This is a genomic window from Bacteroidota bacterium (assembly GCA_040388375.1).
Classification (GTDB): Bacteria; Bacteroidota; Bacteroidia; order UKL13-3; family UKL13-3; genus JAAFJM01.
Genome location: JAZKBU010000005.1, coordinates 281273 through 338943 on the forward strand (window position 1 = coordinate 281273; position 57671 = coordinate 338943).

The following is a 57671-nucleotide window of genomic DNA, read 5'->3' on the forward strand; positions in this document are numbered from 1 at the left end:
TCTCAGCTCCATCACAACACCTCTCAACCATCTTTCAAGTCCTCTCCACAAAATTTAATAACCATCCACTAAACCTCAATAGTAGGCGCGCGCTGGGCAGACAATCCCGATAGTTATCGGGACGGGAGCGGGCTTCCCACTTCTGTCCCTTGTTGTGTCTCCCGACCAACAAGCAGTCTAGCGTTTTTGGATACTTTTTTGGCAATGCAAAAAGTATCGAAACAAAAAAAAGAAAACATTGATTGCAGGCGAGGACGCCTGCAATGGCATAAGGTAACGCGGAACGAGCGAGACACTCGCACCAGCAGAGGCTAAATAGTTGTTGGTCGGGAGACACAACAACGGCAAAAGGGCGGAACTGATTACAGGCGAGGACGCCTGCAATGGCATTAAGGTAACGCGGAACGAGCGAGACACTCGCACCAGCGGAGGAAATGCCTGCAATGGCGGGAAAGCTTTTTAATGACATAGCAGCAACTACTAATTTATAAACCATATAAATAATACCTCCATGCCATCATTTTAGCACAAAAACATTCACATGTTTATAAAACTTCTTAATAATCTCTTAATTGTACCTGTAAATGTATATTTTTGGTAAGTAAACCCAACAACAACTATTTAAATGGATAAAAAACTACAGAACTAAATGTATATAAAACAGATTGGCATATTTCTTTTCTTACTCAATTCATTGTTATATACTGCTGCTGCGCAAACTAAAAACGCTACTGAAAAACGCGAGCTGGACTCATTGCAGCAAGTTTATTTACACACCAAAGTTGATACCGACCGCGTAAAGCTGAGCTACTTAATTGGTGAGCGGTTAAAAAATCCCAGCGTAGCATATTGGGAGGTTTTGCTGAACGATGCCCGCCAGTATAATATGCTGGTGTACGAGGCTAAAATACTTGCGCATATTGGGTTGGCCTACATGGCACAAGGCAATGTACATAAAGCCATTGATTTTAATAACAGGGCTTTGCTCATAGCGGAAGTAAACGGGTTTAAGAAAGAGCAGGTAAACATTATTAAAATTTTAGAGCACCTGTATGCCGGGCAGTTTGACAGGAAGAAATCAATATTTTTAAGCTACAAAGGTTTAAAAATAGCAGAGGAGCTAAACGACAAGAAATCCATTATTGATTTTTATTCATCGCTGGCTTTGTTCTATTTAACATCGGGCGAGGTACGCAAGGCATTGAAAATACATTTTGCCTGCCTTAAAATATGCAGGGAAATAAAATACGATTTTGGTATTTCGAGCGCGCTGGTTGATATAGGAAGCGATTACGGGGCACTGAATGAAGAGGAAAAAGCAGTTCCTTATTATTTGGAAAGCTTACAGTATATAAAAGGACTGGAAGGAACCATATATGGTGTGCAGATATACAATTCGGTTTGTTCGGCCTATATTATTAAAAAGAATTACGACTCCGCTTATTACTATGCCAACAAAGCCTATACCATGGCGGAAGAAATTAGGGACAAAAGAGTAATAGCAAGTACTATTAATTCATTGGCCTCCATCAGCTATTTAAAGGGCGATAATAAGCAGGCTAAAAAGGAAGCATTGCAGGCTTTAGCCATGGCGCAGTCCATTCAATTTACCGCACAAATTCCGGCACTGGCGGGTTTGCTTAAAAAAATATATTTAAAAGAAGGTAACTATAAAGAAGCTTTAAAAATATATGAATTGTATATAGTTACCAAAGACACACTCTCTAACGAAAAAGTGCAAAAAGAAGCATTGGAAAAAGAGTTTGCCTATAACTTAGAAGAGAAGGAAAACCAGTATAAGCTGCTGGCACAGGAAAACGAAATTCAAACCCTGCAACTGAACCAAAGCAGGTATTTTGTGATGGTGTTGGGCATACTACTCGTAGCCATATTAATCATCACTTATTTGTTGGGCAGGCAAAAGGGACTGAAGGCCGAACACCAACGTGTTAAGCTGGAGCAAAAGCTATTGATTTCGCAAATGAACCCGCACTTTATGTTTAACTGCTTAAACTCCATACAGCAGTTTATAATGAGCGGACAAAACAACCAGGCAGAAATTTATTTGTCAAAGTTTTCGAAGCTGATAAGGGAACTATTGGAAAGCAGCGCTAGGGATAATTTAACGGTAAAGGAAGACCTGAATATATTGAAAGCGTATCTGGAAATGGAATCGTTGCGCTTTGGCCCCAGCTTTTATTATTCCATTAAAATGGATAGTAAAATTGATATTGACAATACTTACATACCGCATTTAATGATTCAGCCTTTTGTAGAGAATGCCATATGGCATGGCTTGCTGGCTAAAAACGATGACGGACATTTGCAGATAAGATTTGAATATGTTTCCGACAAAACCATTAAATGTATTATAGACGATAATGGGGTAGGGCGCGATGCCAGCTTGCATAAAGAAACTACTTTTAAGAAAAACTCACTGGCACTTAGTTTTGTAAAACAACGTATAGAGCTCATTAAGAAAACCTATAAAATAGAGGGTAGGGTTGATATTATAGATAAGAAGGATGCTAACGGAGCAAGCTTGGGTACTACTGTAATTATTATTTTACCTATATTGAAAAGCTAATATATGTTACGAGCTATTATTATAGATGATGAAACGGCAGGTATTGAAACACTGAAAATACTTGCAGCCAGAAACCCTGATACGATACGTGTAGTGGCCACTACTTTAAACGCAGCCGAAGGTATTGTACTGATTGAAGATTATAAACCCGATGTGGTTTTTTTAGATATAAGCATGCCTACGATGAGTGGTTTTGAATTATTGGAAAGGCTTCATTTTAAAGACTTTAAGCTGGTGTTTACTACTGCTCACAAGGAGTATGCCATACAGGCTATTAAAAACAAAGCTTTTGATTATTTACTGAAACCGATAGACGATGCTGACTTTAGAACCTGCTTAAAAAACATTATGGATGTGCACGATAAAACACCATCTTCAGCTAAGCACGATACTAATTTATTAATAGAAATACAGGTAAAGGATGGTATTATATTTTTAAAGCAAAAAGATATTGTAAGGCTGGAAGCATCGCGCAGCTATACGGAATTCCATATGGATAACGGGACTAAACATATAGCCTCTAAAAGCCTGAAAGATTTTGAAGCCAAGCTGGATAACAACTTGTTTTACCGCTGCCATAAATCGCATATTATAAACTTACAAAAGGTACAAAAGTTTATTAACCACGATGGTTTTTTTGCTTTGATGACTGACCAGTCTATGCCTGATATATCAAAGACTTTGAAGGAATCGTTTTTGGAACGCTTAAAAACTTTATAAGTGTTGTTTGATGGCTTTGTAATTACTGCTTGGTGTCAATAATAATATTGCCTGCATCGGTAGTAACAGGTTTAAATGCATCAACAAAAGGATAACCCAGCTTACCTTTTTGGGTGCAAAGCTCAATGGCTTCACCTTCGTTTACTTTATCAAAAAGTTGCAGCCCTACATCAAATCTTTCTTCTATGTTATTATCCAGTTGTATATATAACCAGTAAGATGTATGTCTCCTGCCATTGCTAGTTTCTTTTTTGTTAATGATGTGCTTGTTACAAACAATATTTGGGTTGGCAAAATAATGATTGATAAAACTGGCAGCGCTGGGTATAAATAAAAAGAAACCTAAAAACAATCCGGCATGAACGGTAATGCGTCTGCTGCTTTCATCATACACGCCTCTGTTTGCTTTTTTTAGTTTCCATGTTATAATGCCTGCTATTGCTAAACCTAAAAAGCCACTATACCAAAATAACTGCTTGCCATTAATGGTATTATCCAGCTGCCTTATTTCAAAAATTATACATACGAGGCCAATAAAAAAGAAAAGTGCGGAACCTTTATATATAAACCGGTTAAAAGGGCTAGCCGATCTTTCAAATGGTTTACGTGGAGGGAAATAATCGTCAATTATATATTGCGCAGTGCTTATTAAAATAATGAGCTGGTACATGGCTAAGATAAACCCGGCTAATGCAATATATCTTTCAGGGCCACTTTTGTGCCAAACAGAAACTATGAGTAGAATTCCTGCAGTAATATATAGCAGGCGTTTGTAAAAGTCGTTACGTGTTTCGTTCGTTTGTTTTTTTGTCATGCAACTTAAAAACAATAGCGTACAGTTTATACAACCGTACGCTATTGCGTTGTATTTTTAATCATTAATCGTTAGCATCTTCAATACGTATATTCTTATAAGGAGCCGATTCTCTGAAGGCTACCGTATCTACTTTATCGGGTATTACATCAGCTACAAACACACTTAGTTTACCATTGGTAAAACTATCGTTGTGTATAGTTCCGGGTAATATAGCCACAGCGGAACCATCAGCCGGAACCCTGAAAGTAGTAAAGGTAAACTGCGGATTTTTAGGATCGAATTTTACGCTCTTGCGGCCTAAAGTAACTTTGGCTTCGCAATACACTTCTTTACCTTCATCAGGTCTTGGATGAAAAATATGCGGGAACTCGTGATGCTCCACAAACATACCACCTCCGCTAAAAGGCTGCATAGCATAGTTTCTTATATAATCAGGTAAGCTCGTATCGTATTCCACACCAAACAAAGGTAAATCAAAACCTACGTTAAAGGCCTCACCGGGTTTTAATAAAACACCTCCGTAAAAAGCAAGCGTATCTTTATAAGCGTCATTGCTTGGATCAAGTACGGGTATAACCACATCGGACTGGTTGATGAACAAAGAGCCTGTGCCACCAAATACATTTGATGAAGATGATAAGCCGGGTATGCCTCCACCGTCCTTACCGCTTACCCAATTGGCATTAATGGTATTGGCGTGTTTTGCATCGGGTGTATTGTTGTGTTGTAAATGATGTAACCTGTCAATCAAGGTTGTTTCCTGTCCGCTTGAAGGAACTTCTTCCACGCCTGTACCTACACCGTAAGTTAATTTAACAGTAGTACCGGGTTTAATGGGGCCGAAAATACCGGTGGTGGTCATTAAAGGAACACCTTCAGCACTGCTTCTTAAAACGACAGCATCGTTTAAAAAATCGAAGTACTTTTCAAAATCATCTTTTGTAAGTGCCACTCTAACGGTTTTCCATTTTCGTGCTTTTAAGCGGTCGGCCTTGCTTTTTGGAGCCTCCCGGCCAAGGGTTTGTCTAACTACGTGACTCATGTTGTTTTGGGGTAAATAGGTTTAAAATTATGTTTTTAAATAGGCAGTATTGTTTAGCCATAGGTTTTGCTACGCAACACTTGTTTAACAAATATAGGAGGAAATATAACTTTGCCAAATAAAATGGCATGCGCTCACAGGTCTGTTTATGTAAGCTTAACAAACAACAGTAGCATTGTAAATAAACAACCAGTGTTAAATACCTTTCATACTTAAAGCAATGCGTTTGCGTGCTTTATCAACCTCCGTTACCTTTACTTGTATACGTTGGTTTAACTGCACTACTTCGTTAGGGCTTTTAATAAATTTATCGGCCATTTGCGATATATGAACGAGGCCATCCTGGTGCACACCTATATCCACAAAACAACCAAAAGCAGTTATATTGGTTACAATGCCGGGCAGCACCATTCCTTCTACCAAATCATCAATGCTGTTTACATTGCCAAAAGCAAATTCAGCCAATGGTTCGCGTGGGTCGCGGCCTGGTTTAGCCAGCTCATTTATAATATCAGTTAAAGTAGGTAAGCCAATTTGTGCGTTTACATATTTAGGTAAATCAATACCATTGCGCAGCGAAGGATTGCTTATTAAATCGTTTACACTTACGTTTAAATCCTTTGCCATTTGCTCTACTATAACATACGTTTCAGGATGCACGGCTGAGTTATCCAACGGGTTTTTAGCCCCATGAATACGTAAAAAACCAGCAGCCTGCTCAAATGCTTTCTCACCCAAACGGGGTACTTTTTTCAATTGCGCACGCGAACTAAACTTTCCTTTTTCGCTTCGGTAATCTATAATGTTTTGTGCCAGTACAGGCCCTAAGCCCGATACGTAACTGAGTAAATGTTTACTGGCGGTATTCAGCTCAACACCTACCTGGTTTACACAACTAATTACAACCTGATCCAAACTTTCTTTCAGTAATTTATTATTTACATCGTGTTGGTATTGTCCCACCCCAATTGATTTTGGATCAATTTTTACCAACTCTGCCAATGGGTCTTTAAGCCTGCGTCCAATAGATACCGCGCCACGGACTGTTATATCTTTATCAGGAAATTCATCACGTGCTATGGGCGAAGCAGAGTAAATAGATGCTCCCTGTTCTGATACCATATGCACTTGTATAGGCTTAAAGGCTTCGTTGTTTTTAATTAAATCTCTTACAAAACTTTCCGTTTCGCGTCCGCCTGTTCCGTTGCCTATGGCTATGGCTTCAATTTTATATTCGCTTAGTAAATGCTTTAAAGCATAAATACTTTCCTGTTGTTTTTGTAACGGGTAAATAACTGTTTCGCGCAGTAAATCGCCCAGCTCATTTAATACAACGGTTTTGCAACCTGTTCTGAAACCTGGGTCAATAGCCACAATACGTTTTTGCCCTAAAGGAGCACTTAACAATAATTGCCTTAAGTTGGTGCTAAAAATAACAATGGCTTCCTTATCGGCTTTCTCTTTTGATAGGTTTTCAAACTCTGTTTCAATGCTTGGCAATAACAACCTATCGTAAGCATCTTCAATGGCTAAGCTTACCTGCTTTTGTGCAGCACCATTTCCTTTTACGAGTTGCCTTACCAAACTATCAATAGCTTGTTCCGCTACTATATCAATATGTACTTTTAAAAAGCCTTCCTCTTGTCCGCGCCTGATGGCCAATAAACGGTGCGAAGGAATTTTCTTTAGCTCTTCAGCAAAGTTAAAGTAGTCGCTATACTTAGCTGCTTCTGTTTCTTTACCTTTTTTTAGTTTTGAATATAATACTGCATCACGCTCAAAATACCGTCTGATACTATTACGCACCGCTACATTTTCATTAACCCATTCCGCTATAATATCTCTTGCACCTGCCAAAGCTTCATCTATATCTTTTACATCGGCATTGATATAGCGGGCAGCCAGTGTATCTATATTTTTTTCGTTTTGTAAATAAATGGTTTTAGCCAAAGGCTCTAATCCTTTTTCAATAGCTATAGTTGCCCTTGTTTTGCGTTTTTGTTTATAGGGTAAATAAATATCTTCTAACTCTTGTAAGCTGCTTGCATTGTTTAATTGTGCCTGTAAAGCAGGTGTCAATTTACCTTGTTGTTCAATGGCTTTTAAAATGGTTATCCTGCGTTTATCCATCTCAATCAAATCATCAAGCAAGCTTTTTATCTCCGCTATCTTTATTTCATCTAAACTGCCTGTTGCTTCTTTACGGTAACGGGCTATAAACGGAATGGTAGCACCCTCTTCCAATAATTGAACCACACTGGCTACCTGCTTTTCGTTTACATGTATACGTTGGGCTATACTTTTAATATGCATAGAGTTTTAAATTTAGGCTGTTGGGTTTGTTAATGAATAAAGTTAACAACATAAAAAAATCCGCTGTTTAAGCAACGGATTTTCTATCATGGATTGAATAAAAAATTATACGTGTAAAGCGCGGTTTTCTGTAGCTGCTAAACAAGCTTCTTTTACTGCTTCTGAGTAAGTAGGATGTGGATGGCTCATACGGGCTACATCCTCTGCACTGGCTCTGAATTCCATAGCCACTACACCTTCTATAATTAAATCGGCCACGCGTGGTCCAATCATATGCATACCTAATATTTCATCGGTTTCAGCATCGGCTATTACCTTTACCAAACCATCTATATCCATACTGGCTCTGGCTCTGCCCAAAGCACGCATAGGGAAACTACCTACTTTGTATTTAGCGCCTGCTTTTTTCAATTCTTCTTCCGTAGCACCAACACCTGCTACCTCAGGCCATGTATACACTACACCCGGTATTAAGTTATAATTGATATGTGGTTTTTGTCCGGCAATGGTTTCTGCTACAAATACACCTTCTTCTTCGGCTTTGTGTGCCAACATAGCACCTTTTACCACATCGCCAATAGCGTATATACCTTTTATGCTTGTTTCCAAATGAGCATCGGTTTCTATACGTCCGCGTTCATCTGTTTTTAAGCCAATATTTTCTAAACCTAATCCGTCAGTATATGCTTTACGACCTACTGAAACTAAACAATAGTCGCCTGTAAAAGTTACCTCTTCGCCTTTTTCATTATCAGCAGTAATGGTAACTTCTTTACCTTTACTTGTTGCCGATTTTACTTTATGGCTAAAGAAAAACTCAAAGCCTAATTTGCGTAAGCTGCGTTGTAACTCTTTACCCAAAGTACCATCCATAGTTGGTATAATGGTATTGGTATATTCAATTACTGAAACCTTTGAACCTAAGCGTGCATATACCGAACCTAACTCTAAGCCAATTACACCACCACCAATAATTACCAAGTGTTTTGGTATTTCAGTCATGTTAAGTGCTTCGGTACTGGTTATAATTCTTTTTTTATCAATAGTAATGCCCGGTAATGAAGTAGGTTTTGAACCGGTAGCTATAATTACTTTATCGGTATCAATTACTTGTTCCGTTTCACCACTAATTTTGATTTGATTTTTGGTAACAAATGAACCCAAACCTTTGTATACATCTACTTTGTTTTTTTTCATCAAAAAGTCAATGCCATCGCAGGTAACTTTTACCACACCGTTTTTACGGTCGATCATTTGTTTTAAATTTACTTTTAGTCCTTTTACTTCTATACCATGTGTTTCAAAAGTATGGGTAGCATTGTGGTAATGTTCCGAGCTATCCAATAATGCTTTGGAAGGAATACAACCTACATTTAAGCAAGTACCTCCAAGGGTACTGTATTTTTCAATAAGGGCCGTTTTAAAACCCAATTGTGCACAACGGATGGCAGCAACGTATCCACCGGGACCAGAACCAATAACTGTTATATCGTATTTCATATAAGTGATAAAATGTAAATTGTTTTACAAATAAACATAAGCCGTTTATTTGCGGTGACAAATGTAATTGTTTAGGCTAAATACAAAAAAAATAGCTGTAAATCTTAATATGATAGTTTACAGCTATTTGGTTATATGTTTAATAGAAAGGTACTACTCAAAAGAAAAATTAACAGTCATGGTTCCGTATTGTTCTTCTGGTCCATCAGGTTTTGGCGAAAACTTGGTTGATAAAGCCGCTTGTTTTGCTTTTTCTATTTTATCGGCTACCAGGGTTGTGCTTCCTCTTGCAGGAGCTTCTGCTTTGGTTACATTACCATTTCTGTCAACAGTAATGTTTACAATTACAATACCTACATCGTTAGAGGTAGATGATATATTGGGTTTACGTGAAATACGTCTGCCATATAAACTATAAGAAAAACCTTTGCCTCCGGTACCTGTTCCTGAGGTGCCTGTTCCTGAGGTGCCTGTTCCTGTCCCGCCCGGTACTCCGTTAGGGTCACCATTTGGGTCGCCTTCATTGCCCGGTACAGGACCATCGCCACGGCCACCTTGGTTATCGCTGGCAGTTGTATTTCTTTTAAATATAGATCGGGCAGTGGGCTTTTTAGGTAATTCTATTTGCTCCTTTGGTCTTTCCACAGGAGGTTCAACCGCTGGTTTCTTATCTGGTTTTTTCGGTACATCCTTCGCCACTACGTCTACCTCTGGGTCCGTACTTTGGCTTAATTCAGGCTGTTCCGTTTGCTCCGTAATGGGTGTGTACGTTTCGTTGGGTTGCGGATTTTCAATAGGTGTTTCACTTGGTCCACCCATGTTGGGTTCACCCAAGCTCATCATCATACCTTGTTCTTCCCAAGGTGGATTAGGTGGAACCAAAATAAAAAAGTACAATGCTAACAGTATAATAGCATGGAATATAAAAGAACCTGCTATCCCTATCCAATTGTGTTTATTGGTTTGGTTATGTACATAATAGGTTTGTTGCATAAAAAATATAATTACAAGCAAAAGTATTAACGAAACAGTTAAGTATTTATTTTTTAGTAAACAAAAAAATGTGCTTTGTATGTTATATAGCACATGCTTTTGATAAGCGGATTATGTTTTTCGATAAATACTTTTATTATTGAATAAAATAAAAACAAGATTAAAATATTGGTAGCCCCAATCCTATGAAAGAATGAATAAAATAAAATTTGGTATTGTATTGGTTTTGTTGAGTGTGTGGCATCAGTCAAACGCGCAACTGAAAATTAGTTTGTTAGAAGCCGTACAAATGGCTAAAGACAAGAGTTTGCAGGCCAGCATTAATTTAAACACATTTTATGCTGCGCAGTTTAATTACAAATCGGCATATACCAATTTATTGCCTTCCATTAATGCCAATATCAATGCACCCGGACTGGACCGGTCTATTGGAATAGTACCACAACCCGATGGAACCATTAAATTTATTGAGCGTACCCAAGCGCAGTCAAACGCCAATTTAACATTACAACAAAACATATTGGCTACAGGCGGAACTGTGTATGTTTCATCGGCTTTAAACAGGTTTGATTTGTTAAGCTCAGGTGGTTATACCAACTGGCAGGCATCGCCTTTATTGGTAGGAGTAACACAACCCTTGTTGCGTTTTAACGAGTTAAAGTTTCAGTGGCAATTAGCCAAGCTTCGTTACAAACAAACCTCCAGACAATATGCTGAGCGCACAGAAGAATTGTCTATGCAAATAACACAAACCTATTTTGATGCGGTAAATGCCGAAGCTGAATATAATTTAGCCAGTTTCAATTTAGCCGTAAACGATACCCTGTTGCGCTTAGCCAGAGGGCGCTATAATTTAGGTAAAATAGGGGAGGATGATTTATTGCAAACCGAATTGCGTTTAATGAATGCGCAAAATAGTTTTGACCAGGCTACCTTGAATTATAGCAATAACATGAACCAGCTCAAAATTATTTTAGGCCTTTCAAAGGAAACCCAGATTGAGTTACGACCGGAAACCAACTTGCCCTTTTTTGAGCCGGATATTACTAAAGCTGTAGCCAATGCAGTAAGAAGTCGAAGCGATTTTTTACAAATAAACATAGAGCAAAAACAAATAGAAGCCAGTTTAAAACGTGCACAGTTAAATAAATTACCCAATGCCGAATTAAATGCTACTTACGGTTTAAGTAATACGGCCGATAATATAGAAGGTAGTTATAAAAACCCCTTAGACCAGCAACGAGTGAGTATAGGTTTAAATGTACCATTAATGAACTGGGGGCGTTACCGCAATGATTACAAAGCCGCTAAACACCAGTTTAAAGCCAAAGATGCCGAATTACAATTAGCCTATTTAAATTTAGAGCAGGAAGTAGTTTTTCAGGTAATGCAATACAAACAATTAAAACAACGTGTATTCATTAGTGCCAAAGCCGATACCATAGCTCAAAAACGGTATGAAGTAGCCAAAAACCGCTATTTTATTGGTAAAATTGACAATACCAATTTAAATATAGCCCAAACCGAAAAAGACTTAGCGCGTAATAATTATTACCAAACCCTGAAAGAATATTGGATGAGCTACTATCGCTTGCGTAGAACCACCCTGTACGATTTTGAAAAACAAACCAGCTTGTTTACCGAACAAAAATAAACGGAGACTATTGCTGAAAATTGATTTTTTGCAAAGAAAAGTCTGCTTCCTGTCATAGCATAATAGAAAATCAGGTTAGAAATTTGTACGCAAAAAATTCAAAAAAAATTATCTTTGCGCCCGTTTATGACAGATTCACTTAATTACTTAGTACTAGCATATTACAATTACACCCGTATTGACGATGCCGAAGATATGGTTGCAAAACACATGGCTTATTGTAAAAGCTTAAAGCTACGTGGGCGCATATATATTGCCCATGAAGGTATTAATGGAACCATTAGTGGTACCCGCGAAGCATGCGAACAATACATGAAAGATTTAAAAGCCGATGTCCGTTTTAGCTCAACCGAGTTTAAAATAGACGAAGTGGCGGAACATGCTTTTCAGCGCATGCATGTAAGGTATAAAACAGAAATAGTATACAGTGGTTTGCGCGACCCTAAAGTAATAGACCCTACCAAAGAAACTGGTAAACATTTAAAAGGTCAGGAATTTTTGGATTTAAAAGATCAGGAAGATGTAATTATTTTAGATGTACGTAGCAATTACGAAACCCGCTTAGGCAAATTTAAAAATGCCATAACGCTTGATATAGAAAATTTTAGAGAGTTTCCTGAAAAAATAGCCGAACTGGAACAATACAGAGATAAAAAAATAATTACCTGCTGCACAGGTGGTATCAAATGCGAAAAAGCATCGGCACTATTAATTAAAGAAGGTTTTAAAGATGTATACCAGTTACACAATGGAATAATTGGTTATGCTAAAGAAACTGGTGGAAAAGATTTTGAAGGCGTATTGTATGTATTTGATGGTCGTGTGAGTGTTCCCGTTAATGAAATAAATCCTACCGTTATTTCAGCCTGCAAAAAATGTGGTGGCCCCGCTCCGCGTAATTTAAATTGTGCCAATGTGGAGTGTAATGACCAATTCAATATGTGCGAAAGCTGTGCAGATGAAATGGAAGGCGCTTGCAGTGATGCTTGCAAAGCACACCCACGCAAACGCGCTTACAACGGAACAGGTTACTATACCCGCTTTGCTATAGATTAGTTATAGCCATTTTACTTTCTGTATTTTTAAACATTTTAGCAGAGCATACTTGTTGCTTATATTTTAACAGTTTTTTCAGAAACTAATCACCACCCATTATACGTTGGTTAAATTTTGTTTGAGCGGTATTTTTTTACGTAAAAATTTCCCGTCTAACCTTATATTCGACCAAATTTTTAAAGCATAATGAATAATAACGTGATTAAAAAAGCCATACCCCATTTAGTGGCTGTTGGAGTAATTTTACTCTGTATGTTTATTTACTTTCAACCATTTTTTAGTGGCAAAGTATTAAAACAATATGATGTAAGCCAATGGCGTGCTACCTACGAAGAAACAGCTAAATTTGAGAAGGCCTCAGGCGAAAGAACCTATTGGACCAATAGTATTTTTGGTGGAATGCCCAATTATTTAATAGGTGCTTCCTATACGGGTAACTGGACTTACGATTGGTATTTTAAATTTCAGCAGGTATTTAAAAATCCAATGGATACCATATTCCTGTTGTTTATATGCTCATACATTATGCTCTTGGTATTTGATGTAAATGCATGGCTGGCCATTATAGGGGCGCTGGCATTTACCTTTAGTTCGTTCAATTTTCTCAATATAGATGCTGGGCATATGACCAAGGGCAACGCCATTGCCTTTATTCCGCTGGTTATTGCGGGTATACAAATGACCTTTCATAAAAACCGTTTAATAGGGGCTTTGCTCACAGGTATAGCCCTGTCATTACAGTTAGCAGCTAACCATTTACAAATAACCTATTATATCATATTTGTTATTATAGCTTGGGTTATAGTAGAGTTAATAGATGCCATTAAACGAAACAACCTAAAGAACTTAATTTTAAGCGGAGCCTTTTTAATGGTTGCTGCTTTGGTAGCAGTAGGAACAGATATAACAGGTTTATTAGCTACCGAAGAGTATGGTAAATACAGTTTACGTTCACCAAGTGAATTAACCGTTGCTGCCGATGGAAAACAAACAGCCGATAATGGCAGCACTGGATTAGACAAAGACTATGCTTTGGCCTGGAGTAATGGTGTTACAGAACCAATGACGTTATTGATTCCAAATTTTTACGGAGGTTCAAGTGCCGGTGAATTAAGTACCAAAAGTGAAACCTATAAATTGTTTCAAAATGCAGGTTATCCCAATGCCAAAGAAGTAATAAAACAAATGCCAACCTATTGGGGCGATCAGCCTTATACAGCAGGTCCTATTTATTATGGTGCTATTATTTGCTTCCTGTTTATATTCGGAATGATAGTAGTAAAATCAAATGCCAAATGGTGGATTTTAGCTGCTTCCGTATTGGCCATATTTTTATCAATGGGGCGTAACTTTATGCCTTTAACCAATATATTCTTCGACTATTTCCCCTTCTATAATAAATTCAGGTCGGTAACATTTATTTTATGCCTTACCCAAACCTTGTTCCCTTTAATGGCCATATTAGGTTTACGGGAGTTAATCAGTGGTAAAATGACCAAAAAAGACCTGATGAATGGTTTAAAATATGGAGGAGGTATTACCGCTGCTATTTGTTTAATAATGGCTATGGCTCCCGGTATGTTTGCCAGCTTTACAGGTATGGGCGATGATAGAATGGATAAAGGTTTAGTAGCTGCATTAATGGCCGATAGGGAAAGCTTAATGCAAATGGATGCCTTACGTTCATTCGCTTTAATAGTAGCAGCAGGTGCTTTAATATGGGCTTTTTACAATAAGAAAATAAAAGAAAACGTATTCATGATAGTAATAGGTTTATTAATACTTGGCGATTTATGGCAAGTAGATAAACGTTACTTAAACGAGCGCGATTTTGAAAAGAAAAAAGCGGAAGTATTATTTGAAAAAAGCACTGCTGACGAAATTATTTTACAAGATACAGATCCTAATTACAGGGTTTATAACAACACTACTGATTTTGATAAAGATGCTATTACAGCCTATTACCATAAAAGTATAGGCGGTTACCATGGGGCTAAAATGCGCAGATTCCAGGAGTTAATAGAATGGCAGTTGGCAAAAAATAACATGGAGTGTTTCAATATGCTTAATGTTAAATATTTTATCCTTGGCGATTCAACAGGACAAAAGTTTGCACAACGTAACCCCGATGCCAATGGCAATGCATGGTTTGTACCAAACTATAAAATTGTAGCCAATGCAGATGAAGAAATAAAAGCACTAACAGGATTTAAATCAAAAGAGTTAGCCTTTATTGACAAACGTTTTGAAAAAGACTTAGCTAATTTTAAAAGCAGTTACGATAGTACCGGTACTATAAAATTAACAAGCTATGTGCCTAATAAATTGGTTTATGAAAGCAATACAACTACACCGCAGTTAACCCTGTTCAGCGAAATATTTTACGATAAAGGTTGGAATGCATACGTTGATGATAAACTAGTACCACACTTCAGAGCTGATTATGTTTTACGTGCTATGATAGTACCCGAAGGTAAACATACTATAACCTTTAAATTTGAACCTGAGGTAGTAGAAAAAGGACAAAAAATTGCCTTGGCTTCATCAGCTACTTTATACCTTGGTTTAATAGCCGTATTGGGTTTTTACTATGTGAAAAAACGCAAAGGAGAAGAAACAGTATAAACCATAACTTAAACAATATAACAGAACGTCCAAAGTCAAAAACTTTGGGCGTTTTTTATTGGTTACTTAAGCCAATAAAACTAGTATGTTAATTTTTAAAAACCAAGTATCGTATTTTTCAATCACAAATCCTTTATCCAGTGTAAAGTTTTTATAGATGCGAAGAAGCAAAATACAAGCATAGTCAAAGGCTTTTATAAACACATTTTCAATTATGCTATAAAAGCCTTTAATTTGATATTTCAAAATACAACATATATGCGTAAAGTTATAGCCATAGCCGCCTTCGTAAGTTTAGTAATGAGCAGTTGCTCAAACGATGCACCTTTAAACAAGCAGGAAGAGAAAACGGTAGATAGTTTAGTAACCAACGAGCAGGACGCAATGGATTCGTTAGAAGCAGCTATAAAAGCCCAAATAGGCACAGACTCATTGAGCGATGATTCTATTGATATGGACTAAACAAGGGTTTATTTTACCCTTGCCACCATACGCTGGTTCGATGTTTTGCTGAATAGTTTAAGCAATACATCCATACAAGTAACGGCACCTGTTACCAATAAATTATTAAGCGTAAAGAATTTGTTTAAGCTACTTTTTTTATCGTAAAAGTAATGGTGCATAGATTGTACCCAGAAAGCAGGCGACAGTAAAAACTCCTGTTTTACCACAGTAAAATTGTTTTTCTCTACATGCAGCTTAAGCGTTTTATCGCTGTATATATTAAAGTGCCTTGGAATATGATAGCCTCCCCAATACTTGTTTTTAAATAAGCGATGGTCCAGTGAATCATAATTAGGCGTTTCAATAATTATAATGCCATTAGGATTTAAAATGCTGTGGCAGCGTTTTAATATTTTATCAGGGTCATACAAATGCTCAATTAATTGATTCATGATGATGACATCGTATTTCTCTTCAAACTCAATCGTTTCAAAATTACCCAGCTTAAAATGAATGCCTTTACCTTCTAAACGGCTTAAGCGTTTCATTTCAAATTCGTTGGCTGTTAGCTTCCATGTATCAGGGCCAAAACGTTTCAACGATTCAATTAAAATACCTGAGCCGGCACCAATTTCAATAATATTGGCTTTAGCGGGAATGTGTTTTTTATAATCCTTTACCTTGGCCAATTGTACACGGTCTCTAAACCAACGCACAACAGGGTTTAAATCTGTTTCAAATAAATAAGGCTGGTAATTATCCGGGTAAATAACGGGCAACTCCTCCATATCAGGCACATTTTGTAAATACAAATGTTGGCAAGCATTACAGGTAACTAGGTTAAAAGTATCAAAAGTAGTTTGGTATTCAAAATCGTAACCTTGCGTATGCGGAGTATATGATTTGTTGCCGCAAACATTGCAGCTTTCAATCAGTTTTATTTTCATTATTTATTTAGATAATATAGGAAGATGAGAAAAGAAATACTTGATATGCGACCAATAGCTAAGTCTTATATGTTCCACATAACCGTTATCAGCTTGCATCAAAAGTTTCTTTAATTGAGGCAATTGATAATAAGGAACGTACATATATTCATGGTGCTCATAATGGTAATTCATATTATGAGGCGCAATAATAAATGATTCTAAAAAATTAGATTCAAAAGTATAAAGCCTGTTCGTGGCACTATCATCAGGTTCAGGTATAGAGTGCTCACAAAAACTACGGATAGTATTTAATGGAATAAACACCCCAAATACAGCTACTACCCAAATAATAAAATAATACATCCAACCCAGAGTAAAATAAAAAATGGTCAGTATAATCAACTGTGTAATGGCAAAAGCCATAAAATCTTTCATTAAACCTTCTAATTTGTTATTGGCAGCTTTTTTCTGAATGGCATCCGTTTTTTTACCAAATAATAATTTATGCGCAATTTTAAACACAAAGCCAAAACCAATTACATTGGCCCACCACATATAAAATTTCGATTTAGTATTTTTATCACTCGCTTGGTAATATTGCCAATCAGCATCTTCACTGGTAGCAAATTTACCATGATGGTTTAAATGGTTGGTTCTGTTTAAACTCATTGGGGTGAATTGTGGTGACAATAAAATATAGCGGGTAATGAAATCGTTTACCGATTTGTTTTCAGCCAAAGCGTAATGCAAACCATCGTGCCCTATAATTTGCAGGCGGTAAATAAAAATACCGGTTAAAATAATGGCCGCTATCAGCGATACTATATTTTGAAAATAGCCATATTGCGCAATGGATAATACAATACCTAAATAGTCCAAACCAATGTCTCTTAGGGGAATAAGGATATTTTTTTCTTTTATTTCTTTAGGTAAAGCAATTCTTTTAGAGGCTTGCATGTTTTTTCTCTTTTCCGTTTATTTTGGTGCCCAAAGTTATTAAATCATTTGCTTTAACAAAACAAGACAATAAATTAAATGCATGATAGCAATATTTTTATATTTTCGCACACCATCATTCATTTTTAAACAATTTGGAAAATAAAGAAAACGTAGAGTTAAGTATAGTAATGCCTTGTTTAAACGAAGCGGAAACGCTTAAAATATGTATAGACAAAGCCATGAAATATTTAAAGGAAAATAATATAAAAGGCGAAGTAGTTATTGGCGATAATGGCAGTACAGATGGAAGTCAGGCTATTGCTATACAGGCAGGTGCGCGCGTAATTGACGTGCCACGTAAAGGCTATGGCAGTGCTTTAATGGCAGCTATCGAAGCTAGCTATGGTAAATACGTAATTATGGGCGATAGTGACGATAGTTACGATTTTAGCCGTTTAGGATTATTTGTAGAAAAACTACGCGAAGGACATGATTTGGTAATGGGTAACCGTTTTAAAGGTGGAGTAGCCAAAGGAGCCATGCCTTTTTTACACCGTTATTTAGGCAATCCTGTTTTATCATTTATTGGACGTTTGTTTTTTGGTAGTAAAGCACGTGATTTTCATTGCGGCTTAAGAGGATTCAGGCAAGACATAGTAAGCCTACTAAACCTGCAAACTACTGGAATGGAGTTTGCCAGCGAAATGGTGGTAAAAGCCACCATATTTAAGTTAAATATTACCGAAGTACCTACAACCTTATCACCGGACGGACGTTCGCGTCCGCCACATTTACGAACCTGGCGCGATGGATGGCGTCATTTACGCTTTTTATTATTATACAGCCCTAAATGGTTATTTTTAATACCGGGCATATTCTTAATGTTGGTTGGGGGTATTATGGGTTTATGCATTATGCAAGGTCCTGTACATTTATTCAATATATATTTCGACACGAACACTTTATTATACGCAGCAGCTCTTGTCATTACGGGTTTTCAGGCCATTAATTTTGCCATATTTACCCGAACTTATGCCATACAAATGGGCTTTTTACCCCAAAACCAAACTTTAAACAAAATGTATAAATATGTAAACCTCGAATCGTCATTGATAGTAGGTTTACTCGTAACCGCTATAGGCATTGGTGGTTCCATTTATTCAGTTATGTTGTGGAATAAAGTAAATTTTGGATATTTAGATTATTCATCCATTCTTAGGGTGGTAATACCCTCAGTAGTTTGTATCATTATTGGATTACAAATTATATTATCCAGCTTTTTCTTAAGCGTATTGGGGGTTAACAAAAAATAAACACATGAAAAAATTAGACATATACCTACAAGACGTTAGAATTTCAAAAGCGAAACAATTTATAAAAAAAGGAAGTAGTGTATTAGATATTGGTACCGATGATGGTATTATGTTTGAAAAATTAAGCCACTTAATTGATAAAGGAGTTGGGATAGAACCAACCGTTGAAATCGTTATAAATAAAGGGAAATACAGTATTTTACCAGGATACTTTCCCGAAGCAATGGGTAGTTCAACAGAACAGTTTGATGCCATTACCATGTTAGCCGTTTTAGAGCATGTACCAACGGAACAGCAAAAAACATTAGGTGCTAACTGTGCTAAATATTTAAAAAAAGGAGGCAAAGTAATTATCACAGTGCCTTCGCCTCAGGTAGATTTAATATTAGATGTTTTGGGTAAATTGAAATTAATTGATGGCATGCAATTGCACGAACATTATGGGTTTAAGCCAAGCGATACCGAAACCATATTTGCTGACGGATTTAAACTGCATACCAAAAAGACATTTCAATTGGGTTTAAATAATTTATTTGTTTTCGAAAAGATTTAAAGAATTAATGATGGAAAAACGCGTTTTAAACGAATCAAAAATTTCATTGCTTTTACAAGTTAGCGGACAAGCGACTGACGAAAAAGCCATCGAACATATTTGCCAATATACACTTAAATCAAAAACCGATTTAGAAGTAATTTTTATAGCACAAAATGCGGCAGCTCAAACAAAAGTAGAAGGCAATAAAGCGTACGCAGAGTTAGCTGCAAAAAATAAATCGTTTATAGTTTATAACCAGAAAAAACAAGCATTAGGAGCCGGCTATGCGCAAGCATTACAACAAGCTACCGGAGCCAATAGTGTTTTAGTTGAAAACATAGATGAAGTAAATATAAATAATATAGTAACCTGGGTTAATGCCAATAAACGCACTGTAAAAGCCGATGCTATAGGTTATACTACACAAGCATATACAAAGCTAAGTACATTGCAAAATTGGGGATTAAAGTTTTATAGTTCAGCAGTACGTTTTTTTACCCCTTTACAAACAAAACAAACATCAGGCGAAATATTAATAGTAAAAACCGAAGAAGCGCAACCCCTGTTTAGCCAACAATTATTAGCAGCCAATAGTCATTTAGCTCTGTTGTATACTGCCCATTGCAATGGTATAAACACAGTTGACTATACCATAGTAGCCCAAAATAAAGTACCCAAAACAGGTATTGTACAAGGATTATTATTCCCCATTAAAGCAATTGCCGTACGCTGGAATTATTTTGTAAGTGCAGCCTTGGCCGAATTAAAATTACCCAATAAAGTAAGCTTTAAAAATGGCAATCATCCGTTGTACCGTTTGGTGTTTTTTGCTTTGATTGTATTGTCAACATTTGCCATGCCTTTTTTTAGTGGCGATTTTGGAATGACTTGGGATGAGCGTCAGCACAACGATTACTCACAACTTTCTTATAAATGGTTTGCCAGCATGGGTAGCGATACCAGTGCCATTGCCGATCCAAAAGGCAATGCCGATTATGTACGCCAAGCCTACCGTTATTATGGTGAACAAATCAATACTGTAGCCGCCATTGTTTATACTACTTTCGATTTACCTCCATTTGAAACACGCCATTTTATCAATTCATTATATGGCTTAATAGGCATTATATTTTGTGGTTTAGCCGTTAAGCAATTAGTAGGCTGGCGAGGTGGAATATTAGCCATATTATTTATGGTTTTTAATCCGGGGTGGTTTGGTAATTCCATGAATAATCCTACCGATATTCCTTTTGCTTCCAGCTTTGCCATGTCGTTATACTTTTTTATTAAAATATTAAAGTCAATGCCAAAGCCATCGCGCAGCAATTTAGTATGGTTGGCATTAGCAGTTGGTTTAGGTATAGGCTCACGTATAGGTGCATTATTGATACTGGCTTATTTTGCTTTATTTATAGGTATACAATGGCTTTGGCTGTTTAAAGATAAAACACAAAAGCCAATGGGTTTAATACCTAATTACCTGAAAATATTTTTAACAGTAGCCGTATTAGGTTACATATTCGGTATTTTATTATGGCCTTACGGATTAAGTAATCCACTTAAAAATCCATTTATCGCTTTTGCCAAAGCATCAGATAATTCATTTTATACCAATAATGTAGAAATATTTGAAGGCAAGCGTATGTATATGCTTTTACAAGCACCTTGGTATTATGTAGTTAAATTTTTAGCTATAGGAAACCCGCTATACCTGTTAGCAGGCTTAGGTTTATTTATAGTATTAATAAAATGGATTAAAGATAAAATACGTATTGGTATTGCACTCATGTTATTGTTTATGGTTGCTTTTCCAATAGCTTATGCCGAGTATTCAAACATTAATTATTACAACGGTTGGCGACATTATTTATTCATTGTTCCATCGTTGGTGGCAATTGCAGCCGTTGCTTTCGATTATTTAATTGGCAATAACAATAAAATAGTACAGTATGTTTCCTTAGTTGTTTTACTAGGTTTATTTGCCAAGCCAACCTATTGGTTTGTAAAAAATCATCCAAACCAGTATGTATATTTTAACGAGTTAGTAGGAGGTATAAATGGTGCTTACGGTAATTACGAAACCGATTATTACTCTAACTCGTGCCGTGAAGCAGCCGAGTGGATTGCCAAACAAGAGCCTAGCAAAAAAGCATTGGTTTGTATCAATAACGAGCCATTAACAGCTTCGTATTATGCCAATAAAATCAATCCTGATTTGCAGTTTCAATGGGTGAGAGAGTACGAAGAGCAAAAGCCTGAATGGGATTATTTAATATTAACAACCCGTACCTATTCAAAAAACGAATTGTTAAATGGTGCATTTCCTCCGCGTGGCACCGTTTATACTGTTATGGCTGATAATGTTCCATTGGCTGCAGTAGTAAAACGTGAAGTTAATTATATGCCAATGGGATATAAAACAATAGATGGCAAACAACTTGACTCTTCGGTTATGTACTTTAAAAAAGCAGTAGAGTGGGAGCCTAAGAGCGAAGAAGCGCATCGTATGTATGGCTTTGCCTTAATGTTAACCAACCAGTTTGATGCAGCCGATAAAGAATTTGATCAAGCCATTGCTTTATTCCCTGAAAACTATTCAGCATACTCCAATAAAGCCTTATTGTACTTTAACAAAAAAGAGTACCAAAAATGTATTGATGCCAGTATAAAAGCCACTACCTATAAAAACAATACCACAGAGGCCTATTATTATTCAGCTTTAGCCTATTTAAATATGAATAATTATAATGGAGCTATTGAGCGTTTAGAAACAGCTCTAAAGTTTAACGGACAAACACCGGAAATTTATTACTATTTAGGTAAGTCGTACGAGGCAGTGAACAATGCAACACAGGCTGCTTCTAATTACGAATACTGCTTGGGTATGAATCCAAACTTTAAGCAAGCTTGGGCTGATTTAGCCAACCAGTATAAAATATTAGGAAAAATGGATGGTTACGAATATTGCATGCAGAAGTTCAACAGCACGCCTTAAACATATTTTGATAAATAAAACCTATTAAAAAAGACCTCCGAAGAAGGTCTTTTTTAATGAGCTATACAGTTAATTATAAAGCAATTATTAATATTTTACCATTTGATTGTAAAAAAAATAGTACTTACTTGTGAAATAAATAAAATTCAAGAAAGAAAACTTATTATTGTATAATTATGCCAACAGCTATATCAAACGATATTAAAATTAGTGTTGAAACATCTTATCAAAACGATAAGGTAAACAACGCAGAAGGACACCATATGTTTGCTTATAGAATTACTATTGAAAACAAAGGAGAGTATACTATAAAGCTTTTAAGACGACATTGGGATATTATAGACTCCTTAGATGGGTTTAGTGAAGTAGAAGGTGATGGAGTAGTTGGTCAGCAACCGGTATTAGAACCCGGAGAGCAATATACTTACGTTTCGGGTTGTGCTTTACAAGGAGAGTTTGGTAAAATGTTTGGCTACTATACCATGCAACGCCAAATGGATGGAAAAGAATTTGAAGTATTAATACCGGAGTTCATCATGATTGCTCCATTTAAATTCAATTAGTTTTTTCCTCAAAAGTTAAAACCATTTTTAAATTACCATTATTTTTAATTAGCCAAAAATTGTCAGCATTGGCTAAAAATGCTTCTTCAACAGGCTTAGGCATATTCAGCTTAGCATATTTTCTGTAATCCTGTTTACTTATTATAAATTCAATAGGAGTGCTTTCGTCAATAGTTTTAAATCCGATCTTTTTAAAACTATCCCCGTCACTAAAATCCTTGTCAATATAAGTCATTATATCACCTGCTGTTTTTTCATTGGCAAAATGATTGATTAACTTACTAAGCCCGCCCACAACCGTATAATTACATTTATTGCAATACCTGATTAATTCAAATGAGCGCTTGTCTTCGCTTAACCTGTTCATACGCCTGCCTTTGCTAAAAAGGGCCAATGCTACCAATTTATCCTTATAGTATAACCCAATTTTATATGCTCCCGTAACATTGCCCAGCAAATGGTTTTCTTCAAAAAATAAACCCGATTCGTTGGCATCAATGTGTTTAATTACACATTGTCTGGCATGTATTTTAGTATTAAAACCTAAAATGGATTGTACCCTGGCTTTAATTAAATGAGGCTTGTAAACGAGTTCATCTAAAGTAAATACTAACTGAATAGGGGGTTTACTGTTGTTATTTATAATTGCTACATGAAGCTGATAGCTGATAATATTTAATTGAAATATTGTTATACTATCAATAGCAATAAGCATTTTATGCAGAGTATTTAAAGCTTTTGTATGCATACCTAGTAATAGAAATTAATCATAGTACCCGGTCTTGGCATAAAAAACTTATCGCTTAATTTTTCAAATGGCCATTCTGGTTTAATAGCAGTGGCCCGGTCAAAAAATACATTAAAATTAGTAAGCGGTATTGTTTTAATATTTTGTTTACCATAAGGCTTGAAAAAATTTTCCCAATGCCCTATAATAACCTGTTTTGGCTTGGTTTGTGTGAGTAAATTTTGAGGTACACAATTGGTAAAATTAGAAGAAGCAATTTGCATTAAAGCAATATCAACAGGATGTTCTTCCAGTAATTTAGCATCTATCAAACCATTGTTTAATTCACACCCATTTGTTTTATTTAGTATTCGGCATACTACCTTATTGTTTTCCATTATATCAATCAAAAAAGAATAATTCTGCCCCTCTTTAAACCGATGCGCATTCACTTTTTGGCAAGCATTGGTAAAACCTTTAAAATAATTACTATCGCAATTACCCTTCATAATATGTATTTTTTTGTAGTGCGAAGCATGGGTAGAAGGAATAATAAGTATCCTTAAATTACTGCTAATATAAACCCATTTATTCACAGAGTCTTTTTTGACCCAATTTTCAGCATTTATAAATTGATTAGGTTTTAAAAAATTTTGCAAAACGGTTTTACTGGAATTATCGCCATATATTTTTACATCTGGTTTTACCGAATCAGTTTGCAATAAATAAGGTAAATCAAAAATATGGTCGTAGTGTGAGTGGCTGATAAAAAAGGCATCAATATCTTTAAAGCTGATATTGTTTTTATTGATGTAAGAAGCGCCTATATTAAAATACTTCTGTTTAAATTGAATATTGCCACTACTTGTTTTTATAAAACTGTTGTTCGAAAAAAACGGATCAATGCAAATAACATCCGTACCATATTTAATAATGTAATTATTACAGCCTAAATACTGAATACTTACTTTATTATCCTTTGCCTTACCTATGCTGTATTCTTTTAAAGTGTCTTTTGAGAATATTCCTAGCTTTTCGTATTTTTTAGGATAACGTGAGCTGGCACATTGCGAGTAAACAAATACAATAACTAAAAATAAAATTATGTTTCTCATTAGGGCTGGCAAAGATATTTTGTTTTAGGCTTAACTAATTGCCACTAATCAAATATTATACCATATAAGTGTAAAATTTACAGCGATTTGCATAAAGTACAAAAAAAATTAAAATAGATTAGGTAGTGTGGTTAAATGTCATTTATTCGCAATACTAAAAAATTTAACTATATGAGCATTCAATCAATGATGGAAGAGATGACCAAAACAAGTGAAAAGCTTGTAAAAGGTTACGAAGTATTACAAAAAATAAAAGAAGTTGAAATAGGTATGACACCTAAAGATTTGGTATGGGAAAACGATTTAGTTAAATTATACCATTATAAGCGTGATACCCCGGCAAAAGTAAAAACACCCGTTTTGGTTTCTTTTGCTATTATGAATCGCCATGATGTATTGGATTTACAACCCGACAGAAGTTTAATGAAAAAATTGTTAGACGAAGGATTGGATATTTATATAATGGATTGGGGTTACCCTAAGCAACAACATAAATACCTGACCATGGAAGACTATATTTTAGGTTTTATGGATGGCGCGGTTGATTATATACGCAAAACCACCAAAAGCGATAAAATACATAAAATGGGCATTTGCCAGGGTGGAACATTCAGTACCATTTATGCAGCTTTACATCCTGAAAAACTAAAATCATTAACTGTTTATGTAACACCTTACGATTTTAGCGATAAAGGCGTTTGTATGCTTTACAAATGGACAAAAGATATCAATGTAGATGCGATGGTTGATAATTTAGGTATTATTCCTGCAGATATGTTAAATGCAGGCTTTAGCTCATTGAAACCAAGTATGGATGTAAGCAAATATTTTGGTGTAATGGATATGATGGATGATGAAGCTAAAATGTTAAACTTTTTACGCATGGAAAAATGGAAAGCAGATTGCCCGGATTTAGCAGGCGAAATGTTTAGAAAATACATTAAAGATTTATGGAGAGATAATAAATTAATTAAAGGAGAGTTCGAATTAGATGGTCGTAAAGTGGATTTGAAAAATGTAACCATGCCATTTTTAAATATTTATGCTACCGAAGACAATATTATTCCTAATAATTCAACCATTCCGGTAAATGATTTAATAGGTTCAAAAGACAAAGAACTTTATGCTTTCCCTGGCGGGCATATCGGTGTGTTTGTAGGAGCAAAATCGCAAAAAGAATTAGCACCTAAAGTAGCTGCTTGGGTAGCCTCTAAAAACTAAACATTTATAATTTAATTTAGAAAGGCTTTGCTCTGTATTAAGAGTGAAGCCTTTTTTATTTAATTCCGGCCAATAAATAATTGGAGGGATGCTGGTTAATTATTGAAAAAAGACCGTAACAGGCTCATAACAAATTAAATAAAAAAAAGGCCAAAACTGATAAAGTTTTGGCCTTTTAGAAATAATGTATAAAAATTAGTCGATAATAACTGTACGCTCAGCGTTAGGCGATTTTACTTTAACTAATTGCGTATTTAATTTTATGCGTTGGTTACGTAAATCCGATTTAGTTTTATTTCTTCTGTCTTTTCTTTTTAAACGTGTGAACATGGTAGTTTTATTTTTATTGGGGGCAAATATAAGTTTATTTCTCTTATTGTCAATTTAGTTTGCAAAAAAATTATTCTAAATAAAAGTCTGCAATTTGTTTGTAATGGTCTGTTTCATAGCGAAATAGTGAAAAGTTGTTGGCAATGAAGTGTACATTGAACTCAAAATCTTGTAATTTTTGTACTAATTTCCTGGTGCCAAGCTTTGACTTTTTGCTAAAAGCTAAATCTAAATAAGGGTGGTATATTTCAGGTTCACTTGGTCCGTAAATTAACTTTAAATGCATATCTAAATGAAATTTGAGCTGTTTTTGAATTTCATTTAAAACAGGTTTTTCTAAAATATTTAATTGCACGGCTTTTTCGTTATTCGAAAAACCATTCACCTCAATTTCAACCGAGAAATGATTGTGTGCAAATTTCTTTAAAGCATCAGTCAATAAATATTCCTTTTTATTATCCCAAATAAAAGGCTCAATTAACAAAATACAAGGTTGAAAATTTTGATTACAGGGGATTTTATATAATGAAGCTAAATCGGTCTGTAATTGCTTTAATTTACCCAGTGAAGGTTCGGGAGGAACCAACGCAATACAATAGGAGAATGCATGCCGGTTAATAATATTTGAGTTCAAGGAAAGCTTAAATTTTGTTCATTGCAATAATCCATCTTTTTAGCATAGGAATGGATTATTTTATTTCAATCAGCATTAAAATTAGTGTGGTTTTTATTAATTAATAGTGACTTACTGATAACAAATGTGAATAAAAGGTAAATGCATAAATTTTTACAAGAAGTAATTTGCGTACCTATAAATATTTTTAGCACAATGAACATTCATTTTATTTCAATAGGCGGTGCGGTAATGCATAATTTAGCCATTGCACTTCACAAAAAAGGATATCATATTACAGGTAGCGATGATGAGATATATGAACCCGCTAAATCAAGATTAGATAAATATGGATTACTTCCGGCTGAAATGGGTTGGAATTTGAATAATATTCATGAAGGTTTAGATGCAGTAATTTTGGGTATGCATGCCCGAAAAGACAATCCGGAAATGCTTAAAGCGCAGGAATTAGGATTAAAAATATACTCATTTCCGGAGTATATGTACGAGCAAACTAAAGATAAATTACGTATTATAATAGGAGGTAGTCATGGTAAAACTACTACCACCGCTATGATTTTACATGTACTTAACAAGTGCAATGTGGAGTTTGATTATTTGGTTGGTTCCATGTTAGAAGGTTTTGAAACCATGGTTGGTTTAAGCGATAAGGCTAAAATTGCCGTTTTTGAAGGTGATGAATATTTAACATCAGCCCTTGACTTAAGACCCAAATTCCATGTATATAAAGCAAATATTGGTATTATAACCGGTATTGCCTGGGATCATATCAATGTGTTTCCAACGTTTGAAAATTATATTGAGCAGTTTAAAATTTTTGTGGAGGATATAGATAGTACTGGTTCTATTATTTATTCAGCCAATGATAATGAAGTAAATAAACTGATAGACTCAGCCGATGTTAAAGCAAAAAAAATACCTTATGTAACGCCTCCTTTTGAAGTAAAGGAAGGGGTAGTAAGCATTACGTATAAAGATAAAAGCATAGACTTAAAAATATTTGGCACCCATAATTTACAAAATATGATGGCAGCAATGCATGCTTGTGAAGCTGCAGGTGTTAGCAATGATGATTTTATGGAAGCCATACAGTCATTTACCGGAACAGCAAAACGCTTAGAAAAATTATTTGAGAACCATGACTCACTTGTAATCCGCGATTTTGCACATGCGCCTTCCAAACTGAAAGCAACGGTAAATGCCGTAAGGGAATTAAACCCGGATAGGAAATTAATAGCTGTTTATGAGCTCCATACTTTTAGTAGTTTAAACAAAGCTTTTTTACCCCATTATTTAAATACCATGCAATTGGCCGATGTAAGTGCTGTTTTGTTTAGTAAGCATGCTTTGGAAATGAAAAAAATGCCTATGCTTTCCAACGAAGAAGTAGCTGCTGGTTTTGGCAATAATGTAAAAGTATTTACCGATAAAAATGAATTACGCAGTTTTATTGAACAACATTATACCAAAAAAGAAAATTTGTTGTTAATGAGTAGTGGTACTTTTGATGGAATGGATTTAAATTTTAATTAGGCTAATTTAAATGGGATAACGTTATGGGTACTATGCGGTTTTTTTATATACTTATAATGATTGGTTTATTATTGGGAAGTAACAGATCATTAGCACAACAACAAGCACCTTTTTCGTGTAGTAGTATTGAAAATAATATACCTGTTCCTTGGCCTCATTTAAGAGAAGGCGATGTTGATTTTAGTAAGAGAATAGTGCGTATTATTGATTTACGTGAAAAACAAAATCAAGTATTACAATACCCACATAATGCCATTGCTGTATTGTTGTATAATGCAGTTAAAAACAAAAAACTCACTCCTTACAAAAATGATAGTTGTACTTCTATTTATACCGTAGAAGATTTTTTAAAATTGGGCTCCGATACCGAGTTTGTAGAAAATCCGACAGACCCAAACAATCCTGATATAACCCAAATAGATACTGTAATCAATCAATTTGACCCATTGCGCAGTGTATATAAATTACGTGTGGTGGAAGATTGGTATTTTGATAAAAAACACAGCACTTATAATATTCGTGTAATTAGTATTGCACCCGTATTTAAAATGAAAGTAAGCGGTATTGATTTAGGCGATCAGGATTTGTGTGTATTGCGTTATTATTACAATACACCCAATAAGAAAAATGACATCAGAAATTTGCTGGCTTCAAAATGTGTTTATAACCGGAAAAACGATGTTGCTTTAATGAGCTTTGATGCCTTTTTTGAAGGACGTTATTTTTCCAGTTATATTATTAAAGTAAGTAACCATCGCGATATTTTTATTAAAGAGCAATCTGAATATAAAGATAACGGAGTAGGGGCTATTTTAGAAAACCAACTACACCAAGAGGAGTTGATGAAAAGAGAAAGTGATAATTATGAAAACTAATAGACTATCACATTAGTCAGCTTCGTAAGCGCCAATACTTGTATTGGGATTATTCCTGAATTTATTAGTTACATCTACCTGAAATGTATTGATAAATAAACCGGCTCCGATACAAGGCGAGCCTGCTTTTAGTCTGAAATTCTTTTTGTTGAAGTCCACAAATAATGGGTCAGAATCAATTTGATTATTGCTGATGTCGGCTGTGTTTTGTAATATTTCATCTCTGAATAATACACTACGAATATTATTAAAACTAATTTTGCGTGTTCCAAATATCCCATTTTCATCTCTTACAAAATCTATTTCATCCTCATTGCTACCCCAAATAATATTATTACGTAAGTTATAGCTCAATGAAAATTTGGTTACCACATTGTTCACATCAACGTAAGGTGTATTGCTTAGTACCACACTGGCATTTCGTCTGGCTTGCGAACCACCTAAGCCTGCAAAAGTGTTAAAGGTTAGTTCATAGTCGCCACCGTATTCACCAATAAAATTGTATTGTCCGCAATGGCTTACCACATTATTATCTAATTTAACCTGAGCCGAATAACATAATACACCCACAGCACTCATGTCTTGCACAATGGTTTGACTCATGGTTAGTTTAGGATTGGCATTTTGCGAAAGCGAGTCAACTCTTACCCCAATAAATCCGTTTTTTATAACGGCCCCTTTAATTTTATTATTCTTACTTAATGATAATAAGTGGACGCCTTGCCATTGTCCAGCTACTTCTTTATAATCATCGTCTAACCTATCGCCTTGTAATACCACCGGATTATCGGCAGTACCATCAATGTTTAAAGAGCCATTTACAAATATGCTGGAGCCAACATGGCTATATACTTTTACGCCCGGATTTATTTTTAAGGTTGATGTATTAGGTACCAGAATGGAGTTATAAATTACATAAGGCTTATCATCGTTCCAGGTAATAGTGGTGTTTTCGGGTAAAATAGAATCACGTAAAAAATGAGCATCTTGTCCCCAAGCCACTAAGTTTACATTTTGTGCTTTACCATTGGTATTAAACAAAATATTATCGTACACCACAAAAGGCGTATTCTGGTTGTTTTGATTGATGTAAGCTTGTACAAAAATATAAATACTATCTTTTCCTCTTATCTCTACATCGTTAATGCTTTGCGATATGCCACTTCCTGAAATTCCGTCTGCATTTAACTTGAACACACCATATTGATTGCCTGCTAAACTAATATTTGTTTTGACTGCATTTTCATTTGGATTAGTTACTCTTACCTGTAATGTAATTGATTTGGGTAAGCCAATCATGGCACTATCTTTCAATGAGAAAATAGTATCAAAATTTAAAGTATCGGTACTAAAATTAAGTGAAACAGGTGACGATGTAAATTCATCATCTTTACGACAGCTGTTGATGATCAGTATTAAAAAGAAAAAATAAATTATATATTTCATTGGCTAATTTTATAGGGAGTAACGTTCAATAATCCAATTTGGTACATTTTCACCTCGGCCTGTTTGTATATTAATCATGGTGTGGATGAAGTGACCTGTGTAACTTTCCTTACCATTACCTTTCAGTATTTGAAAACATACTTTACAACTGTTGCCTTCCATACTTTCCAACCAGGTAATTATTTTACAGGTTTCGCCTAAAAGCAATGAACGTTTAAATTCCATTTGTGCGCTTTTAAGTACCCAGTTAAAACCACTTTTTAAAAACTCGTCCATACTCATTTTGTAGCAACGGTCCATTTGGTCAAAGCGGGCAAATAATACGTAATCCATATACTTGCTGCTGTGTACATGATTATTCATGTCAATGTCGTCAGGTCTTACAGTTAAAAGAGTTTCGTACTTATTGGTATTTAATGTCATTAATTTTTACTGGAACTTAATTTTTATAATGTAAATGATTGACTCAATAATGGGTTATTTACAACCACAATTACCTTCGCCACAGTTATTGCTTTTAACCGATTTACGCAATGATTTAAACATGTAGAATACAGCTAAACAAAACAGTACTCCAACTATTATGTATTGTATCATGATCAATTTTTTAAATAAGGATTGTTTTCTTTTTCCATTTTTACGGTGGTTTTTGGTCCGTGTCCGCTAAACAGCATTGTTTCGTTTGGCAAGGTAAATATTTTTGTTCGAATACTTTGTAACAATGTAGTTAAATTACCTCCCGGCAAATCAGTTCTACCTATACTGTTTTGCATAATGGCATCGCCAACAATGGCAATATTGGCTTCTTTGCAGTAAAATGTTAAACTGGCTATGGAATGGCCGGGTGTAAGTAAACAGGTTAATTGTTGGTTGCCAAATGAAATAACACTGCTTTCATCAATAAATATTAAGTTTTCAGGAACCTGCAATGGAGGCACATTAAACATGGTTGTCCATCTCTTAGTATCATTGTAAGTAAATATTTCATCCTTGTGTAAATACAGGCTCAAGTTAAACCTGTTAAGTAAATAATCATTCCCTAAAACATGATCAATATGGCAATGGGTATTGAGTATTTTTACCGGGTTTAATTCTTTCTGCTTAATGAATGAAAGCAACTCTTCCACTTCATTTTTATAATAACATCCCGGATCTATAATTACGGCTTCTTTGGTTTCGTCAAATAATACATAAGTATTTTCTGCAAAGTCATTAAAGGTAAATTGTTTAAGCGATAACATAAGTAAATTTTAGTAAGTGCGTTGTTTCCAAATCATTTTTACAGGTAAAACAAAAAATACCATGGTACTGAAAGTATTAATTATTGAATACAATTCAAACGAAATAAACCCTTTCCAATGGAGCTTATATTTTACCCTGTAACTTAAAAATAAAATAAGCATAGTTTGTAATGCCAGCTTACAAACCCAAAGTGTTAAAGCATTTTTTATATTGAATAAAAATAACACAATCAGTAAAGGGTAAAATGAGGCTAGCAAACCAAAAATAGCTTGCCAGATAAAAGGCAATTCTTTGGCTCCGATAAGCCAGCGTTTACGTTGGTGTAAAAACGGAATCAGTTGTGGCTGCGGCTTTGAAATATTTAAGCTGTTTGCTTCCATTACATTTATACTTTCAAAACCTTTGGAACGTATTTGGGTAAAAAGCTTAAAATCTTCTGTTACACTAAAATCAAAGTTTTCGTAACCACCGGTGGCCATATAGGCTTGTTTGGTAAAAGCCATGTTGTTGCCTACTGCCGTACTCTTTAATCCTAAGTTATCAAAAGCAATGAGCAAGCCCGAAAAATATAACCAGTCAATACCTTGTAGCTGACCAAACCAGGTTTTTGACTGTACTACTGTACTACCTGAAACAATGCCTACTTTTTCGTTTTTAAAGTGCGGCAACAGGCCTTTTATCCAACTCGGTTTTACTATAATATCAGCATCGGTAACAAAAATAATTTCGCTTTGGCTTTGGTGTACCAAATGAGCTAAAACATTGGCTTTGGCTCGAGCTTTACCTATATTTTTATGAATATTTATGAGTTTAAAGTTGGGTTTATCCGCAATAAATGTTTCAACCAGTTGAGCTGTTTCATCCGTTGACTGGTCATTGCCTATGAGCACTTCATATCTATCAACAGGATAATTTATTTTATCAATGGATTTTAAACAAGCTATGATATTGGCCGCTTCGTTACGCGCAGGAATTAAAATAGAAACGAATGGTAAAGGTTCTTTTGTGTAAAATCTATGTTTGTTTAAATCTATATTTACTAATGAAATGACCAGCGCTATTTGCAAGCAAACAAAGCCAAAAAGTAAACAGGTTGCAGTTATTTCCACTGGTTGCAAATAAAATAAATTTTACAATCTATTTTGTTTTTATTTAATGTACTGAAAATGTGTGTGTTTTGTGCTTTCCCCTTTCTATTATAAAACTTGGCAGCCTGCTTAAAATTTATATTTTTGCAATCCTTTACTAGTAAACTAATTTAAAAACGAATAATTATAATAACATGAAGAAAATTGCATCAGTAACACTGTCAATTCTTACCTTATCTATTTCAACTCAACTTGTTGCTCAAAAAAGTAAAAAAGCCACTCCTGTTGTTACTGCTCCAAAAGAAGTAGCGGTGGTAAAGCCTAATCCAGTTGTTTTTACTTATGGCTCAGATACTGTTTTTAAAAATGAATTTGAAAGATTACTTTATAAAAACAAACCCAATAAAGAAAAACCAACAGAAAAGGACGTTCGTGAATATTTAGATTTATACATTAATTTTAAACTAAAAGTAAAAGAAGCTAAGTTAATGCAATTGGATACCAACCCTAATTTTAAAAGTGAGTTGGGCGGCTACAGAAAACAATTAGCTAATCCATATTTAACTGATAAAAAAGTAAGCGAATCGTTAATGAAAGAAGCATACGAACGTATGAAGACAGAAATTAATGGTAGCCATATATTGCTGTTTTGTAATGAAAATGCAAGCCCTGCTGATACCTTAGCCGCTTACAATAAATTAATAGATTTAAGAAAACGTGCATTGAAAGGTGAAAATTTTGATTCATTGGCAAGCAAATATTCTGACGATCCATCAGCTAAAAAGCAAGGTGCTAAATTAGGCTGGTACACCGTATTCCAAATGGTTTATCCTTTCGAAAACCAATCTTACAAAACCAATAAAGGCGATATTTCGATGCCGTTCCGTACACAGTTTGGTTACCACATTTTGAAAATTAACGATAAACGTGCTGCCAGAGGTGAAGTAAAGTTAGCACATATTATGATTCGTACTTCATACGAAGCGGCACCGGAACAAGTAATGGATGCACAACATAAAATTGATTCAGTTTATGCGCAATTAAACAGTGGCGAAAATTTTGGTGTATTGGCTGAAAAATATAGCCAAGACGAAGGAAGTAGTAAAAATAAAGGAGAAATGAACTGGATTGCCAGTTTAAGCGGTTACCCGGAAGAATTTAAGGATGTAGCTTTTGCTTTAACAGTTAACCAGATTTCAAAACCATTTAAAACTAACTTTGGATGGCATATTATTAAATTATTAGAGACACGTCCTTTGGGAGAGTATAAAGATGTATTGGATGTAATTAAACAAAAAACAAATAAAGATACACGCTCAGAAAGCTCAAAAGCAGCAGTAGTGGCACGTGTTAAAAAAGAAAACAATTACAAAGAAAATCCGGCTAATTTAAAAGCATTTGCAGCTACTTTAGATTCAAGCTTTATCAATGCAACATGGAATTATGATGAAGATAAAATAAGCACCAGCCCATTATTTACTATTGGTACTGCTACTTACAGCGTTAAAGATTTTGCCTCTTATGTAAAAGCCAATCAACAACCATTAGAAAAAGCGTCTATACAAATGACTGTAGCAAATATGTTCCGTCAGTGGGCCGATAATAAATGTATTGCTTACGAAGAAAGTATCTTGGATAACAAATACGAAGATTTCAGAAATGTAATGCAAGAGTATAATGATGGTATTTTATTGTTTGATTTAACTGATAAAAAAGTATGGACTAAAGCAGTAGCTGACACTATTGGTTTAGATAAGTTTTATGAAAGCAATAAAAACAATTATAAATGGAAAGACAGAGTTTCATATACTGTTTATACTTGTATTGACGATAAAACAAAAAAAGAAGCTGTTAAAATGCTTTCTAAAGGAAAATCTCGTGATGAGGTATTGACAAAACTGAACAAAAAAGTAGCTAATTCTGTAATTGTGAAAGATGTGAAATCAGAAAGAAACGATGCCACTGCTGATAAATTATGGGAGCAAAAAGGCGTTGTTGATATTGCCAATATGGATAACAATTTTAAATTCTATTATGTAAATGGTGTTGTTGGTAGCGAAGTTAAAACTTTAAAAGAAGCAAGAGGAGCTGTTACCAGCGAATACCAAAACCAATTAGAAAAAGATTGGATTAAAGAATTGCGTAATAAATACAATATTACTGTTGACGAAACAATAGTAAAAAGTTTATACCAGTAACAAAATGCTCCTTGTGAGCGTTTGAATGATGAAATAAAAAAAAGTAAGCGTGTTTAAAATAATAAAATTTAATTTTCTTTTTGCATTTATTGTACTGGCTGCAATAAGTAAGGCACAACCCGGAAGTGGCGAAACCATTGATGGGATTGTGGGTGTTTTTGCTGATAAAATTATTTTGCATTCAGAAATTGAATTTGAATACCAACAATTCAGAAAAGAATACCCTGAGCGTGTTACCGATACCTTACGTTGCGATATTTTAAGACAAAAATTAACGGAGAAGCTATTGGCTACAAAAGCCGAGGTTGATAGTTTGCCTTTAAGCGAAGAGCGTATAGAAGGAGAGTTGGAACAACGCATTCAGTATTTTGCCAGGCAGTTTGGAGGCGATAGAGGTTTGGAGGAATTTTACGGTAAAAGTATCAGTGAAATAAAAGCAAACTACCGTGAAAAAATAAAAACCAGTTTATTGGTGCAGGAAATGCAACAAAAAATACTGAAGGATATAAAAATTTCGCCTACCGACATAAAAACATTTTTTAACTCGTTAGAGAAAGACAGTTTGCCTTATTACAGTGCCGAAGTTGAAGTGGCGCAAATAATAATAGAGCCTAAAGTATCGAAGGAGGCAAAGGACATTGCTTTACAAAAAGCTACCGAGTTAAGAGATCGTTTACTCAATGGCGATAATTTTAGAACCATTGCCAAAATTTATAGCGATGATAAAGGAAGTGCTGTTCAGGGTGGTGAGTTAGGATTTTTTGGAAGAGGAATGATGGTGCCGGAGTTTGAAGCAGCCGCTTTTAAAACACCACAGGATAGTATTTCGCGTATTGTGGAGACCAAGTTTGGTTACCACATTATTCAACCTATTAAACGTAGGGGAGAAGAAGTAAATGCACGTCACGTGCTTATTCGTCCACAAATTTATAGAGCCGATATTGATTTGGCTAAACAACGTATTGATTCTGTTATTAACCTGATAAAAATAGACACCATTACTTTTGCTGATGCAGCTAAAAAATTCAGTACCGATAAACGTTCAGGTGCCCGTGGTGGTTATTTAACAGATGGTTCAGCGGGTAATACCAAAATTCCGGTTGATGAATTACCTAAAGATATATTTTTAAATATACAGGGTTTAAAACCCGGTGACATGACCGAGCCTGAATTAACAACCATACAAAGCCAGACAGGTGAACCAATAAAAGTATGGCGTGTTTTGTACTTAAAATCGGAAAGCCTGCCACACGTAGCCAACTTAAAAGACGATTATCAGAAAATGCAAACAGCAGCCGAAGAGGATAAGAAAAATAAAACACTGGCACGCTGGATTGATAAAAACCGTAAACAGTTTTACGTTCACATTGCCGATGAATATAAAACATGCCCAAGTTTAGAAGCTTGGCAAAGTAAAACAACTCAATAAAACCATAGCAACATGCAATTTAATAACGATGTAGAAGCTGCAAATGCTTTGCACCAAAAATATACCGAGTTAAAAAAAGAAATTGGGAAAGTAATTGTTGGGCAAGATTACGTAGTTGAATCATTGCTTATTTCCATTTTTAGTAATGGACATACCTTAATGATTGGTTTACCCGGTTTAGCTAAAACATTATTGGTTAAAACCCTAAGCCAGGTTTTAGATTTGGAGTTTAACCGTATTCAGTTTACACCGGATTTAATGCCGAGTGATATAACCGGGTCGGAAATTTTGAATGAAAAACGCGAATTTCAATTTTTGCGTGGTCCTATATTTGCTAATATTATTTTAGCTGATGAAATAAACCGTACACCTCCTAAAACGCAGGCCGCTTTGTTAGAGGCTATGCAGGAAAAGTCGGTTACTATCAATGGACAATTGCATCATTTACCCAATCCATTTTTTGTATTGGCAACGCAAAACCCTATTGAACAAGAAGGAACGTATGCACTTCCAGAAGCACAGTTAGACCGTTTTATGTTTAATGTATTATTAGACTATCCTAGTTTTGCTGAAGAGGTTGAAATTATAAAATCAACCACAAGCAATAAAACTGTAGAGTTAAATAAAATATTACATGGTCAGGAAATATTAGCATTTCAGAACTTGGTGCGTAAAACACCGGTGGCTGATAATGTAATTGACTATGCGGTTAAGCTGGTAAGTAAAACCCGTCCGCAAAGTGAGTGGGCTACTGATGAGATAAAAAAATACATTGACTTTGGAGCCGGCCCGCGTGCAGGACAGTTTTTAATCATTGGTGCCAAAGCCCATGCTTTAATACACGGCAAATACTCACCAGATATTGAAAATGTAAAAGCCGTAGCATTAAATATACTACGCCACCGTATGATTAAGAATTACCGAGCCGAGGCAGAAGGTATTAAAATAGAAAAGCTAATAGAAGGAATTTTATAGTAAAAAAGAGCACCGTGAGGTGCTCTTTTTGTTTATTATTATCAGTTCAATAATTGTGACTATTCACATTATTTTCTGCTAATAAATATACTTTTGTTCCTCAAATTCAATTAGGTTTGAAGCAATATGAAAGTAGGCATTTTTTTTGGAGGCAATAGCCGCGAACGTGAGGTATCATTTGCCGGAGGGCGCACTGTTTATGATAACTTAGATAAAACGCTATTTGAAGCTATTCCCATTTTTGTTGATAGTTTCAATAACTTTATTTTGTTGGATTGGCAGTTCATTTACAAAGGCTCCATCCGCGACTTTTATCCGCCCGTATCTGCTTTAAAAAAACAAGAACACGATATTCAGATTTATGCTGAAAACATTCCTGCTGCGCATAAAGACAATGGTGAATCATTGATAAAAAAGATAGGCAAACGTGTTAAAACAGAAGAGCTGAAATCAATGATTGATTTTGCTTTTTTAGCTTTACATGGAGCCAATGGTGAAGATGGAACGATACAAGGTTTATTGGAGTTTTTAGATATACCTTATAGCGGATCTGGTATTATGCCAAGTGCTTTGGGCATGAACAAACGTTTACAAAAATCGTTGATGCAAAGTGCAGGAATGAATATACCCAAGTATTTTTCGTTCCATAAAAGTGAATTAAGTAACCTTAAAAAAATATACAGTAGCGTAAAAGAGCAGGTAGGTTTACCATTTGTAGTAAAGCCCGCTAATCAAGGTAGTTCGGTTGGTGTAAGTGTTATCAGCCATGATGATTTTACTACTTTTGAAGATGCTGTTTTAAAATCATTTTTTATTCAAGACATTGTAAAAACGGATTGGATAGGTAAAGATGAAAGACAAAAAATACAGTTTATTCAAAAAATTACTGATGTAAAAGAAGGTATTGGTTTACCTGCCCTGCATAACAAAGAAATTATATACCATCCCGATGAGTTATGGGCTTTACTGGATGAAACATTTGTTCCAAAAGCTAAATCAACCAATCAAGCAGCAACCATTCGCTTAGAAAGTATTTATAGCGAAACGGAATGTTTAATTGAAAGCTTTATTGAAGGTAGAGAGTTTAGTTGTATAGTCCTGAAAAATGAAGATGGTTCAGCAGTAGCATTACCACCCACAGAGATTGTAAAAGGAAAAGAAGTATATGACTACCGCAGTAAATATTTACCTGGCTTAAGCCGTAAAATTACCCCTATTGATATTGAAGAGAAAAAGATAGAAGAGATAAGAAAAGCATGTGCTAATTTGTTTAGCTTTTTCAGTTTTCATGTGTATGCACGTATAGATGGATTCATTAATAAAGAAGGAAAAATATTTTTAAACGACCCCAATACCACCAGTGGTATGATGCCTTCCAGTTTCTTTTTTCATCAGGCAGCAGAAATAGGTTTAAACCCATCGCAGTTTTTAACTTATATTATCCGTACATCTCTTGCTGAAAGAGCAGAGTCGCAACAAGTGCATTTTCATCACCGTACTTTGTTACAATATTTAGATGCAAAAATTGCAGCTAATAAGAGCCAGAAATCAAATAAAAAACGTGTAGCTGTATTTATGGGCGGTTACTCAACAGAGCGTCATATATCAGTGGAGAGTGGTCGTAATATTTATGAAAAATTAGCATCATCCACCAAGTACCAACCATTTCCTGTGTTTGTAACAGGTAATGATAAAGCACACGAATTATGGTTGTTGCCCATTAACGTAATGTTGAAAGACAATGCAGATGATATTAAAGAGAAGCTATCGCATTTTAAACGTGCAGCCATCATTGATAAAATAATTAAAGAATGCGATGCCATTATAAAAAAATATGGAGATGCGGAGGCGCAATTATTTGCTCCACGTAAAATTGATTATAAGGAATTGAAAAAAATGGCCGATGCTGTATTTATAGCTTTGCATGGCCGTCCGGGTGAAGATGGAACCGTTCAAACTTATTTGAATAAATTGAAGATTCCATACAACGGAAGCGATGTAGAAAGCAGCAGGATTACCATTAATAAATACGATACCAACGAGCTATTGAAAAAACACAAAATACTGATAGCTGAACATATGTTGGTGCAGCAAAAAGACTGGAAAAAAGACAAGGCTCAAGTTATTAAACAAATTGAAAAGATTGGTTTTCCTTTAATTGCAAAGCCTGCCGATGATGGTTGTAGCAGTGCGGTTAAAAAAATTAAATCGGTTGATGATTTAGTAAATTACGCAGAAGGTGTTTTTAGAAATGCCGAAATAATGGATGCTTTGTTGGCTGATAAATTAGGTTTAAAACCTAAAGAAGAGTTTCCGATGAAATCGTACTTTTTGGTGGAGAAATTTGTAGAGAAAGGTAATGCAAAACACTTTTTAGAAGTAACAGGCGGTTTAATTACGCACTATAAAAAAGGAAAGCTGGAATATGAAATGTTTGAGCCTAGCGAAACATTGGCCGAAGGTGAAATACTTTCATTAGAAGAGAAGTTTTTAGCAGGGCAAGGCCAAAACATTACACCAAGCAGGTTTAGCACCAATGTTAAAAGCCAGGCAGAAATAAGCTTAAAAGTACGGGAGGTTTTAAAGAAAACAGCCAAGGTTTTAAATGTAGAAGGTTATTGCCGTATAGATGCATTTGTGAAAATATTTGAAAAAAACAGGGTAGAAGTAGTCATTATTGAAATTAACTCGTTACCGGGTATGACACCTGCTACCGCTATTTTTCACCAATGTGCTTTAAACAATTATAAGCCGTATGAGTTTATAGATGGTATATTGGAGTTTGGCGCAAAACGAATGGGTATTAAATAAAAGCTGTGATGAATGTAGCAGATATAAGAGTAGACTATACTTTAAAAAGTTTTGATGAAAGCGATTTAGAAAAAAATCCTTTTGGTCAGTTTAAGTTATGGTTTGATGAAGCATTGAAAGCAGAGGTAATGGAGCCTAATGCCATGACTTTAGCAACTATCGGAGAAAATGATTTTCCGGCCGCCAGAATTGTTTTATTAAAAGGAATTGAAGAAAATGGGTTGGTATTTTTTACCAATTTTGAAAGCAATAAAGGCGCTCAATTGGCCAAACACAACAAAGCTGCATTGGTGTTTTTCTGGCCCGAATTACAAAGACAGGTACGTATTGTTGGCCATGTGGCTAAAATACAGGATGAACAATCAGATTTATATTTTAACAGCCGCCCATTGGGAAGCAGGATAGGTGCACATGCTTCTCCACAGAGCAAAGTCATTGCCAACCGTAAATTACTGGAAGAAAGCGTAAAAAAAATGGAAGCCTTATTTGCCAAAGAACCTCTTTTACGCCCAAGCAATTGGGGTGGTTATATAGTAACACCTATCAGCTTTGAGTTTTGGCAAGGCCGTAACAGTCGTTTACACGACAGGTTTTTGTTTGAATTAATTTCCTCTAATAATTGGAAAGTAAGCAGGCTGGCTCCTTAATTAGGTAATATGCATCTTTAGACGAACAAATTTGTTTTACAGCAAATACTTCACCTATATTTGCCAAGTTTTTTAAAAAGATTAAATGGCTGATAATAAGCAAAAAATAGTTTATATAACTCGAAGAGAGCGTTTTAATGCCGCTCACAAGTTATACAATCCTAATTGGACAGAGCAGGAAAATGAAGATTTTTTTGGCAAATGTTCCAACAAATATTACCACGGACATAATTTTGAGTTATTTGTAACTATAAAAGGAATAGCCAACCCAGATACGGGTATGGTGATGGATTTAAAGCAACTGAAATCTTTGATCAAAGATGAAATAGTTGAGAAGATAGACCACCGTAATTTAAACGAAGATGTGGAGTTTATGAAAGGTATTTTACCCTCTATTGAAAACATCATAGTAGAGATATGGAATATTTTGGAGCCTAAAATTCAGAATGGTAAACTGCATTATATTAAGTTGGTGGAAACCGAAAATAACTACGTAGAATACTGGGGAGAATAGTATTTTTAGTCTAAGTAATTAATCAATAAACAAAATTTATTTTATGAAAAACGCATACATATTTCCGGGGCAAGGTGCGCAATTTGTGGGCATGGGTAAAGATTTATATGAATCAAACCCTGACGCAAAAGCACTATTTGACAGAGCAAATGAAATAATAGGATTTAACATTACTGATTTAATGTTTTCGGGTACTGATGAGGATTTAAAACAAACTAGGGTAACCCAACCTGCTGTATTTTTACATTCAGTTATTAAAGCATTGAGTGCTGGCGAAAGCTTTAAACCGGATATGGTTGCAGGCCACAGTTTAGGTGAGTTTTCTGCCTTAGTTGCCAATAAAGTTTTAACTTTTGATGATGCTTTGCGTTTGGTTTATGCACGTGCTATGGCTATGCAAAAAGCCTGTGAGTTGCAACCATCAACCATGGCAGCGGTATTGGGTTTAGAAGATGCTAAAGTAGAAGAAATTTGTGCAGGTATTACTGATGAAGTAGTAGTTGCAGCCAATTATAACTGCCCGGGCCAATTGGTTATTTCGGGTTCAATAGAAGGTGTAAACAAAGCCTGCGAATTATTAAAAGCTGCAGGTGCTAAACGTGCTTTGGTATTACAGGTTGGTGGAGCATTTCACTCTCCATTAATGGAACCTGCCCGCCAGGAATTAGCGGCAGCCATTATGAATACACAGTTTAGCGAGCCTATTTGCCCTATCTACCAAAATTATGTAGCCAAAGCGGTCAATAATGTAGAAGAAATAAAAAGCAATTTAATAGCTCAGTTAACAGCGCCTGTTAAATGGACTCAATCGGTACAAGCTATGGTGGCAGATGGTGCTAGTACCTTTTATGAGTGTGGTCCCGGAACTGTTTTACAAGGTTTGGTTAAAAAAATAGCTAAAGAAGCAAACGCACAAAGTATTTAATATACCAAGTGTTATAAAAAAAGCCATTGTAGTTTTAACTGCAATGGCTTTTTTGTTATGAGTAATTAAATAGATTTATTTTACTAACAACTGCATTAAGTGTACATCCAATACCTGATTAAATTTTACACCTACTTGTTTCATGGTTCCTACCATAAAAAAACCAAAATGCTCGTGTAGTTTTATACTAATTTGATTGCCTTCGGTAATGCGGGCTAATATGGCTTTTACACCATGTTGCTGGCCTTGTTGTATGCAAGCAGCCATTAAGGGTTTGCTTAGTTTTTTGCCCTTATAATCGGGGTGAAAATAAATACTAAACTCGGCTGTTCTGTCGTAGGCAATTCTATCGCTGTAACGGGTTAAACTTGCCCAGCCTGCAATTTCATTGTTTACTTCACACACTATTACACAATATTTTTCATCGTGTGCCTGTAGCCATGCTAACATTTGATTGTTACTTTTTATGTCAATATCAAATGTAGCAACGGTATTAATTACTGCATCATTGTATATATCCGTAATGGCTCTGATGTCGTTAATATTGGCTTGGCGTAGTAACATATTTAGTGTGCGTTGGCAAATATTTTATCGGCTAGTAACATTGCATTAAAGAATGCATCTTGATTGATATTTGTTTGCTCATTTAAGTCGTTAAAACGAATAAACATGTTTTCCGTAGGCATATTGCCAGTTAGTTTATCGGAGGCCATCGGGCAGCCTCCAAAACCTTTTAAAGCACCATCAAAACGCTTGCATCCATTTTGGTAAGCGGCATCTATTTTTTCCTGCCAAGTATTTGGTGTGGTGTGTAAGTGTGCACCAAACTCTATAGTAGGAAACGCAGGTATTAAATGTTTAAATAAATAACTGATTGAGTCTGGATTGGCAATACCAATGGTATCGCTTAACGATATTATTTTAATGCCTAACGCATGCATTTCCTGTACCCATTTTTCTACTATTTCAGTATTCCACACATCGCCATAAGGATTACCAAAGCCCATAGAAATATATAGCACCAATTCTTTATTGTTTTTAACACATAAAGCCTGAATGGCTTTTACGGTTTCTAAGCTTTGTGCTATGCTGCTGTTGGTATTGCGTTGCTGAAAGGTTTCGCTGATAGAAAATGGAAAGCCTATGTATTTTATTTCCGGGTGTTGAACTGCTGTTTCTGCACCTTTTACATTGGCTACAATGGCTAACAGCTTACTGGTGGTATTGGCTAAATCTAAATTGGCTAAAACCTCTGCTGTATCTACCAGCTGGGGAATAGCTTTAGGCGATACAAAGCTTCCAAAATCAATGGTATCAAAGCCTACTTTTAACAGTTGGTTGATGTATTCAATTTTGGTAGCGGTTGGAATAAAATCGTGGAGGCCTTGCATGGCATCGCGCGGACATTCAATTATTTTAATAGCCATTTTTAATAGGTTGTATATGGATAAAATGCATCTTCAAAATGCATAATTTCTGTTTCTGTTTTCGATTTAACAACAGCAATAATGTCAAACCTCATTTCACAAGTTAACTGTTTGCTTTCTTGATATAACAACGCAGCCTCCGTTAATGTTTTTTGTTTGCTTTTGCTAACTGCATTTTCCGGGTTTATAAAATTGCTGCTCCTTGTTTTTACTTCGACTATTACCAAACAATTCTGGTATTTGGCAATAATATCAATTTCTGTTTTTAGCTGTGTATAGTTGCGTTCTACTATTTCGTAACCCTTATTAAGCAAAAAGTCACAAGCTAATTGCTCTCCAATTTCACCTGTGACTTTATTGTTATTTTTCATTTCTTTTGGTTATGAAATGGCTTTATCTATGGTCCATGGTCTATCGACCAACGACTATTTACTCATAAACTCCACTACTTTATTCACCATGTTTTTTGAACCCATAATAATAGGCACACGTTGGTGTATAGCAGTTGGTTCTACATCTAAAATGCGGGTTGTGCTTGTAGTAGCTAATCCTCCGGCTTGTTCAGCAATATAGCTCATTGGAATACCTTCAAATAACAAGCGTAATTTACCATTAGGGCTTTTAGCTGTTGGCGGGTATATAAACACACCACCTTTTAATAAATTACGGTGGAAATCGGCCACCATAGAACCAATATAACGGGCTGTGTAAGGACGATTGGTTGCTTTATCGCTTTCTTTTACCCATGCTAAATAATCTTTTACGCCTTGTGGAAACTCAGCAGCATTACCTTCGTTGATAGAATACATTTTTCCATCATCAGGTGTTTTTACATCGGCATGACTTAAACAGAACTCACCGATAGAAGTATCTAAAGTAAATGCATTTACGCCTTTACCAGTGCTAAATACCAACATGGTTGATGAACCATAAATTACATATCCGGCAGCTATTAATTTGTTTCCTGCCTGTAATACATCAGCATCGGTTGGTTCAGTACCCGGCTCTGATAACCTACGGTAAATAGAAAATATAGTACCAATGGAAACATTTACATCAATGTTTGATGAGCCATCTAACGGATCAATACAAACTACGTATTTGCCATTTTTTGAGTAAGTACCTTGTAGTGGAATAATACCATCGTTTTCTTCGCTGGCCAATACACAAACTTCGCCACCTTTACTCAAGGTTGAAATAAACATTTCATTACCTATAATATCCAGTTTCTTTACATCTTCTCCCTGTACATTCACGCTTCCGTGGTCGCCTAATATACTTGTTAAACCGGCTTTGTTAACCTCACGACTAATTACTTTTGCAGCTATTCCAATATCGCGTAATAAGCGAGAAAGCTCACCTTTTGCGAAAGGAAAATCCTTTTGTTTTTCAATAATAAATTGTCCGAGGGTAGTAACGTTTTCCATAAATGTATTTAAAATTTCAGCAATAGTAATAAATTATGCCTAAAGTGTAATAAGGTTTGACTAAAAGCAGCCTTTTTGTGTATCATTTCTATGCTTTGGTTTTTAATAATTCAGTGCCGAACGCCATATCTGTTAAATTTTGTACTTTTGGCGCTGGTATTAGAGTTGTTTATTGTTTGATAGCTTTTAGTTGGTGATACCATTCATAACATGACAGTAGAAAAAATTTCGTTACGGACAATAGAAGTAACCCGGTATATAACTCCTTTGCGTGAAGGAGGCTCCTTACCTGCTTTAGCCGAAGCAGCTGATGATTTTAAGTATGTGCTTAAATTCAGAGGTTCGGGGCAAGGGCCAAAGGTTTTAATTGCAGAATTAGTAGGGGGGGAGATAGCCCGTGCACTGGGATTAAAAATACCTGAGTTGGTTTTTGCCAACTTGGATGAAGCTTTTGGGCAAACAGAAGCTGATCAGGAAATTCAGGATTTACTGAAAGCGAGTAAAGGGTTAAACTTAGCATTACATTTTTTATCGGGCTCTATTAATTTTGATCCCGTTGTTACACCTATTGCTCCAAAACTGGCTTCGCAAATTGTATGGCTAGATGCTTTTATTATGAACGTGGACAGAACCGTTAGAAATACCAATATGCTTATCTGGTATAAAGAGTTGTGGTTAATTGACCATGGCGCATGTTTGTATTTTCATCACTCATTTACCGATTGGGAAACTCATGCCAAAAGCCGTTTTGCTTTGGTAAAAGACCATGTTTTATTACCTAAGGCCGAGTTACTGGAAGAGGTAAACGAGGCGTTTAAAAAGATTTTAACAGCAGAAAAAATAAAGGAAATAGTAATGCTTATTCCCGATGAATGGCTGAATTGGGAAGATACCAATGAGAGCCCGGAAGCATTGAGAGAAATATATTACCAATTTTTAGTTACTAGATTAGGTCATTCAGATACTTTTATAAACGAAGCGCAAGATGCAAGAAAAACACTTATATGAGTACGCTGTTATTCGCGTGTTACCAATAGTTGAGCGAGAAGAATTCGTGAATGTTGGTATTATTCTTTTTTGCAAAAAAGCAAAATTTATCAAAGTGCATTATACCGTTGATGAAGCTAAATTATTGGTATTTTCTAAGGAGCTGGACATCGACCAGATTAAATTGAATTTACAATCGTTGGAAGGAATAGCCAGTGGTAATAAAAAATGTGGGCCTATTGCACAATTAGACGTGCCATCACGTTTCAGGTGGCTAAGTGCAGTAAGAAGCTCCGCTATCCAACTGTCAAGACCACACCCAGGTTTATGTAATGATTTAGAGCAAACAGCTAAGCGTTTGTTTGAAGAATTGGTTTTGTAAAAATTGATTTATTATTTACTCCTGATAGCATCAACAGGGTTTAAGCGAGAGGCTGTTAATGCGGGTAAAAAACCGGAAATAACACCAATAACAATACTGGTGACAACACCTATTACAATGTTTTTGAAGCTGAGGTAAAATACAAAATCAAAAGCACTGCCTAATATGGTTACAATGCCCCATACCAGTAATAAACCGGTGGCACAACCCAACAAGCAAAGTATAATGGCTTCAATTAAAAACTCAATTAAAATAAAGTAGTTTTTAGCGCCTAAGCTTTTTTGAATACCTATTTGGTTGGTTCTTTCTTTTACGCTTACAAACATAATATTGGCTATGCCGAAACCCCCTACAAGCATGGCAAATAAGCCTATTATCCAACCGGCTATGTTAACGGTTGCAAAAGTTTGATCCAGTTGTTGGGTAATTAAAGTGGTTTTATTCAAAGCAAAGTTTTCTTCCTGTCCGGGTTTTAGTTTCCGTTTGCTCCTCATAATTCCATTTATTTCCTGTTCCAGTGCTGGTATTCCACTTAAGCCTGCTTTTACATGTATGCGGCTATTGGCCATATCGCTATTGATACGTACAAAACGGGCCGCGGCATTTACGGGTAAAATGGCTATGTTATCTAAACTGTTGCCTATTAAGCTTTCGCCTTCTTTACCAAATACACCAATTACCGTAAAGTTAATACCCGAAATTTTTATGTTTTTGTCAATTGGGCTGATACTGGGAAATAAAGATTGGGCTAAATTGTAACCAATTAAACAAACATTGTTTCCATTTTCCGATTCATTTTCGGTAAAGTACCTGCCATTGGCTATATCGAAATTGCGTACCAAATAATAATCGTGGGTTACACCTTGTATATCAATACCACTTGCGCTATTGTTTCCATTTTTTAAAGTTTTACCTCCTATATTAATGGTTAACATTTGCCCTGACGATAGCTGCGATTTCTCGCTAATGGTTTCCATTTCATCAATAGAAGCGTTAGGTCTGTTCATGAATTTCCACCATTTATAATCAGGGCCAAAGGTCCAGGGCCATTTTTCTACAAATATTACATCGTTACCCAAGCTTTCTACACTTTGGTGCAAGCTGGTTTCAAAGCTTTCAACCACAGCCAGTACGGCTATAATACAAAATATACCAATGGTAATACCAAGGGTAGAAAGGAGCGTGCGTACCTTGTTTAAATACATGGTATAAAAAGCCGCTATAGCACTTTCTTTTATTTGTGTAAATATGATTAGAAAGTTTTTCATTTATTTAATATTCAAAATATGAATTATAATGAGCTAATAACAAATAGTATTTGATAAGAGGTTGTATTGTTTGTTAATACGCTGTTTCCACGTTTTCGCTTATTTCCCAAAGCATAATTGTTTTATCGTCACTACCGGTTAATAACTGGTTGTTGTTAAGCCATACTACTTTGTTAATAGAAGTAATATGGGCATCGTTGCGTGCTTTGTCAATTACTTTTATTAAATCAAAAGTATTGCCATCCCAAATTTTGAGTGTTTTATCCATGCTTACCGTAGCAAATAAATTTCCATCAGGGCTAAACTGTATGGAGTTTATATGTAAAGTATGTGCCGGAATATCTTTTATTAATTCATAGTTTTTGGTAGCATCAAAAAACTTTAAAAATACATCGCGCCCACCACTTAATAAGTGTTTATCGTGGTGGCAATAGCTCAATGCAAATACAGAATTGATATGGTATTGTAGGGTGTTTTTTAAAGTGAAAGTATTTAAATCAAAAATGCGTATAGCGTGGTCAGAATAACCAATAGCCATTTCGTTCCGGGTGGTATTTAAAGCAACTGCACGGGCACTTTTATTTGATTCATTAATAGTGTGCAGTAAAGCAAAAGTATGCCTGTCAAAAATATTTACTTTACCATCTCCTCCTGTAGTTATAATGGTTTCGTTGTGGAGCTTAATATCAAAAATACCCAATTGATGGGCTTCAATATTTCTTATTTCTTTGTTATTTCTTAAATCTATTACATGTAAATTTCCTTGGGCTGAACCTACCAATAGCTGTTGCTGTTCTTTTAATAGTAACAAACTGTATACGGGACGATGAACCTGACATATGAGTTTACCATCTGCTTTGGTTTTGTAATTCCATTCTACCACATAACCTTCGCCTGCTCCGGAGTAAAAACAATCGGCATGTAAGGAAGGGATTACGGTATAAATACAATCCTTGTGTCCGCTAAACTGATGTAACTTTTGTACGTTTATTTTTTTTATCATGCTTAAGCAAAATGCTTTTTTTATAAAGCTTTACATTTATTATTGCAAAGCAACGATAAATAAAACGAGCTAAAAATATTTTGCCAATTATTTCTTTACAAAATATAACCAATGAGGTGCTACTGGGTATCTGGCAGATTACTGAAACAAAAGCAGAACTGGAAGAAATACTGAGTCAAAACTTTCATGATACTTCCAAGCCTGTTAACCCGGCAGAGAGTGTAGGCTTACATTGGTTTGCAAGCAGGGTATTGGTGCAACATTTATTTAGCAGCCATAAAATAGAAATTCATAAGGATATACATAACAAACCTACTTTATACATTGATGGAGAAAAATATTTTATCAGTATTTCACACTCTCATTTATATGTAGGTGTAATGGTATGTAAAACCCACGAAATTGGTTTGGATATTGAACAAATAGACGATAGAATTAATAGGGTAGCACACAAATTTATGAATGAGCCTGAAAAACAATTTGGCCATACCATTGAACATAAAACACTTATTTGGAGTGCCAAAGAAGCCGTGTATAAATGGTATGGGAAACGGGAATTGGATTTCAGGGGAAATATGGAAGTACAGCCTTTTGTTGCAAACAACGAGGGAACATTTAATTGTAAACTGAATAAGAACGAAACGCAACAGGTATTGCCGGTACATTATTACCAATTGGATAATTACTTTATTGCTTACTGCTTTTAACAATCAAAATAATATAACAATATAAGAAACATGCTTAACAACATAGAACATATAGGTATAGCTGTAAAGGATGCTGATGTCAGCAGCAAATTATTCAATGCATTATTGGGTACTACCCCTTATAAGGAAGAGGCTGTAGTGAGTGAAAATGTAAAAACTTTATTTTACAAAACGGGTGAAACCAAAGTAGAGCTTTTACAAGCCACGCATGAAGACAGTGCCATTGCCAAATTTATAGAGAAAAAAGGGGAGGGCATGCACCATATAGCTTTTGCTGTAGATGATATTTATGCGGAAATTAGCCGATTGAAAGCAGAAGGTTTTGTATTTATTAATGAAACACCCAAGCAAGGTGCCGATAATAAGCTGATTGTTTTCCTGCATCCTAAAAATAGCAATGGTGTATTGATAGAATTGTGCCAGGAGATTCAATAAACGAGTTTAAAAAGAAAAGGCTTTGCAATGTTGCAAAGCCTTTTCTTTTATGGTTTGAAAGTAATTACTCTTCTGTTGTTTTGTCAACAGTGGTATCTTTTTTCTTTCTCTCTTTCTTTTTAACGGTTGTAATTTTCAACTCTTCAGGATTGGCTTCTTTGTCAAAATCAACCTCAATGGTTTCTCCGTCTCCGGTATGTTGTAATAACAATTGTTCTGCTATTCCGTCTTCCACATATTTTTGAATGGTTCTTGCCAAAGGCCTTGCACCTAAGTCTGCATCAAATCCTTTTTCAATTAAGAACTCTTTTGCACTGTCTGTAATGTTAAATTTAAATCCTAACTCTTCAATACGTTTAACCAATTTTGATAAGTTAATATCTAAAATTTTAGTAATCGCTTCTTTGTTTAATGAGTTAAATACAATTACATCATCAACCCTGTTTAAAAACTCAGGTGAGAAGAAACGTTTCAATGCATTTTCTATTACCAACTTAGAGTCTTTTTGGAAACCTGCATCTTTACTAGGTGTACTAAAGCCAACTCCTGCACCAAAATCTTTTAACTGACGACTTCCAATGTTTGAAGTCATAATGATAATGGTGTTTCTAAAGTCTATTTTACGGCCTAAGCTATCAGTTAAAAAGCCTTCGTCCAATACTTGTAACAATAAGTTAAATACATCCGGATGCGCTTTTTCTACCTCATCTAATAATATAACTGAATAAGGTTTTCTACGTATTTTTTCAGTTAACTGACCACCTTCTTCGTAACCAATATATCCCGGAGGGGCTCCCACCAAACGGCTTACCGCAAATTTTTCCATGTATTCACTCATGTCAATACGAATCATCGCATCGTCTGAGTCGAATAAATATCTGGCTAATACTTTAACCATTTCGGTTTTACCTACACCGGTTGGTCCTAAGAATATAAATGAACCAATTGGTTTATTAGGGTTTTTAAGTCCTGAACGGCTACGTTGAACAGCTTTGGCTAATTTTTTAATTGCATCATCCTGCCCAATTACTTTTCCGTTTAACTCTTCGCCCATTTTTAGTAAACGCTCACCTTCGCTTTGTGCAATACGTTTAACAGGAACACCGGTCATCATAGCTATTACTTCTGCTACATCATCTTCAGTAACATTGTAACGGTGTGTTTTGGCTTCTTCTTCCCACTTGGCTTTTTCAGTTTCAAGTTGCTCTAATAAGTGTTTTTCTTTATCGCGTAGTTTTGCAGCCTCTTCATATTTCTGGCTTTTTACTACCTGATTTTTTTCTAACTTAATTTCTTCAACTTGTTTTTCCAGTTCAATTACATTGGTTGGTACGTGTATATTGCTTAAGTGAACTCTTGCGCCTACCTCATCCATTACATCAATGGCTTTGTCTGGTAAATGTCTGTCAACCATGTAACGAGTACTCATGCTTACACAAGCGTTTAACGCTGCTTGCTCATAAGTTACACTATGATGGGTTTCGTATTTATCTTTTATATTGTTTAATATCTGAACGGTTTCTTCAGGAGTAGTAGGCTCCACCATTACTATCTGAAACCTGCGTTCTAATGCACCGTCTTTTTCAATATACTGTCTGTACTCGTTTAAAGTAGTAGCACCAATACATTGTATTTCGCCTCTGGCTAAAGCAGGTTTAAACATGTTTGAAGCATCTAAACTTCCACTTGCTCCACCGGCACCAACAATAGTATGTATTTCGTCAATGAACAGAATAACGTCAGGACTTTTTTCCAGTTCGTTCATTACTGCTTTCATACGTTCTTCAAACTGTCCGCGGTATTTAGTACCTGCTACTAAGCTGGCTAAATCAAGCATAACTACGCGTTTGTTAAACAATACACGGCTAACTTTACGTTGCATAATGCGTAAGGCCAAACCCTCGGCAATAGCAGTTTTACCAACTCCCGGCTCACCAATTAAAACAGGGTTGTTTTTCTTTCTGCGCGATAGAATTTGCGATACGCGCTCAATCTCTTTTTCTCTACCTACAATCGCATCTATTTTACCTTCTTCAGCCGCTTTTGTTAAGTCTCTTCCAAAGTTATCTAAAACAGGTGTTTTTGATTTAGGATCGCTTTTACGGGTAGGCTCCTGACGTCTTTCTTGCTCACGTCCGCTGCCTGCTCCTGCAAAATAATCATCATCCTCCGGTGGTAATTCACTTCTTGGTTGTTTCTTTTGTGCGTCCACATCTTCATCTATCCTGTTTTCAATAGCCTGTTTAAATATATCGTAGTTTATTCCAAACTGCGATAGTATTTGCGATGCTAAATTATCTTCATCGCGCAGGATTGATAATAATAAATGTTCAGTACCGATAATATCCGTCTTAAAAATCTTAGCCTCTAAATAAGTAATTTTTAAAACCTTTTCGGCTTGTTTGGTCAAAGGTATATTAACAAAGTTTGTATTGTTGCTGGCAGTACTTCTTATAGAGTCTTCAATGGTTCGTTTAAGTTTAGTGCTATCAACGCCAAGTGCTTTCAGCATTTTTAAAGCTTTGCCTTCGCCTTCTCTAATGAGGCCAAGTAATAAGTGTTCTGTGCCTATATAGTCATGCCCCAACCGAATTGCTTCTTCGCGGCTATAACTAATTACATCTTTAACACGTGGTGAAAATTTCGCTTCCATATTATAATTCCAAAATTTTTTCATTTTGACTATTAGTAAGTCAAAATCAGTTCCAAATTTGTTGTATGCAATTTAGCATTGCATTTATTAATTATTCATCAATTTATAAACATGCCTTATTTTGCTTGGGTAAAAGTAAAATAATCAATTCATTATTGAAACTATTAACGGTAAAATAACGGGTATTGTTTTACCAGTTCATGGCTACTTCATTTTGGGTAATATCTGCCATTGTTTCTCGTTTTCTAATCAGGTGCACTTCATTTTTATAAATGAGTACTTCTGCTGGCCTGAAACGCGCATTGTAATTACTGCTCATGGTAATACCGTAGGCACCGGCATTCATAAAGCATAAAATATCGCCTTCCTGCACTTCGTTTAACTTTCTATCCCAAGCAAATGTATCTGTTTCACATATATAACCCACTACCGTATAAATACGTTCTTTACCATTGGTATTGCTCAGGTTAATAATATGGTGGTATGAGTCATATAGCATTGGGCGTATTAAATGATTCAATCCGCTGTTAACACCCACAAAAACGGTAGCGGTAGTTTGCTTAATAACGTTGGCTTTTACTAAAAAGTAACCGCTTTCGCTTACCAGGAATTTACCGGGTTCAAACCAAAGCTCCAGCTTTTTTCCGTACTCATCGCAAAACTCGTTAAAACGATGGCTCAGGCTTTTGCCCAGCTCTTCTATATCTGTAGTAATATCGTTTGGTTTATAAGCTACTTTAAAGCCGCTGCCAAAATCAATAAAATCAAGTTCGGTAAAGTCTTTTGCGGCATCAAATAATATTTCGGCACCCTGTAAAAATACTCCTGCATCTAATATATCGCTTCCGGTGTGCATGTGTAATCCGTTTACATGTATATTATGTGTTTTTATAACACGTAATACATGGCGTAGCTGGTACACTGAAATACCGAATTTTGAATCGATATGGCCGGTAGAAATTTTGGTATTTCCGCCTGCTAAAATATGTGGGTTTAATCGAATACAACAAGGAACAGAGTGGCCATATTTGCTGCCAAATTGCTCAAGAATGGAAATATTGTCTATATTTATATGTACACCTAATTCAACGGCTTGCTCTATTTCTTCAAATCCTACACAGTTGGGTGTAAAAATAATTTCGTTTGGTAAAAAACCTGCCTGTAATCCCAATAAAACCTCATTGATAGAAACGGTATCTAAACCGCTTCCCTGTTGTTTTAGCAACTGTAGAATAGCAGTGTTGTTTAATGCTTTACAAGCATACTTTATCTTTATCTTTAATGGCTTAAACGCGTTAATTAATTTGTTGTATTGGTTAATAATTGTTTCTGCATGGTACACATACACAGGCGCCTCATAAGTTTGCGCAATACTTAATAATTGTTCGTTTAATTGCTCTGTTATCATTAAAATAAAGTTTATATAAGCCTGCAATATGCTGTATTTTTTAAACACCCGAAAACTTTTTGCTTAAAAACTTTGTTGGACTTATTGACTTATGATTTGCTAAGGCATAGTTATTGATTTTATTAAATCACTTAACAAAAGGAATAGTTTAAATGACATACAATGAATATAGAGCCTTAACGGACGAGTTAATGGCAGAGGGAAAAACAACAGGGCCTAATCAATCAACAGATTTAACACACTATACTGAACTGAATATTCAACGCATGAAAAGGTTGGATAAAACTACCGTTTTGCTGGATGAATGGAACGCAATTTTTGATAGTATTACAGAACCGCTTCAATGGACAGTTTTAGCAGAAGCCTGGTGTGGCGATGCCGCACAAATAGTTCCGGTTATGAATAAGATTGTGGAGGCCTCGAATGGTAAAATAAGCATGGATATATTACTGCGTGATGAAAACCTAGAGTTAATGGATCAATACTTAACCAATGGGAGCAGGGGCATACCTAAATTAATTTGTTACAACGCTAACCACGATGTATTATGGAACTGGGGCCCACGACCGAAAGCTGTACAAGATTTAATGAATGAATTAAAAGCACTAGGTAAACCCATGGATGATATTAAAACGGAATTGCATTTATGGTATACCAAGGATAAAACGGAACAAACACAAAAAGAGTTATTGGCTCAATTCAGGGCATAGTAAATAAAATATATAATGGCTGTATTATTGCAGCCATTTTTATTTTGTAAAAATAAATATTACTACATGAAATTATTATTAAACTACTTAGGACGATATAAAAAATTAGTATTTATAGCCCTGTTACTGGCTATTGTAAACCAGGTATTCTCATTGCTTGACCCAATGATTTATGGTAAGTTAATTGACAGGTTTGCTACCAGACCTGCTGACTACTCGGGCAGCGAATTTATAAAAGGCGCGGGCTTATTAATATTAGCTTCTATTGGTGTAGCCATGGTTAGTAGAATAGCCAAAGCTTTTCAAGATTATTTTGTGAGTTTGGTTATTCAAAAATTTGGTGCCGATATATACACGGATGGATTGAAACATACTTTGCAGGTTTCGTTCAGCGAGTTTGAAGACCAAAGAAGTGGCGAAACTTTAAATATTTTACAAAAGGTAAGAACGGATACAGAGAAATTTATTTCCAACTTTATCAATATATTATTTTTCTCATTAGTGGGTATTGTATTTGTAATTATATATGCGGTACAAATACACGCAGGTTTAATATTGGTTTATTTGGTAGCCAGTGTTTTGTTAACTACGCTGATTAATTTTTTATCGAAAAAAATAAAGAAAGTACAAACGGCTATTGTAGCTGAAACAAAACAATTAGCAGGCTCAACTACCGAAAGCTTACGCAATATTGAGCTGGTTAAAAGTTTGGGATTAACCAACCAGGAAACGAATAGATTAAACGTAACTACACAGAAAATTTTATTGTTGGAATTAAAGAAAGTACGCAGCATACGCAGTATATCGTTTGTGCAAGGTACTTTGGTTAATTTGTTACGTCAGAGTATATTGTTTTTCTTATTGTACTTAATATTTAAAGGTGAGTTAACGGTTGGGCAAATTATAACTTTACAGTTTTATTCATTCTTTATTTTTGGACCTTTACAGGAAATAGGTAATGTTATTTTAAGTTACAGAGAAGCGGAAGCATCGTTAATTAATTTTCAAAACATATTGAATATGCCTGTTGAAGTGAAACCAGCTAATCCTAAACCATTAAACAAAATTGAAAAGCTGCATTTTGAAGATGTGGTTTTTAAACACAATACTGCCAATTACAATGCGCTTAACAATATAAACTTTACGGTAAATACAGGTGAGACAATTGCCTTTGTAGGGCCGAGTGGTAGTGGTAAAAGTACTTTGGTTAAGCTGTTGGTTGGTTTATACCAACCTTTGCATGGTAAGGTATTGTATAATGATATCCGTTACGATGAAATAGACATGGATGAGTTAAGAACCCAATTGGGTTTTGTAACGCAGGATACTCAATTGTTTAGTGGTACTATTAAAGAAAACTTGTTGTTTGTAAAACCTGATGCTACCGATGCTGAAATTAATGATGTATTGGAAAAATCAAGCTGCGCTGGTTTATTGGCAAGAAGCGAACATGGCTTGCAAACAGTGATAGGTGAAGGAGGAATGAAATTAAGTGGTGGTGAAAAACAACGTTTATCAATAGCACGTGCTTTATTGCGTAATCCTAAGTTAATGGTATTTGATGAAGCAACTTCTGCTCTAGATTCTATTACCGAAGAAGAAATATCGAATACGATACAACAAATAGGTAACAGGAAAGAACATATAACGGTGTTAATAGCCCATCGTTTATCAACCATTATGCATGCCGATAAAATATTTGTATTGGAAAAAGGCGAGATAATAGAAACAGGTAAACACGAAGAGTTGTTGCAGGAAAAAGGATTGTATTATGCTATGTGGCGTCAGCAAATTGGCGAACGCAAAAAGATTACAGCATAATGTAGAGACGTTGCACGCAACGTCTTCATAATAAATTAAAAGGCCGATGTTATTCATCGGCCTTTTTTATTTTGTGGGTGGTTGGTGAGGTAACCAACCTTTGATAGCATTTTTGCCAATGCAGGCATCCTCGCCTGCATTGTTTCGTTTGTTTAAAGACGTTGCATGCAACGTCTCTACATGCCAACCTTATAGTATTTTTAAATATTTTTTATATCATTGAAGTAAGATAATCAATGTAATATGAAAGAATGTTTTACCCCAACCATTACTAAACTCATTGTATGCTTATGTATAATTATACCTATTACAGGTATGGCATACGGAGTGTTTACCGGCAAACTAAGCCCGGTACAGCCAACAAATAACAACTTAACTATTGCCACCGAAAAAGCATTTGCACCTGCAGATACCGGTTATGAGCAAATCATTAAAAATATAAAAACTGTTTTTGATGGATATGTAAAGTATAAGGAGACCACCGACTCAAAAGCCAACAAAGATTTAATGCGTAAAAGTTTAGAGTCGTTGGGTGTGGTTACCAACCAAAAAGACTTAATTATTTTAATCAATGTATGGATGTATTACGACCCGACTGATTTTCCAAGCCGACAATTGGTATATGCTATTTTAGAACGCAACAAATTGGAAAGCATAAAGGCAGTAAACAAAAGATTAGACCATAAAATAAAAGGAGAAACAGATGAA

The 57671-nt window shown here is 35.4% G+C and carries 50 protein-coding genes (1 of these 50 cut by a window edge); 27 read left to right on the forward strand and 23 right to left on the reverse strand.

Annotated elements, in window-relative coordinates:
- Positions 1 to 649 precede the first annotated feature (649 nt).
- Complete coding sequence (locus tag V4538_08775) at positions 650 to 2587, forward strand: histidine kinase (protein MES2381121.1); 1938 nt, start codon at positions 650 to 652, stop codon at positions 2585 to 2587.
- A 3-nt stretch (positions 2588 to 2590) separates the two neighbouring features.
- Positions 2591 to 3307, forward strand: a complete 717-nt coding sequence (locus V4538_08780; protein ID MES2381122.1) for a LytTR family DNA-binding domain-containing protein — start codon at positions 2591 to 2593, stop codon at positions 3305 to 3307.
- A 22-nt stretch (positions 3308 to 3329) separates the two neighbouring features.
- Here the strand turns inward: V4538_08780 and V4538_08785 are convergent, their stop codons facing one another.
- The 5 genes from V4538_08785 to V4538_08805 all read right to left on the reverse strand — a co-directional run bounded on the left by V4538_08785 (position 3330) and on the right by V4538_08805 (position 9972).
- Positions 3330 to 4121, reverse strand: coding sequence for a hypothetical protein (locus V4538_08785; protein MES2381123.1), 792 nt, complete (start codon positions 4119 to 4121; stop codon positions 3330 to 3332).
- Positions 4122 to 4185: 64 nt separating this feature from the next.
- Positions 4186 to 5166 (reverse strand): hypothetical protein, encoded by a 981-nt coding sequence (locus V4538_08790; GenBank protein MES2381124.1) that lies wholly within the window; start codon positions 5164 to 5166, stop codon positions 4186 to 4188.
- Positions 5167 to 5361: 195 nt separating this feature from the next.
- Positions 5362 to 7479 carry a Tex family protein gene (locus tag V4538_08795; GenBank protein MES2381125.1) on the reverse strand — a complete coding sequence of 706 codons (2118 nt, stop codon included), beginning with the start codon at positions 7477 to 7479 and terminating at the stop codon, positions 5362 to 5364.
- A 105-nt stretch (positions 7480 to 7584) separates the two neighbouring features.
- Positions 7585 to 8979, reverse strand: a complete 1395-nt coding sequence (lpdA, locus tag V4538_08800) for a dihydrolipoyl dehydrogenase (protein ID MES2381126.1) — start codon at positions 8977 to 8979, stop codon at positions 7585 to 7587.
- Positions 8980 to 9132: 153 nt separating this feature from the next.
- The gene (locus tag V4538_08805) at positions 9133 to 9972 is read right to left on the reverse strand and encodes a TonB family protein (GenBank protein MES2381127.1); all 840 of its coding nucleotides are present in this window, start codon (positions 9970 to 9972) and stop codon (positions 9133 to 9135) included.
- Positions 9973 to 10165: 193 nt separating this feature from the next.
- Here V4538_08805 and V4538_08810 point away from each other — a divergent pair, with 193 nt between their 5' ends.
- The 4 genes from V4538_08810 to V4538_08825 all read left to right on the forward strand — a co-directional run bounded on the left by V4538_08810 (position 10166) and on the right by V4538_08825 (position 15769).
- Positions 10166 to 11626: a TolC family protein gene (locus V4538_08810; protein ID MES2381128.1), complete on the forward strand. Its 1461-nt coding sequence runs from the start codon at positions 10166 to 10168 to the stop codon at positions 11624 to 11626.
- Between the two features lie 126 nt (positions 11627 to 11752).
- Entirely contained in the window at positions 11753 to 12682 is a 930-nt protein-coding gene (locus V4538_08815; GenBank protein ID MES2381129.1) for a rhodanese-related sulfurtransferase, read from the forward strand.
- Positions 12683 to 12868: 186 nt separating this feature from the next.
- Positions 12869 to 15307, forward strand: coding sequence for a YfhO family protein (locus tag V4538_08820; protein MES2381130.1), 2439 nt, complete (start codon positions 12869 to 12871; stop codon positions 15305 to 15307).
- Positions 15308 to 15565: 258 nt separating this feature from the next.
- Positions 15566 to 15769 (forward strand): hypothetical protein, encoded by a 204-nt coding sequence (locus V4538_08825; GenBank protein ID MES2381131.1) that lies wholly within the window; start codon positions 15566 to 15568, stop codon positions 15767 to 15769.
- 8 nt (positions 15770 to 15777) lie between these two features.
- On the opposite strand, the gene V4538_08830 is transcribed toward V4538_08825, so the two are convergent.
- Both V4538_08830 and V4538_08835 read right to left on the reverse strand, forming a co-directional pair.
- A complete protein-coding gene (locus V4538_08830) occupies positions 15778 to 16698 on the reverse strand; it encodes a class I SAM-dependent methyltransferase (GenBank protein ID MES2381132.1) in 921 nt (306 codons plus the stop codon).
- Between the two features lie 3 nt (positions 16699 to 16701).
- Positions 16702 to 17637 (reverse strand): fatty acid desaturase, encoded by a 936-nt coding sequence (locus V4538_08835; GenBank protein ID MES2381133.1) that lies wholly within the window; start codon positions 17635 to 17637, stop codon positions 16702 to 16704.
- Between the two features lie 170 nt (positions 17638 to 17807).
- Here V4538_08835 and V4538_08840 point away from each other — a divergent pair, with 170 nt between their 5' ends.
- The 4 genes from V4538_08840 (at position 17808) to apaG (ending at position 23025) form a co-directional block, all read left to right on the forward strand.
- Entirely contained in the window at positions 17808 to 18932 is a 1125-nt protein-coding gene (locus V4538_08840) for a glycosyltransferase family 2 protein (protein ID MES2381134.1), read from the forward strand.
- Positions 18933 to 18936: 4 nt separating this feature from the next.
- Positions 18937 to 19485 (forward strand): methyltransferase domain-containing protein, encoded by a 549-nt coding sequence (locus V4538_08845; GenBank protein ID MES2381135.1) that lies wholly within the window; start codon positions 18937 to 18939, stop codon positions 19483 to 19485.
- A gap of 7 nt (positions 19486 to 19492) precedes the next feature.
- Positions 19493 to 22462, forward strand: a complete 2970-nt coding sequence (locus tag V4538_08850; protein ID MES2381136.1) for a tetratricopeptide repeat protein — start codon at positions 19493 to 19495, stop codon at positions 22460 to 22462.
- 176 nt (positions 22463 to 22638) lie between these two features.
- Complete coding sequence (apaG, locus tag V4538_08855; GenBank protein ID MES2381137.1) at positions 22639 to 23025, forward strand: Co2+/Mg2+ efflux protein ApaG; 387 nt, start codon at positions 22639 to 22641, stop codon at positions 23023 to 23025.
- Here apaG and V4538_08860 read toward each other — a convergent pair.
- Positions 23018 to 23773 carry a hypothetical protein gene (locus V4538_08860; GenBank protein ID MES2381138.1) on the reverse strand — a complete coding sequence of 252 codons (756 nt, stop codon included), beginning with the start codon at positions 23771 to 23773 and terminating at the stop codon, positions 23018 to 23020. The genes apaG and V4538_08860 overlap by 8 nt on opposite strands.
- A gap of 2 nt (positions 23774 to 23775) precedes the next feature.
- Positions 23776 to 24867 (reverse strand): MBL fold metallo-hydrolase, encoded by a 1092-nt coding sequence (locus V4538_08865; protein MES2381139.1) that lies wholly within the window; start codon positions 24865 to 24867, stop codon positions 23776 to 23778.
- 171 nt (positions 24868 to 25038) lie between these two features.
- On the opposite strand from V4538_08865, the gene phaC reads away from it, so the two are divergent.
- On the forward strand, positions 25039 to 26088 hold the full coding sequence (gene phaC / locus V4538_08870; protein ID MES2381140.1) for a class III poly(R)-hydroxyalkanoic acid synthase subunit PhaC: 1050 nt from the start codon (positions 25039 to 25041) through the stop codon (positions 26086 to 26088).
- A gap of 195 nt (positions 26089 to 26283) precedes the next feature.
- On the opposite strand, the gene V4538_08875 is transcribed toward phaC, so the two are convergent.
- Both V4538_08875 and V4538_08880 read right to left on the reverse strand, forming a co-directional pair.
- Entirely contained in the window at positions 26284 to 26418 is a 135-nt protein-coding gene (locus tag V4538_08875) for a hypothetical protein (GenBank protein MES2381141.1), read from the reverse strand.
- Between the two features lie 70 nt (positions 26419 to 26488).
- A complete protein-coding gene (locus tag V4538_08880; GenBank protein MES2381142.1) occupies positions 26489 to 27052 on the reverse strand; it encodes a 2'-5' RNA ligase family protein in 564 nt (187 codons plus the stop codon).
- A gap of 195 nt (positions 27053 to 27247) precedes the next feature.
- Here V4538_08880 and V4538_08885 point away from each other — a divergent pair, with 195 nt between their 5' ends.
- Positions 27248 to 28585 (forward strand): Mur ligase family protein, encoded by a 1338-nt coding sequence (locus tag V4538_08885; GenBank protein MES2381143.1) that lies wholly within the window; start codon positions 27248 to 27250, stop codon positions 28583 to 28585.
- A gap of 56 nt (positions 28586 to 28641) precedes the next feature.
- Positions 28642 to 29460 carry a gliding motility protein GldN gene (gldN, locus tag V4538_08890; GenBank protein ID MES2381144.1) on the forward strand — a complete coding sequence of 273 codons (819 nt, stop codon included), beginning with the start codon at positions 28642 to 28644 and terminating at the stop codon, positions 29458 to 29460.
- Positions 29461 to 29472: 12 nt separating this feature from the next.
- On the opposite strand, the gene V4538_08895 is transcribed toward gldN, so the two are convergent.
- The 4 genes from V4538_08895 to V4538_08910 all read right to left on the reverse strand — a co-directional run bounded on the left by V4538_08895 (position 29473) and on the right by V4538_08910 (position 33257).
- Positions 29473 to 30906 carry a hypothetical protein gene (locus tag V4538_08895; GenBank protein ID MES2381145.1) on the reverse strand — a complete coding sequence of 478 codons (1434 nt, stop codon included), beginning with the start codon at positions 30904 to 30906 and terminating at the stop codon, positions 29473 to 29475.
- 9 nt (positions 30907 to 30915) lie between these two features.
- Positions 30916 to 31329, reverse strand: a complete 414-nt coding sequence (locus V4538_08900; protein MES2381146.1) for an acyl-CoA thioesterase — start codon at positions 31327 to 31329, stop codon at positions 30916 to 30918.
- A 176-nt stretch (positions 31330 to 31505) separates the two neighbouring features.
- On the reverse strand, positions 31506 to 32147 hold the full coding sequence (locus V4538_08905; protein MES2381147.1) for an MBL fold metallo-hydrolase: 642 nt from the start codon (positions 32145 to 32147) through the stop codon (positions 31506 to 31508).
- 9 nt (positions 32148 to 32156) lie between these two features.
- Complete coding sequence (locus tag V4538_08910) at positions 32157 to 33257, reverse strand: glycosyltransferase (GenBank protein ID MES2381148.1); 1101 nt, start codon at positions 33255 to 33257, stop codon at positions 32157 to 32159.
- 173 nt (positions 33258 to 33430) lie between these two features.
- Between V4538_08910 and V4538_08915 the strand changes: the two genes are divergently transcribed.
- From V4538_08915 to fabD, 7 genes are all read left to right on the forward strand, one after another.
- A complete protein-coding gene (locus V4538_08915; GenBank protein ID MES2381149.1) occupies positions 33431 to 35434 on the forward strand; it encodes a peptidylprolyl isomerase in 2004 nt (667 codons plus the stop codon).
- A gap of 49 nt (positions 35435 to 35483) precedes the next feature.
- Entirely contained in the window at positions 35484 to 36863 is a 1380-nt protein-coding gene (locus tag V4538_08920; GenBank protein ID MES2381150.1) for a peptidylprolyl isomerase, read from the forward strand.
- A 12-nt stretch (positions 36864 to 36875) separates the two neighbouring features.
- Complete coding sequence (locus V4538_08925) at positions 36876 to 37838, forward strand: AAA family ATPase (protein MES2381151.1); 963 nt, start codon at positions 36876 to 36878, stop codon at positions 37836 to 37838.
- A 126-nt stretch (positions 37839 to 37964) separates the two neighbouring features.
- Entirely contained in the window at positions 37965 to 40649 is a 2685-nt protein-coding gene (locus V4538_08930; protein MES2381152.1) for a D-alanine--D-alanine ligase, read from the forward strand.
- Between the two features lie 8 nt (positions 40650 to 40657).
- Entirely contained in the window at positions 40658 to 41296 is a 639-nt protein-coding gene (gene pdxH, locus V4538_08935) for a pyridoxamine 5'-phosphate oxidase (GenBank protein MES2381153.1), read from the forward strand.
- 106 nt (positions 41297 to 41402) lie between these two features.
- On the forward strand, positions 41403 to 41810 hold the full coding sequence (locus V4538_08940; GenBank protein ID MES2381154.1) for a 6-carboxytetrahydropterin synthase: 408 nt from the start codon (positions 41403 to 41405) through the stop codon (positions 41808 to 41810).
- Positions 41811 to 41853: 43 nt separating this feature from the next.
- Positions 41854 to 42735, forward strand: coding sequence for an ACP S-malonyltransferase (gene fabD / locus V4538_08945; protein MES2381155.1), 882 nt, complete (start codon positions 41854 to 41856; stop codon positions 42733 to 42735).
- A 75-nt stretch (positions 42736 to 42810) separates the two neighbouring features.
- On the opposite strand, the gene V4538_08950 is transcribed toward fabD, so the two are convergent.
- From V4538_08950 to fbp, 4 genes are read right to left on the reverse strand one after another with little or no spacing between them, the layout of a single operon-like run.
- Complete coding sequence (locus V4538_08950; GenBank protein MES2381156.1) at positions 42811 to 43299, reverse strand: N-acetyltransferase family protein; 489 nt, start codon at positions 43297 to 43299, stop codon at positions 42811 to 42813.
- Positions 43300 to 43301: 2 nt separating this feature from the next.
- Positions 43302 to 44162 (reverse strand): hydroxymethylglutaryl-CoA lyase, encoded by an 861-nt coding sequence (locus V4538_08955; GenBank protein MES2381157.1) that lies wholly within the window; start codon positions 44160 to 44162, stop codon positions 43302 to 43304.
- A gap of 2 nt (positions 44163 to 44164) precedes the next feature.
- Positions 44165 to 44533 (reverse strand): YraN family protein, encoded by a 369-nt coding sequence (locus V4538_08960; protein ID MES2381158.1) that lies wholly within the window; start codon positions 44531 to 44533, stop codon positions 44165 to 44167.
- A 54-nt stretch (positions 44534 to 44587) separates the two neighbouring features.
- Positions 44588 to 45589 (reverse strand): class 1 fructose-bisphosphatase, encoded by a 1002-nt coding sequence (gene fbp, locus V4538_08965; protein MES2381159.1) that lies wholly within the window; start codon positions 45587 to 45589, stop codon positions 44588 to 44590.
- Positions 45590 to 45799: 210 nt separating this feature from the next.
- Between fbp and V4538_08970 the strand changes: the two genes are divergently transcribed.
- Together V4538_08970 and V4538_08975 are read left to right on the forward strand one after the other, a co-directional pair.
- Complete coding sequence (locus tag V4538_08970) at positions 45800 to 46597, forward strand: HipA family kinase (GenBank protein ID MES2381160.1); 798 nt, start codon at positions 45800 to 45802, stop codon at positions 46595 to 46597.
- Entirely contained in the window at positions 46575 to 46958 is a 384-nt protein-coding gene (locus V4538_08975; GenBank protein ID MES2381161.1) for a DUF3037 domain-containing protein, read from the forward strand. Before V4538_08970 ends, V4538_08975 begins: the two co-directional genes overlap by 23 nt.
- Before the next feature lie 11 nt (positions 46959 to 46969).
- On the opposite strand, the gene V4538_08980 is transcribed toward V4538_08975, so the two are convergent.
- Both V4538_08980 and V4538_08985 read right to left on the reverse strand, forming a co-directional pair.
- Entirely contained in the window at positions 46970 to 48226 is a 1257-nt protein-coding gene (locus V4538_08980) for an ABC transporter permease (protein MES2381162.1), read from the reverse strand.
- 73 nt (positions 48227 to 48299) lie between these two features.
- Positions 48300 to 49229 (reverse strand): WD40 repeat domain-containing protein, encoded by a 930-nt coding sequence (locus tag V4538_08985; protein MES2381163.1) that lies wholly within the window; start codon positions 49227 to 49229, stop codon positions 48300 to 48302.
- A gap of 80 nt (positions 49230 to 49309) precedes the next feature.
- On the opposite strand from V4538_08985, the gene V4538_08990 reads away from it, so the two are divergent.
- Both V4538_08990 and mce read left to right on the forward strand, forming a co-directional pair.
- Positions 49310 to 49936, forward strand: coding sequence for a 4'-phosphopantetheinyl transferase superfamily protein (locus tag V4538_08990; GenBank protein MES2381164.1), 627 nt, complete (start codon positions 49310 to 49312; stop codon positions 49934 to 49936).
- Between the two features lie 30 nt (positions 49937 to 49966).
- Positions 49967 to 50371 (forward strand): methylmalonyl-CoA epimerase, encoded by a 405-nt coding sequence (gene mce, locus V4538_08995; GenBank protein ID MES2381165.1) that lies wholly within the window; start codon positions 49967 to 49969, stop codon positions 50369 to 50371.
- A 64-nt stretch (positions 50372 to 50435) separates the two neighbouring features.
- On the opposite strand, the gene V4538_09000 is transcribed toward mce, so the two are convergent.
- Both V4538_09000 and lysA read right to left on the reverse strand, forming a co-directional pair.
- On the reverse strand, positions 50436 to 53024 hold the full coding sequence (locus V4538_09000) for an ATP-dependent Clp protease ATP-binding subunit (GenBank protein MES2381166.1): 2589 nt from the start codon (positions 53022 to 53024) through the stop codon (positions 50436 to 50438).
- Between the two features lie 190 nt (positions 53025 to 53214).
- Positions 53215 to 54432 carry a diaminopimelate decarboxylase gene (gene lysA / locus V4538_09005; GenBank protein MES2381167.1) on the reverse strand — a complete coding sequence of 406 codons (1218 nt, stop codon included), beginning with the start codon at positions 54430 to 54432 and terminating at the stop codon, positions 53215 to 53217.
- Positions 54433 to 54584: 152 nt separating this feature from the next.
- On the opposite strand from lysA, the gene V4538_09010 reads away from it, so the two are divergent.
- From V4538_09010 to V4538_09020, 3 genes are all read left to right on the forward strand, one after another.
- Positions 54585 to 55142, forward strand: a complete 558-nt coding sequence (locus tag V4538_09010; protein ID MES2381168.1) for a thioredoxin family protein — start codon at positions 54585 to 54587, stop codon at positions 55140 to 55142.
- Positions 55143 to 55208: 66 nt separating this feature from the next.
- Positions 55209 to 56963, forward strand: a complete 1755-nt coding sequence (locus V4538_09015; protein MES2381169.1) for an ABC transporter ATP-binding protein — start codon at positions 55209 to 55211, stop codon at positions 56961 to 56963.
- 243 nt (positions 56964 to 57206) lie between these two features.
- Positions 57207 to 57671, forward strand: partial view of a hypothetical protein gene (locus V4538_09020; protein ID MES2381170.1) — the 5' portion only. Its footprint extends 51 nt past the window's final position; only the first 465 of its 516 coding nucleotides appear in the window; it begins with the start codon at positions 57207 to 57209; the stop codon falls past the right edge of the window.

What these genes read in the sequence shown, in the direction of transcription:
- gldN (MES2381144.1), top strand. Translation starts at nt 28,642, where the DNA reads ATGATTGGTTTATTATTGGGAAGTAACAGATCATTAGCACAACAACAA.
- V4538_08885 (MES2381143.1), top strand. Translation starts at nt 27,248, where the DNA reads ATGAACATTCATTTTATTTCAATAGGCGGTGCGGTAATGCATAATTTA.
- lpdA (MES2381126.1), bottom strand. Translation starts at nt 8,979, where the DNA reads ATGAAATACGATATAACAGTTATTGGTTCTGGTCCCGGTGGATACGTT.
- V4538_08850 (MES2381136.1), top strand. Translation starts at nt 19,493, where the DNA reads ATGATGGAAAAACGCGTTTTAAACGAATCAAAAATTTCATTGCTTTTA.
- V4538_08835 (MES2381133.1), bottom strand. Translation starts at nt 17,637, where the DNA reads ATGCAAGCCTCTAAAAGAATTGCTTTACCTAAAGAAATAAAAGAAAAA.
- V4538_08895 (MES2381145.1), bottom strand. Translation starts at nt 30,906, where the DNA reads ATGAAATATATAATTTATTTTTTCTTTTTAATACTGATCATCAACAGC.
- V4538_08980 (MES2381162.1), bottom strand. Translation starts at nt 48,226, where the DNA reads ATGAAAAACTTTCTAATCATATTTACACAAATAAAAGAAAGTGCTATA.
- V4538_08900 (MES2381146.1), bottom strand. Translation starts at nt 31,329, where the DNA reads ATGACATTAAATACCAATAAGTACGAAACTCTTTTAACTGTAAGACCT.
- V4538_08860 (MES2381138.1), bottom strand. Translation starts at nt 23,773, where the DNA reads ATGCATACAAAAGCTTTAAATACTCTGCATAAAATGCTTATTGCTATT.
- V4538_08950 (MES2381156.1), bottom strand. Translation starts at nt 43,299, where the DNA reads ATGTTACTACGCCAAGCCAATATTAACGACATCAGAGCCATTACGGAT.
- V4538_08955 (MES2381157.1), bottom strand. Translation starts at nt 44,162, where the DNA reads ATGGCTATTAAAATAATTGAATGTCCGCGCGATGCCATGCAAGGCCTC.
- V4538_08840 (MES2381134.1), top strand. Translation starts at nt 17,808, where the DNA reads ATGCCTTGTTTAAACGAAGCGGAAACGCTTAAAATATGTATAGACAAA.
- V4538_08815 (MES2381129.1), top strand. Translation starts at nt 11,753, where the DNA reads ATGACAGATTCACTTAATTACTTAGTACTAGCATATTACAATTACACC.
- V4538_08825 (MES2381131.1), top strand. Translation starts at nt 15,566, where the DNA reads ATGCGTAAAGTTATAGCCATAGCCGCCTTCGTAAGTTTAGTAATGAGC.
- V4538_08790 (MES2381124.1), bottom strand. Translation starts at nt 5,166, where the DNA reads ATGAGTCACGTAGTTAGACAAACCCTTGGCCGGGAGGCTCCAAAAAGC.
- V4538_09015 (MES2381169.1), top strand. Translation starts at nt 55,209, where the DNA reads ATGAAATTATTATTAAACTACTTAGGACGATATAAAAAATTAGTATTT.
- V4538_08985 (MES2381163.1), bottom strand. Translation starts at nt 49,229, where the DNA reads ATGATAAAAAAAATAAACGTACAAAAGTTACATCAGTTTAGCGGACAC.
- phaC (MES2381140.1), top strand. Translation starts at nt 25,039, where the DNA reads ATGAGCATTCAATCAATGATGGAAGAGATGACCAAAACAAGTGAAAAG.
- pdxH (MES2381153.1), top strand. Translation starts at nt 40,658, where the DNA reads ATGAATGTAGCAGATATAAGAGTAGACTATACTTTAAAAAGTTTTGAT.
- V4538_08820 (MES2381130.1), top strand. Translation starts at nt 12,869, where the DNA reads ATGAATAATAACGTGATTAAAAAAGCCATACCCCATTTAGTGGCTGTT.
- fabD (MES2381155.1), top strand. Translation starts at nt 41,854, where the DNA reads ATGAAAAACGCATACATATTTCCGGGGCAAGGTGCGCAATTTGTGGGC.
- V4538_08905 (MES2381147.1), bottom strand. Translation starts at nt 32,147, where the DNA reads ATGTTATCGCTTAAACAATTTACCTTTAATGACTTTGCAGAAAATACT.
- V4538_08975 (MES2381161.1), top strand. Translation starts at nt 46,575, where the DNA reads ATGCAAGAAAAACACTTATATGAGTACGCTGTTATTCGCGTGTTACCA.
- V4538_08775 (MES2381121.1), top strand. Translation starts at nt 650, where the DNA reads ATGTATATAAAACAGATTGGCATATTTCTTTTCTTACTCAATTCATTG.
- V4538_08810 (MES2381128.1), top strand. Translation starts at nt 10,166, where the DNA reads ATGAATAAAATAAAATTTGGTATTGTATTGGTTTTGTTGAGTGTGTGG.
- lysA (MES2381167.1), bottom strand. Translation starts at nt 54,432, where the DNA reads ATGATAACAGAGCAATTAAACGAACAATTATTAAGTATTGCGCAAACT.
- V4538_09010 (MES2381168.1), top strand. Translation starts at nt 54,585, where the DNA reads ATGACATACAATGAATATAGAGCCTTAACGGACGAGTTAATGGCAGAG.
- V4538_08780 (MES2381122.1), top strand. Translation starts at nt 2,591, where the DNA reads ATGTTACGAGCTATTATTATAGATGATGAAACGGCAGGTATTGAAACA.
- V4538_08960 (MES2381158.1), bottom strand. Translation starts at nt 44,533, where the DNA reads ATGAAAAATAACAATAAAGTCACAGGTGAAATTGGAGAGCAATTAGCT.
- V4538_08925 (MES2381151.1), top strand. Translation starts at nt 36,876, where the DNA reads ATGCAATTTAATAACGATGTAGAAGCTGCAAATGCTTTGCACCAAAAA.
- V4538_09000 (MES2381166.1), bottom strand. Translation starts at nt 53,024, where the DNA reads ATGGAAGCGAAATTTTCACCACGTGTTAAAGATGTAATTAGTTATAGC.
- V4538_08845 (MES2381135.1), top strand. Translation starts at nt 18,937, where the DNA reads ATGAAAAAATTAGACATATACCTACAAGACGTTAGAATTTCAAAAGCG.
- V4538_08830 (MES2381132.1), bottom strand. Translation starts at nt 16,698, where the DNA reads ATGAAAATAAAACTGATTGAAAGCTGCAATGTTTGCGGCAACAAATCA.
- mce (MES2381165.1), top strand. Translation starts at nt 49,967, where the DNA reads ATGCTTAACAACATAGAACATATAGGTATAGCTGTAAAGGATGCTGAT.
- apaG (MES2381137.1), top strand. Translation starts at nt 22,639, where the DNA reads ATGCCAACAGCTATATCAAACGATATTAAAATTAGTGTTGAAACATCT.
- V4538_08865 (MES2381139.1), bottom strand. Translation starts at nt 24,867, where the DNA reads ATGAGAAACATAATTTTATTTTTAGTTATTGTATTTGTTTACTCGCAA.
- V4538_08785 (MES2381123.1), bottom strand. Translation starts at nt 4,121, where the DNA reads ATGACAAAAAAACAAACGAACGAAACACGTAACGACTTTTACAAACGC.
- V4538_08915 (MES2381149.1), top strand. Translation starts at nt 33,431, where the DNA reads ATGAAGAAAATTGCATCAGTAACACTGTCAATTCTTACCTTATCTATT.
- V4538_08795 (MES2381125.1), bottom strand. Translation starts at nt 7,479, where the DNA reads ATGCATATTAAAAGTATAGCCCAACGTATACATGTAAACGAAAAGCAG.
- V4538_08970 (MES2381160.1), top strand. Translation starts at nt 45,800, where the DNA reads ATGACAGTAGAAAAAATTTCGTTACGGACAATAGAAGTAACCCGGTAT.
- fbp (MES2381159.1), bottom strand. Translation starts at nt 45,589, where the DNA reads ATGGAAAACGTTACTACCCTCGGACAATTTATTATTGAAAAACAAAAG.
- V4538_08930 (MES2381152.1), top strand. Translation starts at nt 37,965, where the DNA reads ATGAAAGTAGGCATTTTTTTTGGAGGCAATAGCCGCGAACGTGAGGTA.
- V4538_08875 (MES2381141.1), bottom strand. Translation starts at nt 26,418, where the DNA reads ATGTTCACACGTTTAAAAAGAAAAGACAGAAGAAATAAAACTAAATCG.
- V4538_08805 (MES2381127.1), bottom strand. Translation starts at nt 9,972, where the DNA reads ATGCAACAAACCTATTATGTACATAACCAAACCAATAAACACAATTGG.